This is a genomic window from Serratia sp. PL7, assembly GCF_945957435.1.
Window position 1 is genome coordinate 56,006 of sequence record NZ_CAMFLB010000028.1, and the last position, 52,731, is coordinate 108,736.

67 protein-coding genes and 4 pseudogenes (2 of these 71 only partly in view) are annotated in these 52,731 nt (G+C 58.0%); 41 read left to right on the top strand and 30 right to left on the bottom strand.

Features of this window, described 5'->3' with window-relative positions:
* The 6 genes and pseudogenes from N6G83_RS46400 to parM all read right to left on the bottom strand — a co-directional run.
* A protein-coding gene (locus tag N6G83_RS46400; RefSeq protein ID WP_032700851.1) for a hypothetical protein crosses the window boundary here: on the bottom strand, positions 1-123 show its 5' portion. 99 nt of this gene lie to the left of the window's left edge; only the first 123 of its 222 coding nucleotides appear in the window; its start codon is at positions 121-123; its stop codon lies beyond the left edge, outside the window.
* A complete protein-coding gene (locus tag N6G83_RS46405) occupies positions 123-803 on the bottom strand; it encodes a DNA methylase (RefSeq protein WP_032700852.1) in 681 nt (226 codons plus the stop codon). The genes N6G83_RS46400 and N6G83_RS46405 overlap by 1 nt, the downstream gene beginning before the upstream one ends.
* A gap of 377 nt (positions 804-1,180) precedes the next feature.
* A pseudogene (locus tag N6G83_RS46410) lies at positions 1,181-1,460 on the bottom strand (hypothetical protein).
* Between the two features lie 317 nt (positions 1,461-1,777).
* Positions 1,778-2,008: a hypothetical protein gene (locus N6G83_RS46415; RefSeq protein ID WP_032700853.1), complete on the bottom strand. Its 231-nt coding sequence runs from the start codon at positions 2,006-2,008 to the stop codon at positions 1,778-1,780.
* Positions 2,009-2,071: 63 nt separating this feature from the next.
* Complete coding sequence (locus N6G83_RS46420; protein WP_032700854.1) at positions 2,072-2,743, bottom strand: plasmid partitioning/stability family protein; 672 nt, start codon at positions 2,741-2,743, stop codon at positions 2,072-2,074.
* 2 nt (positions 2,744-2,745) lie between these two features.
* Positions 2,746-3,717: a plasmid segregation protein ParM domain-containing protein gene (gene parM / locus N6G83_RS46425; RefSeq protein ID WP_032425559.1), complete on the bottom strand. Its 972-nt coding sequence runs from the start codon at positions 3,715-3,717 to the stop codon at positions 2,746-2,748.
* Positions 3,718-3,948: 231 nt separating this feature from the next.
* On the opposite strand from parM, the gene umuD reads away from it, so the two are divergent.
* Both umuD and N6G83_RS46435 read left to right on the top strand, forming a co-directional pair.
* Positions 3,949-4,380 carry a translesion error-prone DNA polymerase V autoproteolytic subunit gene (umuD, locus tag N6G83_RS46430; protein ID WP_001568036.1) on the top strand — a complete coding sequence of 144 codons (432 nt, stop codon included), beginning with the start codon at positions 3,949-3,951 and terminating at the stop codon, positions 4,378-4,380.
* Entirely contained in the window at positions 4,380-5,651 is a 1,272-nt protein-coding gene (locus tag N6G83_RS46435; protein WP_260524208.1) for a Y-family DNA polymerase, read from the top strand. Before umuD ends, N6G83_RS46435 begins: the two co-directional genes overlap by 1 nt.
* Before the next feature lie 81 nt (positions 5,652-5,732).
* On the opposite strand, the gene N6G83_RS46440 is transcribed toward N6G83_RS46435, so the two are convergent.
* Both N6G83_RS46440 and N6G83_RS46445 read right to left on the bottom strand, forming a co-directional pair.
* Positions 5,733-6,707, bottom strand: coding sequence for a ParB family protein (locus N6G83_RS46440; protein ID WP_021312406.1), 975 nt, complete (start codon positions 6,705-6,707; stop codon positions 5,733-5,735).
* Positions 6,707-7,912 (bottom strand): AAA family ATPase, encoded by a 1,206-nt coding sequence (locus N6G83_RS46445; RefSeq protein WP_011977818.1) that lies wholly within the window; start codon positions 7,910-7,912, stop codon positions 6,707-6,709. The genes N6G83_RS46440 and N6G83_RS46445 overlap by 1 nt, the downstream gene beginning before the upstream one ends.
* Positions 7,913-8,041: 129 nt before the next feature.
* Between N6G83_RS46445 and N6G83_RS46450 the strand changes: the two are divergent.
* Positions 8,042-8,117 (top strand): annotated as a pseudogene (locus tag N6G83_RS46450) (hypothetical protein); the annotation flags it as partial.
* 518 nt (positions 8,118-8,635) lie between these two features.
* Here the strand turns inward: N6G83_RS46450 and repE are convergent.
* Positions 8,636-9,391 carry a replication initiation protein RepE gene (gene repE / locus N6G83_RS46455; protein ID WP_001568031.1) on the bottom strand — a complete coding sequence of 252 codons (756 nt, stop codon included), beginning with the start codon at positions 9,389-9,391 and terminating at the stop codon, positions 8,636-8,638.
* A gap of 739 nt (positions 9,392-10,130) precedes the next feature.
* On the opposite strand from repE, the gene N6G83_RS46460 reads away from it, so the two are divergent.
* On the top strand, positions 10,131-10,244 hold the full coding sequence (locus N6G83_RS46460) for a hypothetical protein (RefSeq protein ID WP_162180131.1): 114 nt from the start codon (positions 10,131-10,133) through the stop codon (positions 10,242-10,244).
* 128 nt (positions 10,245-10,372) lie between these two features.
* On the top strand, positions 10,373-10,630 hold the full coding sequence (locus N6G83_RS46465; protein ID WP_032700766.1) for a hypothetical protein: 258 nt from the start codon (positions 10,373-10,375) through the stop codon (positions 10,628-10,630).
* A gap of 56 nt (positions 10,631-10,686) precedes the next feature.
* Here N6G83_RS46465 and N6G83_RS46470 read toward each other — a convergent pair whose 3' ends face one another.
* From N6G83_RS46470 to N6G83_RS46485, 4 genes are all read right to left on the bottom strand, one after another.
* The gene (locus tag N6G83_RS46470) at positions 10,687-11,475 is read right to left on the bottom strand and encodes a site-specific integrase (RefSeq protein ID WP_047722707.1); all 789 of its coding nucleotides are present in this window, start codon (positions 11,473-11,475) and stop codon (positions 10,687-10,689) included.
* Complete coding sequence (locus tag N6G83_RS46475) at positions 11,472-11,801, bottom strand: hypothetical protein (protein WP_032700767.1); 330 nt, start codon at positions 11,799-11,801, stop codon at positions 11,472-11,474. The genes N6G83_RS46470 and N6G83_RS46475 overlap by 4 nt, the downstream gene beginning before the upstream one ends.
* A gap of 228 nt (positions 11,802-12,029) precedes the next feature.
* A complete protein-coding gene (locus N6G83_RS46480) occupies positions 12,030-12,638 on the bottom strand; it encodes a hypothetical protein (protein WP_032700768.1) in 609 nt (202 codons plus the stop codon).
* Positions 12,639-12,700: 62 nt separating this feature from the next.
* Positions 12,701-13,054 (bottom strand): hypothetical protein, encoded by a 354-nt coding sequence (locus N6G83_RS46485; protein WP_032700769.1) that lies wholly within the window; start codon positions 13,052-13,054, stop codon positions 12,701-12,703.
* A 577-nt stretch (positions 13,055-13,631) separates the two neighbouring features.
* On the opposite strand from N6G83_RS46485, the gene N6G83_RS46490 reads away from it, so the two are divergent.
* The 5 genes from N6G83_RS46490 to N6G83_RS46510 are packed head-to-tail and all read left to right on the top strand — an operon-like array spanning position 13,632 to position 15,482.
* Positions 13,632-13,880: a hypothetical protein gene (locus N6G83_RS46490; RefSeq protein WP_032415726.1), complete on the top strand. Its 249-nt coding sequence runs from the start codon at positions 13,632-13,634 to the stop codon at positions 13,878-13,880.
* Positions 13,877-14,449 carry a hypothetical protein gene (locus N6G83_RS46495; RefSeq protein ID WP_260524209.1) on the top strand — a complete coding sequence of 191 codons (573 nt, stop codon included), beginning with the start codon at positions 13,877-13,879 and terminating at the stop codon, positions 14,447-14,449. Before N6G83_RS46490 ends, N6G83_RS46495 begins: the two co-directional genes overlap by 4 nt.
* Before the next feature lie 30 nt (positions 14,450-14,479).
* A complete protein-coding gene (locus tag N6G83_RS46500) occupies positions 14,480-14,974 on the top strand; it encodes a hypothetical protein (protein ID WP_064177596.1) in 495 nt (164 codons plus the stop codon).
* A gap of 60 nt (positions 14,975-15,034) precedes the next feature.
* Positions 15,035-15,238: an HHA domain-containing protein gene (locus N6G83_RS46505; protein WP_004213596.1), complete on the top strand. Its 204-nt coding sequence runs from the start codon at positions 15,035-15,037 to the stop codon at positions 15,236-15,238.
* 13 nt (positions 15,239-15,251) lie between these two features.
* Entirely contained in the window at positions 15,252-15,482 is a 231-nt protein-coding gene (locus N6G83_RS46510) for a hypothetical protein (protein WP_049118762.1), read from the top strand.
* Positions 15,483-15,614: 132 nt separating this feature from the next.
* Here the strand turns inward: N6G83_RS46510 and N6G83_RS46515 are convergent.
* Positions 15,615-16,843, bottom strand: a protein-coding gene (locus tag N6G83_RS46515; RefSeq protein ID WP_260524210.1) for an IS3 family transposase whose coding sequence is annotated in 2 segments (ribosomal slippage) — positions 15,615-16,528 and positions 16,528-16,843 — 1,230 coding nt in all. Because the reading frame shifts where the segments join, the coding sequence is not laid out codon by codon here.
* A gap of 244 nt (positions 16,844-17,087) precedes the next feature.
* Here N6G83_RS46515 and N6G83_RS46520 point away from each other — a divergent pair.
* The 5 genes from N6G83_RS46520 (at position 17,088) to N6G83_RS46540 (ending at position 19,868) form a co-directional block, all read left to right on the top strand.
* Entirely contained in the window at positions 17,088-17,357 is a 270-nt protein-coding gene (locus N6G83_RS46520) for a hypothetical protein (RefSeq protein ID WP_032716477.1), read from the top strand.
* Complete coding sequence (locus N6G83_RS46525; RefSeq protein ID WP_220983084.1) at positions 17,345-18,565, top strand: hypothetical protein; 1,221 nt, start codon at positions 17,345-17,347, stop codon at positions 18,563-18,565. The genes N6G83_RS46520 and N6G83_RS46525 overlap by 13 nt, the downstream gene beginning before the upstream one ends.
* 133 nt (positions 18,566-18,698) lie before the next feature.
* Entirely contained in the window at positions 18,699-19,193 is a 495-nt protein-coding gene (locus N6G83_RS46530) for a DNA-binding protein (protein ID WP_114268524.1), read from the top strand.
* A gap of 43 nt (positions 19,194-19,236) precedes the next feature.
* A complete protein-coding gene (locus tag N6G83_RS46535) occupies positions 19,237-19,590 on the top strand; it encodes a hypothetical protein (protein WP_032716473.1) in 354 nt (117 codons plus the stop codon).
* Between the two features lie 74 nt (positions 19,591-19,664).
* A complete protein-coding gene (locus N6G83_RS46540) occupies positions 19,665-19,868 on the top strand; it encodes an HHA domain-containing protein (protein ID WP_003026790.1) in 204 nt (67 codons plus the stop codon).
* Between the two features lie 70 nt (positions 19,869-19,938).
* On the opposite strand, the gene N6G83_RS46545 is transcribed toward N6G83_RS46540, so the two are convergent.
* Positions 19,939-20,838 (bottom strand): DUF6685 family protein, encoded by a 900-nt coding sequence (locus tag N6G83_RS46545; RefSeq protein ID WP_032716472.1) that lies wholly within the window; start codon positions 20,836-20,838, stop codon positions 19,939-19,941.
* A gap of 283 nt (positions 20,839-21,121) precedes the next feature.
* Positions 21,122-21,490: a hypothetical protein gene (locus N6G83_RS46550; protein ID WP_032242306.1), complete on the bottom strand. Its 369-nt coding sequence runs from the start codon at positions 21,488-21,490 to the stop codon at positions 21,122-21,124.
* 143 nt (positions 21,491-21,633) lie between these two features.
* On the opposite strand from N6G83_RS46550, the pseudogene N6G83_RS54995 reads away from it, so the two are divergent.
* From N6G83_RS54995 to N6G83_RS46580, 7 genes and pseudogenes are all read left to right on the top strand, one after another.
* Positions 21,634-21,714, top strand: a pseudogene (locus N6G83_RS54995) (P-type conjugative transfer protein TrbJ); the annotation flags it as partial.
* A gap of 10 nt (positions 21,715-21,724) precedes the next feature.
* Positions 21,725-22,114, top strand: a complete 390-nt coding sequence (gene trbK-alt / locus N6G83_RS46555; protein ID WP_103243966.1) for a putative entry exclusion protein TrbK-alt — start codon at positions 21,725-21,727, stop codon at positions 22,112-22,114.
* A gap of 4 nt (positions 22,115-22,118) precedes the next feature.
* Positions 22,119-23,483 (top strand): P-type conjugative transfer protein TrbL, encoded by a 1,365-nt coding sequence (gene trbL, locus N6G83_RS46560; protein ID WP_103243967.1) that lies wholly within the window; start codon positions 22,119-22,121, stop codon positions 23,481-23,483.
* Entirely contained in the window at positions 23,483-24,166 is a 684-nt protein-coding gene (trbF, locus tag N6G83_RS46565; RefSeq protein WP_103243968.1) for a conjugal transfer protein TrbF, read from the top strand. Before trbL ends, trbF begins: the two co-directional genes overlap by 1 nt.
* Positions 24,163-25,212: a P-type conjugative transfer protein TrbG gene (gene trbG / locus N6G83_RS46570; protein ID WP_011191356.1), complete on the top strand. Its 1,050-nt coding sequence runs from the start codon at positions 24,163-24,165 to the stop codon at positions 25,210-25,212. Before trbF ends, trbG begins: the two co-directional genes overlap by 4 nt.
* Positions 25,209-26,429 carry a TrbI/VirB10 family protein gene (locus N6G83_RS46575; protein WP_103243969.1) on the top strand — a complete coding sequence of 407 codons (1,221 nt, stop codon included), beginning with the start codon at positions 25,209-25,211 and terminating at the stop codon, positions 26,427-26,429. Before trbG ends, N6G83_RS46575 begins: the two co-directional genes overlap by 4 nt.
* A 2-nt stretch (positions 26,430-26,431) precedes the next feature.
* Complete coding sequence (locus N6G83_RS46580; RefSeq protein ID WP_026227538.1) at positions 26,432-26,668, top strand: DUF2274 domain-containing protein; 237 nt, start codon at positions 26,432-26,434, stop codon at positions 26,666-26,668.
* Here N6G83_RS46580 and N6G83_RS46585 read toward each other — a convergent pair.
* Positions 26,665-27,561 carry a LysR family transcriptional regulator gene (locus N6G83_RS46585; protein ID WP_103243970.1) on the bottom strand — a complete coding sequence of 299 codons (897 nt, stop codon included), beginning with the start codon at positions 27,559-27,561 and terminating at the stop codon, positions 26,665-26,667. The genes N6G83_RS46580 and N6G83_RS46585 overlap by 4 nt on opposite strands.
* A 367-nt stretch (positions 27,562-27,928) precedes the next feature.
* Here N6G83_RS46585 and N6G83_RS46590 point away from each other — a divergent pair, with 367 nt between their 5' ends.
* Positions 27,929-28,351, top strand: a complete 423-nt coding sequence (locus tag N6G83_RS46590; RefSeq protein ID WP_223296479.1) for a MarR family winged helix-turn-helix transcriptional regulator — start codon at positions 27,929-27,931, stop codon at positions 28,349-28,351.
* Positions 28,352-28,377: 26 nt separating this feature from the next.
* Positions 28,378-29,337, top strand: a complete 960-nt coding sequence (locus N6G83_RS46595; protein WP_103243971.1) for a YeeE/YedE thiosulfate transporter family protein — start codon at positions 28,378-28,380, stop codon at positions 29,335-29,337.
* 38 nt (positions 29,338-29,375) lie between these two features.
* Here the strand turns inward: N6G83_RS46595 and N6G83_RS46600 are convergent, their stop codons facing one another.
* Entirely contained in the window at positions 29,376-29,807 is a 432-nt protein-coding gene (locus N6G83_RS46600) for a DUF6314 family protein (RefSeq protein WP_232092758.1), read from the bottom strand.
* A gap of 24 nt (positions 29,808-29,831) precedes the next feature.
* Positions 29,832-30,320, bottom strand: coding sequence for a YkgB family protein (locus N6G83_RS46605; RefSeq protein WP_018429614.1), 489 nt, complete (start codon positions 30,318-30,320; stop codon positions 29,832-29,834).
* 750 nt (positions 30,321-31,070) lie between these two features.
* Here N6G83_RS46605 and N6G83_RS46610 point away from each other — a divergent pair.
* The gene (locus N6G83_RS46610; RefSeq protein ID WP_004099028.1) at positions 31,071-31,565 is read left to right on the top strand and encodes a MarR family winged helix-turn-helix transcriptional regulator; all 495 of its coding nucleotides are present in this window, start codon (positions 31,071-31,073) and stop codon (positions 31,563-31,565) included.
* Positions 31,566-31,961: 396 nt separating this feature from the next.
* On the opposite strand, the gene N6G83_RS46615 is transcribed toward N6G83_RS46610, so the two are convergent.
* From N6G83_RS46615 to N6G83_RS46625, 3 genes are read right to left on the bottom strand one after another with little or no spacing between them, the layout of a single operon-like run.
* The gene (locus N6G83_RS46615) at positions 31,962-32,987 is read right to left on the bottom strand and encodes a zinc-binding alcohol dehydrogenase family protein (RefSeq protein ID WP_004357654.1); all 1,026 of its coding nucleotides are present in this window, start codon (positions 32,985-32,987) and stop codon (positions 31,962-31,964) included.
* Positions 32,987-33,550: a peptide-methionine (S)-S-oxide reductase MsrA gene (gene msrA, locus N6G83_RS46620; RefSeq protein ID WP_011191350.1), complete on the bottom strand. Its 564-nt coding sequence runs from the start codon at positions 33,548-33,550 to the stop codon at positions 32,987-32,989. Before msrA (N6G83_RS46620) ends, N6G83_RS46615 begins: the two co-directional genes overlap by 1 nt.
* 32 nt (positions 33,551-33,582) lie before the next feature.
* Positions 33,583-34,815 (bottom strand): bifunctional alpha/beta hydrolase/OsmC family protein, encoded by a 1,233-nt coding sequence (locus N6G83_RS46625; RefSeq protein ID WP_045269764.1) that lies wholly within the window; start codon positions 34,813-34,815, stop codon positions 33,583-33,585.
* 229 nt (positions 34,816-35,044) lie between these two features.
* On the opposite strand from N6G83_RS46625, the gene N6G83_RS46630 reads away from it, so the two are divergent.
* From N6G83_RS46630 to N6G83_RS46665, 8 genes are all read left to right on the top strand, one after another.
* A complete protein-coding gene (locus tag N6G83_RS46630) occupies positions 35,045-35,920 on the top strand; it encodes a LysR family transcriptional regulator (protein ID WP_011191349.1) in 876 nt (291 codons plus the stop codon).
* A gap of 146 nt (positions 35,921-36,066) precedes the next feature.
* A complete protein-coding gene (gene msrB / locus N6G83_RS46635; RefSeq protein WP_004099035.1) occupies positions 36,067-36,510 on the top strand; it encodes a peptide-methionine (R)-S-oxide reductase MsrB in 444 nt (147 codons plus the stop codon).
* 1 nt (position 36,511) lies between these two features.
* Positions 36,512-37,051: a peptide-methionine (S)-S-oxide reductase MsrA gene (gene msrA / locus N6G83_RS46640; protein ID WP_004099036.1), complete on the top strand. Its 540-nt coding sequence runs from the start codon at positions 36,512-36,514 to the stop codon at positions 37,049-37,051.
* Positions 37,052-37,183: 132 nt separating this feature from the next.
* Complete coding sequence (locus N6G83_RS46645; protein ID WP_004099038.1) at positions 37,184-37,888, top strand: glutathione S-transferase N-terminal domain-containing protein; 705 nt, start codon at positions 37,184-37,186, stop codon at positions 37,886-37,888.
* The gene (locus N6G83_RS46650; protein ID WP_002118270.1) at positions 37,885-38,853 is read left to right on the top strand and encodes a magnesium and cobalt transport protein CorA; all 969 of its coding nucleotides are present in this window, start codon (positions 37,885-37,887) and stop codon (positions 38,851-38,853) included. Before N6G83_RS46645 ends, N6G83_RS46650 begins: the two co-directional genes overlap by 4 nt.
* A 91-nt stretch (positions 38,854-38,944) precedes the next feature.
* The gene (locus N6G83_RS46655) at positions 38,945-39,517 is read left to right on the top strand and encodes a hypothetical protein (protein WP_047722653.1); all 573 of its coding nucleotides are present in this window, start codon (positions 38,945-38,947) and stop codon (positions 39,515-39,517) included.
* Between the two features lie 87 nt (positions 39,518-39,604).
* The gene (locus N6G83_RS46660; RefSeq protein ID WP_004099042.1) at positions 39,605-40,054 is read left to right on the top strand and encodes a hypothetical protein; all 450 of its coding nucleotides are present in this window, start codon (positions 39,605-39,607) and stop codon (positions 40,052-40,054) included.
* 106 nt (positions 40,055-40,160) lie between these two features.
* Positions 40,161-40,562: a RidA family protein gene (locus tag N6G83_RS46665; RefSeq protein WP_004099044.1), complete on the top strand. Its 402-nt coding sequence runs from the start codon at positions 40,161-40,163 to the stop codon at positions 40,560-40,562.
* A gap of 30 nt (positions 40,563-40,592) precedes the next feature.
* Here the strand turns inward: N6G83_RS46665 and N6G83_RS46670 are convergent, their stop codons facing one another.
* From N6G83_RS46670 to N6G83_RS46695, 6 genes are all read right to left on the bottom strand, one after another.
* Positions 40,593-41,864, bottom strand: a complete 1,272-nt coding sequence (locus N6G83_RS46670) for an MFS transporter (RefSeq protein ID WP_103827477.1) — start codon at positions 41,862-41,864, stop codon at positions 40,593-40,595.
* Positions 41,852-42,364 (bottom strand): DM13 domain-containing protein, encoded by a 513-nt coding sequence (locus tag N6G83_RS46675; RefSeq protein WP_004357637.1) that lies wholly within the window; start codon positions 42,362-42,364, stop codon positions 41,852-41,854. The genes N6G83_RS46670 and N6G83_RS46675 overlap by 13 nt, the downstream gene beginning before the upstream one ends.
* Before the next feature lie 3 nt (positions 42,365-42,367).
* Complete coding sequence (locus N6G83_RS46680; RefSeq protein WP_011191345.1) at positions 42,368-42,838, bottom strand: TlpA family protein disulfide reductase; 471 nt, start codon at positions 42,836-42,838, stop codon at positions 42,368-42,370.
* Positions 42,839-42,989: 151 nt separating this feature from the next.
* Positions 42,990-43,280: a DUF1330 domain-containing protein gene (locus N6G83_RS46685; RefSeq protein ID WP_011191344.1), complete on the bottom strand. Its 291-nt coding sequence runs from the start codon at positions 43,278-43,280 to the stop codon at positions 42,990-42,992.
* 62 nt (positions 43,281-43,342) lie between these two features.
* Positions 43,343-43,774 carry a GlcG/HbpS family heme-binding protein gene (locus N6G83_RS46690; protein ID WP_004357630.1) on the bottom strand — a complete coding sequence of 144 codons (432 nt, stop codon included), beginning with the start codon at positions 43,772-43,774 and terminating at the stop codon, positions 43,343-43,345.
* Positions 43,775-43,847: 73 nt separating this feature from the next.
* The gene (locus tag N6G83_RS46695) at positions 43,848-44,861 is read right to left on the bottom strand and encodes a zinc-binding alcohol dehydrogenase family protein (protein WP_066117801.1); all 1,014 of its coding nucleotides are present in this window, start codon (positions 44,859-44,861) and stop codon (positions 43,848-43,850) included.
* Positions 44,862-45,466: 605 nt separating this feature from the next.
* Between N6G83_RS46695 and N6G83_RS46700 the strand changes: the two genes are divergently transcribed.
* The 8 genes and pseudogenes from N6G83_RS46700 (at position 45,467) to N6G83_RS46735 (ending at position 50,533) form a co-directional block, all read left to right on the top strand.
* Entirely contained in the window at positions 45,467-46,072 is a 606-nt protein-coding gene (locus N6G83_RS46700; protein WP_033982388.1) for a sulfite oxidase-like oxidoreductase, read from the top strand.
* A complete protein-coding gene (locus N6G83_RS46705) occupies positions 46,065-46,808 on the top strand; it encodes a ferredoxin reductase (protein ID WP_044059343.1) in 744 nt (247 codons plus the stop codon). The genes N6G83_RS46700 and N6G83_RS46705 overlap by 8 nt, the downstream gene beginning before the upstream one ends.
* Positions 46,809-46,876: 68 nt before the next feature.
* Positions 46,877-48,142, top strand: coding sequence for a thiolase family protein (locus N6G83_RS46710; RefSeq protein ID WP_033982398.1), 1,266 nt, complete (start codon positions 46,877-46,879; stop codon positions 48,140-48,142).
* A gap of 100 nt (positions 48,143-48,242) precedes the next feature.
* A pseudogene (locus N6G83_RS46715) lies at positions 48,243-48,467 on the top strand (glutaredoxin domain-containing protein); the annotation flags it as partial.
* 69 nt (positions 48,468-48,536) lie between these two features.
* The gene (locus tag N6G83_RS46720) at positions 48,537-48,818 is read left to right on the top strand and encodes a DUF427 domain-containing protein (protein ID WP_046092728.1); all 282 of its coding nucleotides are present in this window, start codon (positions 48,537-48,539) and stop codon (positions 48,816-48,818) included.
* Between the two features lie 170 nt (positions 48,819-48,988).
* The gene (locus N6G83_RS46725; protein WP_103243974.1) at positions 48,989-49,255 is read left to right on the top strand and encodes a hypothetical protein; all 267 of its coding nucleotides are present in this window, start codon (positions 48,989-48,991) and stop codon (positions 49,253-49,255) included.
* 198 nt (positions 49,256-49,453) lie between these two features.
* On the top strand, positions 49,454-49,948 hold the full coding sequence (locus tag N6G83_RS46730; protein WP_018429639.1) for a Dps family protein: 495 nt from the start codon (positions 49,454-49,456) through the stop codon (positions 49,946-49,948).
* Between the two features lie 51 nt (positions 49,949-49,999).
* Positions 50,000-50,533, top strand: a complete 534-nt coding sequence (locus N6G83_RS46735; protein WP_103243975.1) for a peptide-methionine (S)-S-oxide reductase — start codon at positions 50,000-50,002, stop codon at positions 50,531-50,533.
* A gap of 998 nt (positions 50,534-51,531) precedes the next feature.
* On the opposite strand, the gene N6G83_RS46740 is transcribed toward N6G83_RS46735, so the two are convergent.
* Both N6G83_RS46740 and bdcA read right to left on the bottom strand, forming a co-directional pair.
* Positions 51,532-52,212, bottom strand: coding sequence for an NADPH-dependent F420 reductase (locus tag N6G83_RS46740; RefSeq protein WP_199416583.1), 681 nt, complete (start codon positions 52,210-52,212; stop codon positions 51,532-51,534).
* On the bottom strand, positions 52,205-52,731 hold the 3' portion of the coding sequence (gene bdcA, locus N6G83_RS46745) for an SDR family oxidoreductase (RefSeq protein ID WP_026227545.1). 187 nt of this gene lie beyond the right edge of the window; the window shows 527 of its 714 coding nt (coding positions 188-714); its start codon lies beyond the right edge, outside the window; the stop codon is at positions 52,205-52,207. Before bdcA ends, N6G83_RS46740 begins: the two co-directional genes overlap by 8 nt.

Below are 52,731 nucleotides of genomic sequence, written 5' to 3' on the forward strand. Positions count from 1 at the left end.
CAGCACATCGGAATCAAAGCGGTAGCGGTGCTCCATGTTGTTCAGCGTTGCCCGCAGGTCACACATGTTGTTGGCCAGTCCCGCCACCTCTGCGCGCAGCTTTTCGTGTCCGGCATAGTTCATTACGCGGCCTCCGGATAAAAGACGTCGTTGGCGGCCGGGCGCTGCATGGCGCGCTGGACAGCTGACAGGCGGGCGATTCCGGCGTTGTGGTACTGCTCCATCAGTTCAATACCGATGTAACGGCGCCCAGCCTGGAGGGCAGCCACACAGGTGGAACCAGAGCCGGCAAACGGGTCGAGAACAATGGCGTTCGGGTGTGTGAAGCTCTCGATCAGCGGCTGAAGACTGGTCACTGGCTTTTCGGTCGGATGGTGGCGGTTGCCGCTGTATTTCCAGCCCAGCACGTCCGGCAGCGGGTCCTGCGGCAGAGGCGGACGGCCTTTTGCCAGGACATAGGCGCATTCATGGCGGTAGCCGACATAGGCGGATTTGGACGCGTAAGTTTTGGTGAACACCAGATGCCCGACCACGCTGAACCCGGCACTTTTCCACGCGGCCATAAAACGATCGACGCGGTTCCAGCCATAAAAACTGACCATCAGCGCGTCCTTTTTGAGTACGCGGTACATCTGATTGCAGGCAGGCTGAAGCCATTCGTCAGTTTTGTCGCCGGCGAGGGTGCGGCCGGAACGGTCACGGAAGCCGACCAGGTACGGGGGATCGGTCAGAATGAAATCGACGGCGCGATCGGGAAAGCCGCCCATAATATCGATACAGTTACCCAGGATAAAACGGGACATAGGGATACCTCGTGGTGACAGGGGGCACTCAGGAGGACGTCGGTACGACGTCCGTTCCCTGCTGCCCGGAGCCTGTACGCCGCGACCGGTAACGGGTCAAGCTGACCGTGGAATACCGCAGCCGTCAGTCTTTCCGACGGCAAGGCTATGCCGCGAAAGCGGCTTGAAGGGCGATCATCAGAATGCGAGTGGATGGCGTAAAATCACAACGACGCCGGACAGGAGCGGAAAAGCCGCCCGTCCCGTGTCCGCCCGGGCGCGGCACACTGGCTCCGGGCAGTGACTATCCCCGCGCCAGGCGCGGCATCGATGCGGAGCAACGCGACATCATTATTTTCTGACGTACCGGGCAGGAGCTCTGCCCGGCAGATGTCATGTCAGCGTGTGGTATCCCGCCAGTCATTCCCCCACTCGTCACGCAGTACCGGGGCATCCGGCGCGCCGGTCACGGTCCACACATCGAGGAACTTCAGCCCGCGCAGGGTGCTGTTCTCCACGTCCTCGAGCAGAATGATGCTGTCAAACCAGACCACCGGGATACTCCTACCGATGCCGGTCATCCTCGCGTTTCAGGGATGGCCACCAGGTGCGCCCCATTTCCAGGACACCCGCTTCGGCCTGCTCCAGGTCAGTCGCGGATACCAGGTAATACACCATCTGCCGCACCCTTTTCGACGGCGAGGTTATGCCGCGAAAGCGGCTTGAAGGGCGTTCCTCAGCATGGCGCAAACCGCCACCACGCCAGGCAGGATTTGTAAAGGCGCCCGTCCCGTGGCAAACCGGACGCGGCACACTGGCAGCGTGCGGCAGCGGAGGCACGGGTTAACGGGTGAAAGCAGAAGAAACTGTCGGGAACCCGCTATCCACAAAACGTCTGTTTAACGCTGTGGATAACCTGGAGGCAGGTGGCGGAGAAGAGCACTAAGACAGGCGCCGCGTCAGCTGTTCTTTTTTTAAGCAAAGCGGAAAGGATATCAGCGTGGCCGGGTCTTGTCTCCGGCCACGGACAGGCCAATATAGACGCCTGCCCCCCAGATGACCTGCGACAAAATGAAAACCCACTGCGGAACGTCAAAAACCAGAAGCGGAAGCAGACACAGCGTCACAATGCCAATCAGTCGGCTGCCGAATTTCCTGCGGACCAGTTCACTGCTGTCGACGGGAATGCGGGCGAAACGGAGAACACTTCTGAATCCTGGTGACATGAGAATCTCCCTGGGGATGAAAACCATTTGATATCGGTATATTACTGGATGTGACTCGTACTTTTAGTCACCGAATGCACGCCGCATATTTTTCTTTATTTCCCGGGTATCCGAACCAGACACCGGCATGGCAGATGTTGCCGGCGTATCCGGTACTGCAGCAGCAGCCCTGTTCACGGCAGTGGTGCCGGCCATCTGCTGAACCAGTGCCTGCAGCTCACTGACCGAGGTGGGCGGTACCGGCATACTGGTCAACAGGCGCGGCAGTTCCGGTGCCGTCGTGTGGAGGGCCAGACCGGTGATAATCAGGTTTCTCAGCAGATCCCCACGCAGACGGGATGACGCTTCCGTCAGCACACTTTCCACCCGTTCCCCACTCCGGCCATTTTGAAGCGTCAGGGTGTAACGCCGGCGCTGGTATTCCGTCTCCGGTGACATGGGCAGAGCAGCCTCACCATTTTCGGGCTCATCTGGAAGTCCTGTGAGTGAGGACCAGGTTCCGGAGACCAGGGCCATAACAGCGCAAAGGCGGGCAGCGCTCAGCTGCCCGGCAAAGAACACCGGGATCAGCGCCGGTAAACGGGCATCCACCTGGTATACCACCGCCCCGGCGGTGGCGGCGGTACGGATGAACTCACCGCGCAGGGGCTGTGAGATGGTGCTGATGGTTGCCATCGCCGCGATGTCGGTGCGATCGTCGCTGTGCAGATAGAAAGAATACTGGCCGTCCGGCACGTTTAGTCCTCTTTATTGTAAAGGGCAATCTCCCTGGCCAGCGCCATCTGCGGATCGCCTATAACCTCGATACGGTCAGGGGCCAGAGGCCAGGCCTGACGGATAGCTTCTTCTATGAGGGAGGCCCCTCCCCCGACCAGGAATACCCGGTTAACGTTCCTGAAGGCAGTCAGCTCACTGGTGACTCGCGCACCCAGGGAGGTGATTGCCTCTGTTATTTTGTTCCGAACCTCGTCAATTTTACCTGCATCGTTGATCACACGCTGCAGATACTGACGATCATTGCGGTTGCGGATGACCGTGTCGGCAATAAGCGCGCTGGTTTCGCTGTCTGCCGCCCGCAGCGCGCCTGCAGCTGCGCGGGTGACCTGTGACACGCCGACAGACGGATTACCGTGTACCGCACTGATATCATCAAACTGTCCGACAATCACGCCGGCATCGAGCGTGGTTCCGCCGAGATCAATAATCAGGGTGGTCTCAGCGGGTCCGGGCTTCAGCTCCGCGAGACGGGAGAACGCCGCCGGCAGTGATTCCGGCATCACCTTCACGTCCGTTACGGTAAATGCTCTGCCCTTATTCAGAACCAGCTCACGCATCAGGTTTTCTCGTTTGCGTCGTATGTTCTCCTCGTTCCGCTGGCAGTCCCCGTCGTAATATTCACTCAGGGGCAGCGTCACGGTCAGGCTCACCGGTTGCGGCTCCAGTCCGCTGTTCAGCAGCGCATGATGCACAGCCAGCAGGTTGAGATCACCGTACTGATATTCCACGTTTGTTGTCGGGATGGCATCCCGGCTGACGCTGTCCCAGGTGTATTTCAGCGTGCCCACCTGATAATTGAACGTTGCCGCACTGAATTCCGCCACTTTCCAGCCATGCCTGAAGGAGTTCGCAGAGACCCGTGTCTGAAGCTCATCTCCTTCAAACCATGCCAGCTTAACATTAGTTGAACCATCATCGCAGTAAATATTCATCATTATGCTCCGTTAATTACACTCAATTTGATACTAATTATAAGAGCAAAATGAAAAAAACAAAGTTATATTTCTCAATATGAGCAATATAAATACATCAAAATGATTAACAATGACATTTTGAGCACCTTTATTTACTCAAAATGTTCGTGCGGCGGGCGTTCTGGATTATCGTCACGCTGTCAAATATACTGTATGCATAACCAGTGTTTTGAGATATCAGGAGGAAAGATGAAACTACAGCTTTTCAGCACCGGGAAAGAACTCCCGCCACAGGCCCATCCATTGTTTGCCGATCTGGCCAGCTGCGGTTTTCCCAGCCCTGCAGCTGACTATGTCGAGTCCGATCTGGATCTCCATGATTACTGCATACGGCATCCGAGCGCGACTTACTATCTGCGTGCCAGCGGAGACAGCATGGCCGACGGCAGTCTGTACAATGGCGATCTGCTGGTTGTGGACAGTGCTGAAAAGCCGCGGCACGGCGATATCGTTGTCGCCAGCGTACAGGGGGAGTTTACGGTGAAAAGGCTTCTGCTGACGCCACGACTGACGCTGCAGCCCATGAATGCCTCCTGGTCGCCGATTTATCCTGACCCCGACGAGCTGGATATCTTTGGCGTCGTCACGCATATCATCCACCGCCCGAGAGAGATGTACTGATGTTTGCCCTGGCCGATGTGAACAGCTTCTATGCCAGCTGTGAACGTGTTTTCCGACCGGATTTGAAAGGAAAGCCAATAGTCGTCCTGAGCAACAACGACGGGAACGTAATCGCTCGCAGCGCCGAGGCGAAGCCCTGGATCAAAATGGGGACTCCGTGGTTTCAGATAAAAAACGAAAGGTACCCGGAAAAAATATATGCGTTTTCAAGTAACTATGAACTTTACGCCTCGATGTCGGCGCGCGTGATGAACTGCCTGGAGGAACTGGCCCCCAGGGTGGAACAGTATTCAATTGATGAGATGTTCCTCGACCTGACCGGCGTGGGGCACTGTATGGAGCTTGAGGACTTCGGCCGGCAGCTGCGTCAGCACGTGTATGACTGTACCCGCCTGACCATTGGCGTGGGCGCCGGACCAACGAAAACCCTCGCAAAATCAGCCCAGTGGGCCTCAAAAGAGTGGAAACAGTTTCGTGGCGTACTCGCTCTGACCAGGGGAAATCCGCAGAGAACGCGGAAACTGCTTTCACTGCAGCCGGTTGAAGAAATCTGGGGGGTGGGTAACCGTATTGCACGCAAGCTAAATGTGCTGGGCATAAAGACCGCGCTCGATCTGGCTCTGACGAACCCGGCCTTCATCCGCAAAAATTTTTCTGTCGTCCTTGAGCGAACGGTACGGGAACTGAACGGGGAAAGCTGCCTTTCGCTTGAGGAAGCCCCTCCGACGAAACAGCAAATTGTCTGCAGCCGCAGTTTTGGCGTGAAGATCACGGAGTACGAGTCGCTCCGTCAGGCTATCTGTCAGCACGCAGAGCGGGCCTCTGAAAAGCTGCGTAAAGAGCACCAGTATTGCCGGCATATTTCCGTTTTCATCAAAACGTCTCCGTTCGCCGTTAAAGAGCCTTACTACGGCAACGTGGCTACGGAAAAACTTCTTACACCCACTCAGGACACCAGGGACATCATTGCAGCCGCCACAACGGCTCTGGAGCGTATCTGGAGGGATGGGCACCGGTATGCCAAAGCCGGAGTTATGCTGAATGACTTCACCGGCTCCGGCGTTTCGCAGCTGCAGCTGTTCGACGAACGCCCGCCACGCCCTCACAGTGCTGAGCTGATGAGGGTTCTGGACGGGATCAACAACTCAGGGCTGGGTAAAGTATGGTTTGCGGGGCGGGGTATGGCCCCGGAATGGCAGATGAAACGGGAGATGCTTTCTCCTGCTTATACGACACGATGGTCAGATATTCCTGCAGCGAAACTGGCGTGAAACTTTGGCGATTTCACCTTGAAATTCTCAGCCTAAACTGCCTAATTACAATAAGTTAGATGTGAAATCGCCATGGCGAAATTATTGACTCAAATTTCTGTCAAGGACCTCGTTGATAGCCTTGTCCAGTTCATCCTGAATCACTTTTGACATACGGCTAAACTCATAAGTCAGCGTACGCCCTTTCACACGCTTACGCGCGAACTTGTCCTTTTCTTCAAAAGACCAGAGTGGGGAAACCACTGACTTTTCCTTGGGAGATGGATCTATCAATGCCTGAGATGCCTGAGAAATCAGCTTCAGAATACTGGCTTTCTGTTCGTCTTCTGGTCGTTCGCCATCACTCAAAATTGCATCGAGCTGAGCTGATACAGACTGAATGAGTTCTTCAGGCGTTAATCCCTTTTCACTGAGTTTTTCATTAACTTCTAAAAGAAGTTTATAGTCACTAAACGATAGCTCCGACTGAACCGGGAACAGAGAAATCAAGTCTTGCGGTACGGCCGCCGCCTGCAGCGCCCTGGTAACTTTAGCCTGAGATAACCCCTCCAGTTCAGCAATTTCCTTTTGATTAAATCCGGACTCTTTAAGAGCGATCAATCTCAGGCCAATCTCCCGAAGATTATGTTCTTTAGCTGTCTGGATATCTTTAGCCAGTTGGCGAGCTTCATCAGCTGATAAATGTTCTTCGGTGACCATTACATCAAGGCCTGTACGGACAAAAATTGCTGAGGCTCGCCGTCTTGAACCATCCAGTATCTCAATCCTTTCACTTTGCTTAATACCAATACAGGGAAAGAACTGCTGAAACTTAATCGTCTGGATAATGGATTTCAGGGACTCCCTGGTCAGTGCAAGTTGATCTCTTCCGTTGTTTTCCTGGTTTACGAAGGTCTTACTTTCAACTTCAGATGCAGGCACCCGAACAAACCTGAACGTTACCTTCCTGCCGGTTTTTAAGGTAAATACCTGGCTTCTACCGGTGTCCGTCATTTCGACCATTGACGCCTGAGTATTTAACTGTCTGCCGATGGTTTTTCTTTTCTCATTCGACATCACATACCTCCGTTAGTACGAATGAACTCGATGCGATCAAAGACTGCCTTCGCAAAGTCTTCCGCTGCTGATTTTGCGCTTTTTAGTGCCTCTGTACTTCCATCATAGGTTGCTGGATTTGCTGAAATAACTGTGTCAAAAGTCTCCCCGCAGCGTTCGAAACCATCCAGTCTCGGCAGAACCATGTCTAGCATATCGGCACCGAAAACCTCTTTGGCCTGACTATGGCAAATTTTGTGATCAGACTTGTTCAGGATCTTGGACATGAAGCCGACATTACCGATGAGATTGCAGGTGTGCCCATCCATTTCGATGGAATCTATGAGGGCAGGGAGGCTGGCCACAAACTTCAGGGAAGAATGAAAATCAACCGTAGCCGGTGGAAGAGGGGTCAACATCAGGTCTGCCGCCCCAATGCAGTTTTTCAGGAACGCATCAAGGTGAGGACCACTATCAAGGAAAATAAAGTCGTAGTCATGCTGGAGCTTATCGATAATGTTCTCTTTAAGCACAGCATGAATATTTTTCCCTGGAAGATGTTCTTCACACAATCCCTTCCAGCCTTCAGCAAGGAATGCATCGTCAATGGAAGCGGGGATTACATCAACACCAGGGATAATAGACGGTACTATAAAATCGGAAAGTAATTCTTCACGAGACACATTCTGGAGCATGGCCTGAGCAGCCGTATTTTCAACCAGGCCCACTGAATTCTCATGGCTCAGGAACATTGTCAGAGATGCCTGCGGATCGAAATCGATGGCCAGAATACGCAGGTCTTCGAACAGAAGCTGAGGATGAGCTCGAAAAGCATGTGATAATGAAGCGGTAGAAACTGTCTTGGAACCACCACCTTTAAGATTACATACAAAAATCGTAAAGGCTTTATCGAAGCGATCCCTGTACTTGGGTACTTTACGATGGTTATACAGATCGATGACATTCTGAATCGTCATCGCGTATTTCATTGTATTACCAGAAGGTTTCTTTTTGAAAATGTAGCCACCGGCTTCCATTTCGGCCACAGCATACTCAACACTGCCTTTACTGAGCTTAGGCAGCTTATACAGAGCGGCTTTGCTGTATTCCTGATAGAACTCGGTAAGCTTCAATTCCTCTTTTTGCTGGCGGATACTCTCGCTCAAAGATGTCAGAAGCTTACCTGCACGTGTAGCAACTTTCCGTAACTGCTCAATATTGTCCATTTATCACCTCATGACGTTTTTTGTCATTTTGAACAAAAAGAGTCATGTTGCAAGCAAAAAATCATATTGTTTTGATTTCGCTCTCAACAGGAGGGGGGAGAAGCTCGACGGGCGTGCCACTCAATCACAGTGCCGCAACACGCAGACGCACTTATGACCATCACACAACAACTCGTACAAAAGGGTATAGAGAAGGGTATCAGCGCTCGCCGCAGCCATGTAACCGAGCGTAGCGAGCGAACTGGCGAGGAAGCGGGGAGGAACTGTACAGGCAGATAGCTCTTACGCTCAGCACAAGAAGAGTTATCCATCCTCTGTGGGAAACAGGTCAACTTCATGGACGGCCAGGGCTGCGGGAAACACCACAAGTATAGGCACACACGGATAGCCTGATCAGAGCAACAAGTGTGACAATCTGCCCTCATTGATTATGACGAACTTGCCCCCTCATGTCACATGACTAACGGGAAGAGGGGAAGACCTAGTGTGACAAACTGCACTCATTTAACTGTGACAAACTGCACTCATTTAACTGTGACAAACTGCACTCATGTATTGTGACAAATTGCCCTCAAACTTGGTTTCACTACCGGTTATAGCCAAAAAACTATGAATAAGCGCAGGCCACCAGGGATGGAACAGCAAAACTGTGACAAATCACCCTCAACCTGCCGGATCTAATGTGACGAACCACCCTCAAATCTGTGACAGATAACCCTCAAACTATTCTGTTGTCATCGAGGTAATATCACGGAAGGAAAATACGATATGAGTCGTCTGGCGGCCTTTCTTTTTCTCGATGTAAGAGAGGCGCATTGGTGTCCGGCTATTGATCTCATCAACACTTGCCTGCAGGAAACGCCGGCGAAAATCCGGCATACGCTGGTAGCTTTGAGGTAGTTGGTAGCGCTCCATGATCCAGTCGATTTTCAGAGACACGACACCTGAGCCATCAGGTTTACGGTACTGACACAGGGATTCGTATAAACGCATTGCATACGGATTGGTAATCTCTTTTGTTTCACTTAGCCGGAACTGCGTAAACCGGTTCTGTAGCCCGATGAAGAAGGGAATGAGATATGGGTTGATATGTACGCTGTAAAGCCCTCTGGATGGACTGTGCGCACGTTTGATAAACCAGGGAAAGGATTCATACCCTTTTTCATCGCCGGCATCCTCTTCAGGGCGATAGAAAACCACTTCCTTACCTGCAAAACCTTTTAAAGCCTGTCGTATATCCTTACTGGCTTCAGCGGAGGTCAGCCCGAATGTTTCAGCGTATTTAGCAACGTGAATTTCGCAAATGCCATCATGTTCTTGCAGGGAGCCGTCGGATTTTCTGATCTGATCAACGAACAGATACAGCATACGTTTTTGATCCCTGGAAAGACTATATGCCGCCTCAGTCAGCTCATTTGACTGGACAATCCGCGGGCTATTTTTACGTTTTTTATGGTTTATAACCGCTATTTCCGCCATGACAGGTCCATGTGAAGTGTGACAGGTTTTCAGATTGTCACACTTTATAAAACAGAGTCAACAGAGATGGATAACTTTGTGAAAAGCAACACTTCCTGAGGGCAATTTGTCACAGGGTTAAGGGCAACTTGTCACAGAAAGGACGGCTATTTGAGGGTAATTTGTCACACTGAAAGGGCGGTTTGTCACAGATCCCTCCCTGGAACCCGCATGGATAAAGGCCTGTGAGCATTCTAAAAATAAAGATCTAACAACTATTAAAAAAGATCTTATAAAAATATCCCCGTGGATAAGTGGATAACCCCTAGGGGAGGTGATTTTTCAGGCATTGAGCGTATGCAGAATTTATGAGTTCTGTTCCCTGGTGCTTCCTCGCTCACTCGGGGCTTTGCCCTGTCGCTCGGCTGCGGCGAGCACTGCTGGCTCGCTCATATCCGTGGCCGGAATTTAGACATACAGAACATACAGTCCAGTTCCACCGGTTGTGAGAGATCCGACCCGCCATAACTGAGTTGCGTAAGCGACTTTTCAACGCCTTACATTTAATTTTCCGCGACGTAAGGCATAAAGCTTGTTCTCTTCATTGTTGACCTACTCCGCCAACGTGACAACCCGCACGAAGATTTCTATCGTCCCTGCAGGCATATTCGAATCGTTTTTATTAACCCTGGCTGCCGTCGTGACAGAACACTACTTCCTGTAAACGGGGCCAAGGCCTATGACACACCTTAAATTAATAATGCGGAGATTTACGATAATGCCATTGCTGGAGACGTTCCTGACTGCCTCACCCGCTTCTCAGGGGGCAACAATCCTGTTCCTTGCCATGCTGATATACTGGCAAAAGCGATAAGTCCATGCGGGCTGGCCATTGGCCAGCTTCGCTGTATAAGGGGTAAAAAGCGGCATATCCAAACGCTTAGCTAGGCAATTTGAGTTCAGATATCTATGCTTGCGATCCGGACAACATGAGGAAACAAGATGAAACTTGAATATATACAGATAAACAATACCGTAAGGAGTGGTCTTAATCCTTTCACTGACGGGGTGATTATTCGTGATACAAAGGTATTGATCACGCTCAATCTCCCGGATGGTTGGAAACCCACTATTGAGGGGGAATGGCGGCATATGTCGGACGCCGACACATTGTCAGATCGTATTAAAATGCTTCAGCATGCGATTTATGAGCGGTATCAGGGATACAGTGCAGATATTCCCGCCAGTTGGGCCAGATAACTTCTGACAGACCTCAGCGGCGAGCAGGACGTTCGCCAGCATCATTCCCCTCTACACTAAGTATTCCCTTTCAGCATGGCCACCGCATCCGCTTCGGGCATCTGGAACTGAACTCGATGACGCGCAGCAACATCAAGTGCGAACACCTTCGTATAGACTTCCGTCGAGCTAATCGATTTGTGGCCCATCAGGCTCTGCAGCACTTTCAGCGGAATACCGGCGTACAGCATGTGCATCGCGTAGGAGTGACGGAACGTATGGGGGGTCACCGGTACTGAGAACGTCACCCCGTCGGCCGCTGCGGCCTCCACCGCTTCGCTAAGCCAGGTGCGAACGGTACGGTCTGTGATCTCCCAGATACGCGCCTTCTCTATTCTGCCGGTGCGCTTGTTTCGTCTTTCCAGCGGAATTTTCAGGGTGGCCACCATCATCTGCAGCTGGCTGACGTACTGGTGATCGGAGAGGGGAACCAGGCGATGGGCCTGACTGCCTGCAGGTGCTCTTCCTGCCGTTCTGGCCGCTTTCTCTGTACGCTGCTTGAGGGTGGCCAGCTGAACAAACGGATACGGTGGAGCCAGCGAAAAATCTCCCCTGGTCAGCGCCAGGGCTTCGTTAATCCGGGCGCCGGTATTCCAGAGCGTCGCCAGCAACATCTTGCGATGAAGATCAGGCACATAGTGGAGCAGGGCACTCACTTCCGGCGCCAGCAGGTATTTCGGCAGCTCATCCTGTACGAGCGCCATCTGTCGCAGGGCCAGTGCCGCCGGATAGTCGACAGCGACCGGCAGCTGCGATGGGATCACACCAGAGTGTACGCCGGGAATGGCCGGAACAGGTACCGTCATTGCGCGTTCTCTGTCCCCGTAAAGCGTTCAAGCCAGGCAACAGCGGCCACGGCGTAGTTTTCGCCGGCGTCGACGTGGATCTGCCCCTGCTGTTCCAGCTGCCGGCCCGTATCGGCCAGTCGGTTTTGCAGGGCCAGCAGGCTGTCGGTCATCGAGGCGTACAGGCAGGCCTGATGGATCTGGCGGGTGAAGTCATCAACGGGCACGCCAACCAGCGCTTTGTCAGGCGTGGGGCGCTGAATACCGTCTTTTTCTGACTGCAGCTGCAGACAGCGTGTCAGCAGTTCAATGGTCTGGTGTGAAACAGAATTGTTGTTATCACTCATATACATATACCTTTATCATTCGGGTTTTCTCTTTTTCGTACAGCATTGACATTTCGTCAAACATCATCACATGACGGGTGCGCTTTCCGCGAAAGATGCGTCTTACCGTGGCAGGGCGGCCATCGAGCCCTGAGAAGTAGCTGAAGGTATGAGGCCTGTCATAATCGATATCTCCGTATCATTGGGTGTTCAGGTAAGTCTGATGGAGTTTCGCACCGTTTCTGGCTGTCAGAAGCTGCCCAGAATACTATTCCATTCGGCGTTACAGTCCAGCAGGTACCGGAGGCGGTTATCTATTCCATCCAGTAAATCTGAAGCCTCCCCCATTTTTTCCCCGAAGCGACGAGTATTAACGTAATGGATCCCCTCGAGGCTGCGGGTGCCGTCATTTCTCCGGGCATAACGGAAATCTGTCGCCCGTTCATCCACCTGGTGAAGAGCTTTAACCACCTCTTTGACGATTTTAAAATCGGAAGGCCGGTAGCTGTCATCAACGTCCAGGATCAGCTTTTGTGCCAGCGGCCATAAGGTATTCAGGTTATGGTCATCTTTTTTGTACTGGCGTTTATCCGGCTCTTCTGTCAGTGCCAGAGCCAGCCCAATAATTTGTTTGATAATGAGTTCGATGTGATGCCTGTAGAGAAACAACACCGGATAAACCAGAAAATCCTGGTCCCGCCCGGATTCATCAATGTGGTTAATCAGAATATCAGCAGCCCGCCTGTAACCTTCGGTGTAAGCTGTACCATGATCCGGCATGTAATTCAGGCAGGCATTATTGTGCCAGTCGCTGTCGCTGGCCAGCAGCCCCGGTTCTGACGTTTTTCCCTTTTTCATTTCAGCTCCAGAATCTTTTAACAGCCCCGGTTCGGTACCTTATCCGGAAATCCCGCACTCAGCTACGGTTGTTCAGCTGCAGCTTTTGCGATCTCATCCACTGCTTCCCTTACCGAAAAGGATAATTTGTCCTTCGGTGAAAACTGCACCCAGTAGCAGAGATGCGATGCCCAGGTCTGGCCATTCTTGCGTGGTTCATAATCAACACTGAATGCGTAAATCACTCTGTTACTCAACTCCCAGTTTGTGACCTCACAGTACCGTGTATAGAGCTCCAGCAGCTCATCAAAGAACTGACCTTCCCGGAGCGGGCCAGATCCCTTTACAGCCTCACGCTGATCCATGAAATAGTCCACAGCGGCTTTTTTGGACGCAAACTCCCTTCCACCGATTTTGACCTTAACGGAACGTCCCATCCTGACCTCCTTTCTGGTTTGCAGGTTAATAATCACTCAGAGCAATTATGATGTGCAGCATCATTCACTGTCACTTAGGTGATTCTCCCTGTCGTAACATTTTCATTATCTAATAATTAGCAACCTTATAACAACACCAGTAAATTACCGGATGCCGGTTTCTGGTGGATCCGACTTTTACGCTATCTGAGACTTTCCGGAAGTGTACCACGGTCAGGAAAGAAGCAAAGCGGTGTTTACTGGCGCGGTGACACCCGCCCGCGCTGAACAGCGCGGGTGCCGCGTAATGGAAAAATAACAGTTTAAATACAGTGTATTGCATCTGATAAATCCGCAGGCATGACCGGACAAAAACGACGCAGAGGGGTGAAGATCCGGGACAGCCAGAAATCGGATCTGCACGGCGGGAAACCCGCAATGGATATGATAATTTGGCATCTAACATAAAATCATACTTAATATGATATTTAGCATTAACAATTTAATCATATCTGATATTATTATCACCAATTCAGTATGAAATCATTTGAAGTTTGATTTTATACTTAACCGGACATTATCAAACGGGGCGGGCAGGATGGATGACGAAATGATGTTTTCGCTCAGCTATGAGCAAATGACGCAGATGGCAGAAGAGGAAATAAAGCAATGCGATTTTCGCAGGGATGGCACCCATTATGTCTGGGAAGTGAACAAGGCTCATGACATCCTCCGCTTCTGGTATCTCCTGGCGCTGCGCGGACACACGGGCCTGGCCACCACGCGGGTCGAAGCAGACTATAAACGGTTAAAAACGCTCATTTCTCAGAGGAACGAGGGACAATGATGCGGGAAAAATCCCGACGTCCGTCGCCGCTGCAGCGGCGGGTGCTGATTGTGCTGGCCGCCCTCGGTGCAAAACGTCCGGGGCCGGTGGCGACGCGGGATATTGAGCGGGTGCTGGAGCAGGGCGGGGACGCCCCGGTGTACGGGCCGAACCTGCGCGCCTCCTGCCGGCGCATGGAAGCCGCGGGCTGGCTGCGCACCCTGCGCGCCCCGAACCTGCAGCTGGCCGTCGAGCTGACGGAGGCCGGTCGCGGCATTGCAGAACCGCTCTTCCAGGCAGAAAGCAAGGCTGAAACGGCACGACAACGTCTGACAGACGTCCGGCGTCTGCCGTTACGCCAGACGGCTGCCGGTGACGCGGTGGAGCTGCAGCTGGATGACGGCCATTACACCATCAGGGAAGCGGCCTACGTGATCCGTCTGGACGGTACCACCTGCCTGCAGCTGACGGATGCCGGCGGCATACGCCGGATAAAAGAGGGCGATCCCCTTCAGGTGGCCAGCTGGTATCAGACCTGTTTTGATGCAGGCCTGCCGGTCACCGTCCAGGTGAATGAGAGCCGGGACTGATCGCCACCACACAAGGAATATGAGCATAAAATGAAAGTCACTGAACCCGGGCTGAATAAGCTGATCGATAACCTGAACACCCTGATTTGCGAGGACAGCCTGCTCACGCGCCAGGAGCGTGAAACGCTGGTACTGGCCGTCGCCGCTATCGGCGTCATGAAAGCGCGCGTCGGCTTGAAAAAAGGCGATGCGCCGGCCGTTGCCAGACGGGAAAAAAGGGAGAAAAAAGACCGCCAGCCTGATCCGCGTTTTCCGCGAGCCGGTCATCCCTGGCAGGAAGACGAAAAAACCTTACTGAGTGATGCGCTCGATTCGGTACCGGACGAAGAGATTGGCAAGCATCTGTTCTGGCTTTCCGAGAAACTGGGCAGAACGCCTTTCAGTGTTGCTTTCCAGATCGCGGCAATCAGGGAGCTGAAGGACGGCTGGGAGGAGCAGTTCAGGGAGATTTCGGATAAAATTCGCTTGTCCGGCCTGAGCATCAGTGATTATCTGAAGCAGAACGGCACGGGCCATAACGCCTGAAAGAAATTTGCGTTATTTGTAAAATTAAATACCAGGGAAGCCTCAGGATATAAAAAACTAATGACGAAACAGGAATGGATTTTACGACTACGGCGCTGTACATCGAAGGAAACCCTGGAAAGGGTTATAGAAAAAAATAAATATTCTCTGTCAGATGATGAGCTTGAGCATTTCAATGCCGCGGTTGATCACCGGCTGGCGGAGATGACGATGGGAAAGTTGTATGACCGGGTACCGCCAGGTGTCTGGAAATTTGTGAAATAGAACAGGTGACCTTATGAGTTACGGCTGGCTCTTCGAAAGTCCGGATGATGACATTTCGGGTGATAATCATATCAATCTGGAACACCTCCCTCCTGAGCTAAAACAGGTTGCTATCCAGATAGTACAAAATCAGTTTGATCGTGATACTGCAGAGAAAAAACTTGCAGAATTAATCCAGAAACTCGAGTTTGATATAACTGCAGCAGAACTGTCAGCATATCTTTTTAAACCGGGAAATGCCTGACGGCTTACCCGGTAGCGATAAGAGGTATGATTAAACGTCAGATTGCCTTTAGTGTGTAGTTAAATCATAATCACAACAGCGTTAATCTGAAACTGATATTGCCGGAGGGGATCATCATGACTGGATTTGCCCCTATATTTCCAGACACCTGTTATCACTTAACCCATTACTGGCCCGCTGCCGCAGATATTCCCGTGGCGAGCGATAACCCAGCGCACTATGCGGATGCCATTCGTTATAATGCTCGAACGCCTCTGCAAGGTTCTTTGCTGCCGTTAACCCGTCTGGTTTGGGCATGATACTTATGTAGTCACGCTTTATCGTTTTCACGAAGCTCTCTGCTATTCCGTTACTCTCCGGACTCCGCACTGCCGTGTTCTTCGGTTCAAGTCCCAACATCCTGGCGAACTGACGTGTTTCATTCGCCCGGTAGCATGAACCATTATCCGTCAGCCACTCCACTGGAGACGCCGGAAGCTCGCTGTCAAAGCGGCGTTCCACTGCTCCCAGCATGACGTCCTGTACTGTTTCACTGTCGAAGCCACCCGTTGTGACCGCCCAGTGCAGTGCCTCACGGTCACAGCAGTCCAGCGCGAACGTGACCCGCAGTTTTTCTCCGTTATCACAGCGGAACTCAAACCCGTCAGAGCACCATCGCTGATTACTTTCTTTCACAGCCACTCTGCCGGTATGTGCCCGTTTCGATGGCGGTACAGCGGGTTTTCGCTCAAGCAACAGCGCATTCTGGCGCATGATCCGGTAAACACGTTTGGCATTGATCGCAGGCATACCATCAAGTTCTGTTTGTCTGCGAAGCAGCGCCCATACCCGACGATAACCATATGTGGGCAGCTCTCCGATAACATGGTGTATACGGCGAAGCACATCCGTATCATCCGTGTGACGGCTGCGGCGGCCGTCCTTCCAGTCATCGGTTCGTCTGAGAATGACGTGCAACTGCGCACGCGACACCCGGAGACAACGGCTGACGAAGCTTACTCCCCATCCCCGGGCAATAAGGGCGCGTGCGCTATCCACTTTTTTGCTCGCCCATATTCAACGGCTTCTTTAAGGAGTTCATTTTCCATCGTTTTTTTGCCGAGCAGGCGCTGGAGTTCTTTAATCTGCTTCATGGCGGCAGCAAGTTCAGAGGCAGGAACGACCTGTTCTCCGGCAGCCACAGCAGTAAGACTTCCCTCCTGGTATTGCTTACGCCAGAGAAATAGCTGGCTGGCTGCCACACCATGTTGCCGGGCAACAAGGGAGACCGTCATTCCCGGTTCAAAGCTCTGCTGAACGATAGCGATCTTTTCCTGTGTAGTACGCCGTCTGCGTTTCTCCGGCCCTAAGACATCAATCATCTGTTCTCCAATGACTAGTCTAAAAACTAGTATTAAGAATATCACTTATTTAAGTGATATTGGTTGTCTGGAGATTCAGGGGGCCAGTCTAGGATCTGTGAGGCGGGAAATCCGCAAGAGATATGATAATTAAAGAAAATGCATAAAATCATACTGAGCTGGCATGATGTTTATCATTTTATATCAGAATCATACGAAGTATGATTTTTAACTAAACCGGAGATTATCAGACGGAGCGTGCAGGATGGATAACGAAGTGACGTTTTCACTCAGCTATGAGCAACTAACCACCATCACTGAACAGTACATCAAAACATGTATTCAGAATGCGACCGGGACCTCCGGCCGCGAGGCAGAAATTGAAATGGACTGGGCACGCGCCACCCTGGATTACTGGTATCTGCTTACTCAGGCCGGAAAAGCACCGGATACTGTGGTGGAAGCCGATCGTCTGCGAATGACGGAAATGATCTGGCGCACAGCTTCTGAGGAGGAACATGCATGCCGGCAGTAACCTCACGCCGGCCGTCACCGCTGCAGCGGCGGGTACTGATTGTGCTGGCCGCCCTCGATGCGAAACGTCCGGGGCCGGTGGCGACACGGGATATTGAGCGGGTGCTGGAGCAGGGCGGGGACGCCCCGGTATACGGGCCGAACCTTCGCGCCTCCTGCCGGCGCATGGAAGCTGCGGGCTGGCTGCGCACCCTGCGTGCCTCGAACCTGCAGCTGGCCGTCGAGCTGACGGATGCCGGACGTGCGCTGGCCGCCCCGTTTCTCGCTGACGAAAAGGCGCGCGTCCTGGCGGAGCAGCGCGCGACGGCGATCCGGGTTCTGCCTCTGGTCCCGCCTGTCCAGGCAGATGAGGCTGACGACCGGCCGGTGGAGCTGGACGGTCGCTGGCACCTGGCGTTGCGGGGTGACTACGTGATCCGTCTTGACGGCACCACCTGCCTACAGCTGTGGAATGCGGCCGGGCAGGTGACACGCCTGGAAGGCGACGCCCTGCAGGTCGCCACCTGGCTGCAAGCCTGCCACGATGCGGGGATTGCGGTCCGGGTGCAGATCAATGAGAGCGCCACGCCAGAGGAGGGCACGCGGAACGTTACCGCGCCGGCGGACCAGACCGGCACCTGGTACCGCCAGCTGGACGCCGGGCTGCAGGCGGAGGGGATCACCGGCCTGAATGAGGAGATCAGACAGGCTGTTATATTGCCTGACGAGGCGCTCCGCGACCTGCCGGCGCCGGCGCGCCTGCTGCAGGTTCTGCGCGACAGTCCGGAGGCGCTCCCGCTTACGGCGGCAGGCTATGAGGATGACAGAGAAGCCGCGCTGGCTGATCTGCTGGCCCGAGCGGGATTCACCGCCGACCAGGCGCAGGAGCTGCAGTGGCACCGCATCCGCTGGCCGCTGATGAGTCAGGAAGAATTTGACCGGCGCGAGCTGAACAGTCTGCTGGACGACTTGGAACAACTGCAGCTGTACTGCAGGCGTGATCAACTGGTGGACATCGTGTTTTCGCCGGTGCGCAAACCCGGCGAGAGCTGGACTGAGCGTCTGCAGTGGCTGCTGATGACGGACGGATTCGGGTTCCGCAGTCCGCTGTCCCGTGAAGCGGCCTCCCGGGCGCTGGCTATCCTGGCCGGTTACACGGGACGGGAGGTGGCGGAGCATCTGGCCACGGTGATGGTGTGGAACGACGCCGAAGCAGGAGAGAGGTCTTGAGCCCGTTGTCTTCAGCAGGCCACGTTCATCTTAGCGTGACCGGCACGCGCTGCAAAACCTGGCTGACGGTCTCCGGCCTGGTGCATGAGAACCGGGACCGTCCCCAACCACCACAAGGAACAAGAGCTGAACAATGAAAGTCACTGAAACCCGACTGGACACTCTGATCGATAATCTGAACACCCTGATTTGTGGTGATGATCTGCTCACCCGACAGGAGCGTGAAACCCTGGTGCGGGCCGTGGCGGCCATCGGCGCCATGAAAGCACGCGTCAGCATGAAAAAAGGCGAAGCGTCGGATGTTGCCAGACGGGAAAAAAGGGAGAAAAAAGACCGCCAGCCTGATCCGCGTTTTCCGCGAGCCGGTCATCCCTGGCAGGAAGACGAAAAAACCTTACTGAGTGATGCGCTCGATTCGGTCCCGGACGAAGAGATTGGCAATCATCTTTTCTGGCTTTCCGAGAAACTGGGCAGAACGCCTTTCAGTGTTGCTATCCAGATAGCAGCCATCAGGGAGCTGCAGGCCGGGTGGGAGGAGCAGTTCAGGGAAATTTCTGATAAAATTCGTTTGTCCAGCCTCAGTATCAGTGACTATCTGAAAGAGAACGCCTCAGGCTTGAACACCTGAATGCCACGTGCGTTATCTACAAACAATAATATGTGGGGCAGTTATGAAAGCAGCGGTATGGGCAGTGGTTTATTCAGCGATATGTATTCTGGTCTTTTCGGGATGGGTGGCCTGCTTTGCGCAGCATGCTCCCTTCAACGGGCATGAGCATGATTTGACTTTAAAATATCTGCTTAATTTATTTTGTGTGTATGTTTTGATGGAACCCTTCTACCAGTTCTTTCAGGTGACTGAATATTTTAAAGCAATTCTGGTTCTGGAAGATAAAAGCGGCCAGTCGATAAGTTTTTATAATGAGATTCCTGTTATGTGGATATATAGTCTGTCCGCAGTTCTAACTTCTGTGGTTTATCTCATATACGCAAAATGGTTTGTTCGTAAAAGAGTACAAAGATAATAGTCCGTTGATGACTGACTTTAATACTTAGAATATTAGAATTTCAAACAGTACACAGAACCTGCAGAGAAAAAATGACCAAAAATGAATGGATTTTACGATTGAGGCGCTGTACTTCAGGGGAAACGCTGGAAAAGGTTATTGAAAAAAATAAGTATTCGCTTTCAGATTCTGAACTTGAGCATTTTAACGCTGCCGTGGATCATCGCCTGGCAGAGCTGACAATGGGGAAATTGTATGACAAAATCCCCCCTGGTGTATGGAAATTTGTGAAATAGACTAAAGATGGGGCGACGACCTCGCCCCTGTGTTTATCCTGGTAAAAGTAACTTTTACTCGTGCCCTGGACTATTTCAGCTCACTCAGCTGCTGACTGAGTGACGGAAATCCTGCCTGCGCCAGCAGGCGTGATACGCGCGCCGGAGCCGTTTGGTGCCGCTCCAGCCAGATAACCCGGAAATGCTGCTCGTCTCCATTTTCCCAGTGAGGAGGATTGGATACGCCAAACGGGCATTTCAGTCGCAATAGCGCGTCTTTAAATTCGCCATAGACAATTCCCTCCGGTACCAGGAACAAATCCCACTGCGCCGTCAGCTGCCGTATTTTTTGCGGATTTATACTATAGGTGTTCAACTGGCCTGTCAGAGAAACCGGCTGACTCAACTGTGTTGCCAGGAAACGGGCTGCTGCAAAATGGTGGGCGCCGTCGACATTGTTCCAGTAAAGCCGGGCAGGCATCCAGGTAAACTGGCTGAATACCATCTCTGACAGCCGTAAGCCGTGGTGGCTGAGATTACGGTTTAACCGATCTCTGGTCAGTGGTATTGCCAATTCCTGGCAACACTGCTGCGCAAACGCATCCAGGCTGGAGAGCTCCTGGTCACAATCACTCGATGCACTCAGTCCCCCAACGGCCGTAATATCACAACAAAAACTTTCTGAGGTCTCGCTGTTTATCAGCCCATCCAGCTGAGGAATATGGCGCTGGAGGTAATCATAATCACCGTCGTGGCCGAGACGCAGGTAGCGAATACAGTGTTTTTCGTATTCGAGCCAGGTTTGCCAACAAACCACGGAACGCAGCCAGAACGTGTTCCGCAGTTGCGGGTGACTCACTGGCAAAATCCCGTTGTTTAGGCGACGGCGCAATGTGGCCGGATATCCCAGCGAATTTAGCAAGTCATCCAGGATGCCGTGGAGGATTTTACGCCACAGGGGCGGTGAGCTGCTTATTTCATCATCCATCATATCAATGATCCCAATTCAGTTCAGTTGCAACTGACCAACAGTTGTTGCTCGGGTCCGCTTGGAAAAAGGAAATTATCCTACGTTAAGCGTTTTAAGCTAACGGGTGATTTCGTTCCATTGAGCGCGAACCCCTGACCGTAAGGGATGTACGAAATGATCCGGCTGTCCGTTAATGGTTTTGCTTACTTTCGGACATGTTGTCTACATGCTGTACGTAATCGTTCGGTTTCGGACGTTTAAGTCACATGCACGTTAACTGTCGGTATTCATCGCCTCACTAGTACTACTCTGCTAGTTCATCATGTTCTTCGAGAGCATATTCAAAATCGGCAACAAGCAAGAAATTTTCTATCCTATAAGCCTGATTTAACTTAATTCGTTGGTATCTTTCGTTCAATAATCGCCATGCTGTTTTCCGTAGTACCATCGGTACGGATTCATCTTTTAAAGTACGCATGAGCACAGAACAGGTTGTCAGAAAAGCAGCGTCCTTACGTTTTCGGTAATACGCATCAGTCGAACAAACCGCAATGATCTCGATTGATTCAGGGTGATGACAGATAGCATTAACCGTAGTTTGTTCATGTATCTGTGCCTTGAGTTCAGCCTGAATTTTTGATTGATGATACATAGCCTTGAGATAGCTAAACATGATTTCCCCATCAAACAGTAAGTCGTGTCAATTCCTAGAGTTAACACATTTCTGATCATGACTCACACGTTACGTTCAGTCGGTAGCCATCTGTGCAAAAAATGCGCTTAGCGTAGGATAATTTCCTTTTTCCAAGCGGACCCCGCGAACAGCGCCGACGGTTCCTGACGCCGGGCACCGGCTATCAGCCCGGCAACGCCCGCATGTTCCCGAACGGCAACTGAGGGCGCGGCCATGGACGGCAAGATGCTCGCACGGCTCGGCGCTGTGGTGTTCGTGGCCGTCGCGATCACTGCGACCGCGATCGAGATGAACCGGAAAGAGGAAGTGCGGGAGGCGTGGCCGTCCGACCGGACCACCCAAGCGCAGGGCGATCCGTTGCGCGACGAAATGATCCGCTGCCAGGTGCTCGGCGAAGCGGGGCCGCGCGATCCGGCGTGCCTGCGGGCCTGGGCCGAAAACCGCAACCGCTTCCTCGCGCCCGGCGCGCGACCTACCGAGCGCTTGCCGGACATCCCGCCAGCGCCGCGAAACACTCTCATACCCCAATCGGACCGCACCGATCAGCCGGCCTTCGAGCCCGCCGCACCGATCGCGCCGCCGCAGCTCGACGAGGCGAGATAAGATCATGGGCGGCACCGGCGTCATTGACCATTTTCTTGAGGTCTTCACCCGCTACATCGACAGCGGATTCGGGCTACTCAGCGGCGAAGTCGCCTTCATCGCCACCACCCTGATCGTCATCGACGTGACGCTGGCGGCGCTGTTCTGGAGCTGGGGCGCCGACGACGACATCATGGCCCGCCTGGTGAAGAAGACGCTGTTCGTCGGCGTGTTCGCCTACATCATCGGTAATTGGAACAACCTCGCCCGGATCATTTTCGAGAGCTTCGCCGGCCTCGGCCTGAAGGCTAGCGGCACCGGGTTCACCACGGCCGACCTCTTGCGCCCTGGCAAGGTCGCTCAGACCGGGCTCGACGCCGGACGGCCGCTGCTCGATTCCATCTCCAGCCTCATGGGCTACTGGTCGTTCTTCGAGAACTTCATCCAGATCGCCTGCATGTTCCTGGCCTGGGCGCTGGTGCTGCTCGCTTTTTTCATCCTCGCCATCCAGCTCTTCGTCACGCTCATCGAGTTCAAGCTGACGACGCTCGCCGGCTTCGTGCTGATCCCGTTCGGCCTGTTCGGCAAGTCGGCCTTCATGGCCGAACGCGTGCTCGGCAACGTCATCTCCTCCGGCATCAAGGTGCTGGTGCTGGCCGTCATCATCGGCATCGGCTCGACGCTCTTCTCAGAATTCACATCCGGTTTCGGCGGCCAGAACCCGACAATCGACGAAGCGATGGCGATCGTGCTCGCCGCGCTGTCGCTGCTCGGCCTCGGTATCTTCGGTCCCGGTATTGCAAGCGGCATCGTCTCCGGTGGTCCCCAGCTCAGCGCCGGAGCAGCAGTCGGCACTGGCCTGGCCGCAGGCGGCATGGTCGCGCTCGGCGCTGGCGCCGTCGGCGCCGCTGCGTCGGGTGGTGCTGCGCTGGCCGGTGGTGCCGCCGCCGCCGCTCGTGGCGGTGCTGCGATCGCCGGCGGCGCGTCCACCGCTTACAGCCTTGGCTCAGCCGGGCAGGCCGGCGCGGTCGGTGTCGCTTCCGGTCTCGGCGGGGTCGTGCGTGCCGGCGGCAGCGCCGCCGTCTCACCTCTGCGTCGCGCCGCATCGCGTGCCGCCGAAAGCATGCGCTCAAGCTTCAACGCTGGCGGCAAGGCCGCCTTTGAGGCGACAGGCGGCACTTCCACCATGGGCTCGATCGGCGGTGACGCGGCCGGTGATGGCGCCGCTGCCGCCGGTTCCGCGAACGCCGGCGGTCCGCCGGCCTGGGCGCAGCGGATGCGCCGATCCCAGCACGTGACCCATGCCGTCCAGGCCACGGCCCATGCCGTCCGCTCCGGCGACGCCCACGGCGGCGGCTCTTCCATCAATCTTTCCGAAGGCGATCGCTGATGTTCAAACGACCCTCTACCCATTATGGCAAGGCCCCCGAGCCGGCGACGCCCTATCAACGCGCCACCCAGGTCTGGGATGAGCGCATCGGCGCCTCGCGCGTGCAGGCCAAGAACTGGCGGCTCATGGCGTTCGGCTCGCTGATCCTATCGGCCGGGTTCGCCATCGCGCTCGTCGTGCAGTCAGCACGCGGGACGATCGTACCCTGGGTGGTCCAAGTCGATCGCATCGGTCAGGCGCAGGCCGTCGCGCCCGCCGAGGCCGACTATCGTCCGACCGATCCGCAGATTGCCTTCCACCTAGCGCGCTTCATCGAGCAGGTCCGGAGCATTCCGGCCGATGCGATCATCGTCCGGCAGAACTGGCTGCGCGCCTACGACTTCACGACTGACCGCGGCGCCATGGCGCTCAATGACTACGCCCGCTCCAACGACCCCTTTACACGGGTCGGCCGGCAGCAGGTCGCTGTCGACGTCTCCAGCGTCATCCGCGCGTCCCCGGACAGCTTCCGCGTCGCCTGGGTCGAGCGCCGATACGAAAATGGCCAGCTCGCCGAGACCACGCGCTGGACCGCGATCCTGACGATCGTCGTGCAGATCCCCCGAAACGCCGACCGGCTCAGGGCGAACCCGCTCGGCATCTACGTCAACGCCATCAACTGGTCACGGGAGCTTGGGCAATGAAGCCGTATTTCCGTAAAGCCGGAAACCCGGCTTCACACACACACGTACTCCCGGCTCTCCGTAGAGCCGCATTCCCGGTCGTTCTGCTAGCGGCGACCGCGCTCGCGGGCTGCGCGACCACCAATCCGCCGCCGGAGATTTCCTACGACAATGCGGCTCCGGCGGTGCAGACCGTCGATCCACCCGCGCCGGTCACCGTGGTCGAGCTGCCCCGGCCGCTGCCGCTGCCTGGCCAATTGCAGCGTGTGGAGGAGACGCGGCGTGCCCCGGAGCCTTCTAATCCGACCGCTCGCGTCAACCAGGCAAACGAGGCGGCACGAGTCCAGCCGGTGCGCGACGGCTTCATTAACTCGATGCAGGTCTACCCGTGGACTCAAGGGGCGCTTTATCAAGTCTATACCGCCGTCGGGCAGATCACCGACATCGCGCTCCAACCCGGGGAGCAGCTTGTCGGCGCAGGCCCGGTGGCCGCCGGCGACACAGTGCGCTGGATCATCGGCGACACCGAGAGCGGATCGGGGGCAACGCGCCAGATCCACATCCTAGTAAAGCCCACCCGCGCCGACCTGATGACAAACCTCGTCATCAACACCAACATGCGCACCTATCACATGGAGCTGCGCTCGACAGAGCGCACCTATATGGCGTCGGTCTCATGGCAGTATCCGCAAGACCAGCTCATTGCGCTGCGCCGTCAGAACGCCGAGGCGCAGGCGGCCCAGCCGGTGGCGAGCGGCGTCGATCTCGCGAACGTCAACTTCCGCTATGCGATCGAGGGCGACCGTGCGCCGTGGCGGCCGCTGCGCGCCTTCGACGACGGACGCCAGGTCTTTATCGAGTTTCCGCGCGGCATCGGTCAGGGCGAGATGCCGCCACTCTTCGTCGTCGGCCCCGAGGGCAACACCTCTGAGCTCGTGAACTATCGCGTTCGCGGCCACCACATGATCGTTGATCGTCTGTTCGCGGCTGCCGAACTTCGCTTCGGCTCCGGCCGCGAGCAGAAGCGCGTCAGGATCGTCCGCACAGACGGGAGGCCGACCTCGTGAGCGAGAACCCGCCCCGGATTGAGGAAGTGCCGGACGACGATGCGCAGCCCCTGACCGGCGAGCCGGTCGGGCCTGCGCCGATGCGGCTGCGGGCCGAACCGCCCCGCGTCACCCGGTTGTCGCGGAAGGTTCTCGCCGGCCTCGGTCTTGTCGCCAGCGTCGGGCTCGGAGGTGCGCTGATCTACGCGCTTCAGACCCGCGACGCCGGTCGGCCGAACGACGAACTCTATTCGACCGAGAACCGCTCGACCGCTGACGGACTGGCCGGCCTGCCGCGAGATTACAGTGGCGTGCCACAGCTCGGTCCCCCTCTTCCCGGTGACCTCGGCCGGCCGATCCTTAGTACCCAGGATCGCGGACAGCCGGTGCCCACACCCGGGACGGCCACGCCCAATCCCGGCATCAGCCCGGAAGAGCAGCGCCGCCTTCAGGAAATCGAGACCGCGCGCACCAGCCGTCTCTTCTCCGGATCGGAAAGCCGGGGCACACCCGCTGCTGCGGGAGCTGCCCCAGCGCTCGCGCCGGTGCCGGATTTGGCGAGCATTGGCCTCGCTCCGCCGCCCGCCACGCCCTCGGCGCAGGACCGGCAGAACGCGTTTCTGAACGCCGCGGCCGATCGCAGGACGGTTGCGCCCGATCGCGTCGCTGCGCCAGTATCGCCGAACGTCCTTCAGGCGGGAGCAGTGATATCCGCGGCGCTGATCACCGGCATCCGATCCGATCTACCCGGCCAGATCACCGCGCAGGTCACCGAAAACATCTACGACAGCCCAACCGGCCGTATCTTGCTTGTGCCGCAAGGCACTCGTGTGGTCGGGCAGTACGACAACAACGTGCAGTTCGGCCAGAGCCGAGTCCTGCTCGTCTGGACTCGGCTCGTCTTCCCGAACGGGCGCTCGATCGTTCTCGAGCGCCAGCCTGGTGCTGACGCTGAAGGGTTCGCCGGGCTGCAGGATGGCGTCGATTACCATTGGTGGGATCTGGCCAAGGCTGCGGGATTGTCGACACTGCTGAGCGTCGGCGCCGAACTCGCGGTCGACAACGACGATCAGCTCGTTCAGGCGATCCGGAACGGTGGGCAGGACACCATCAACGACGCAGGGCAGCAGATTGTGAGGCGTCAGCTCAACGTCGCGCCCACGATCACTATTCGGCCCGGATTTCCCGTGCGCGTTATCGTGACGCGAGACTTGGTACTGGAGCCATATGGAGGTTGATGATGTCGAAGCTTAAGCTAGGCCCCATCGCGGACGACAAGCCGCTTAAGGTACAGGTCGAGCTACCTGCAGCTCTCCACCAGGACCTTGTTGACTACGCCCACCTATTGGGCCGAGAGCAAGGTCAGTCCGCTGTTGACCCAGCTCGGTTAATCGTCCCGATGTTACAACGGTTCATCGCGACAGACCGTGGCTTCGCCAAAGCCAGGCGAACGTTGACGCCGGGGAGCGCCGATTAATCCGTGGTCCCCGCTCTAGAGGGGGTGTCGAAACACTTCAGCAGCAGCGGCAGAGTCGGGTTGTCGTTGTCACTGGAAGAAATTATAGCGGCCGTCGGCGCCCGCGCCGATGGGAGCGGGATCAACGCGATATCCGGCCGGTAGATCACGCTGGTGATGGTCAAGCCGAAGCCCTGTTCGACCATCGTCAGCAGGGTTTCTCGGCTGACTTGTTGGATCGAGAGTTGAACCGCTCCGTCTCCGGCGCCCACCATGCGCCGGAGTATGCCAGCGAGCTCACGCCCAGCGCCATCCGAGCGAACGAGGAAGACTTCGTCACAAATGTCCTCCCACGACAGCTGTGGCCGTGCTGCCAACTCGTGAAGCGGGGACAATGCCACGAACAGATCTGGTTCGCAGAGACGTCGAACTTGGAACTGAGGGCTCTTGCTCGCACTCAGGCTGATTGCTGCGTCCAGTAATCCGCGCTTCACCCCCAAAGTGTTTTCTTCTGAAGTGCCTTCCTCAAGCTTTACCTCGATCGTCGGATGTCTATTTCTGAATGCCGAGAGAATGTTGATGATCGGGCACGCCGGGAACGCTTCAAGCATTCCAAACCTCACGAGCCCGGTCTTGAGTTTCCGCGCGGAGCGGATCTCCGTTGCGGCGTTACGAAGGTAGCGCGCTCCCACCACCGCTTGTTGAAGGAAGCGCTCACCTTCTGGAGTCAGCCCTGCCCCCGCTCGCGTACGCTTGAAGAGAGAAAAGCCAAGTTGGCGCTCAAACAGCTGCACACGTCGGCTGACGGTGGATTGCGATATCGATAGGCGCTCCGCCGCTCGGCGGAAGCTGCCGGCCTCGGCGACCTGAACGGCGTACTTCAGGTATCGGAGATCAAGAGTCAGGTCGGGCATGAGACCCGTCCGATCATACCGGCGGTCTCATCGGCGAACCGCCTGCGCCCGGTGAGCGGCACCCATGCACGTCCACTTTCATCGAGCCCACCCCCGCTAGCGCCTGGGGAACGAGCACGTCCGTTGATCTCAGATGTGGAATCCGAGCTGAGCCCCTCAATGAGCATGACCATGTCCGAATCTGTCATAGATGCATGCGGCGGTCATACATTTTCACACGCTTGAAGTCTATGCGCGAAGCATATATTCTTGCGGTATGGAGCCTGAGGTCGCCAAGTACCATTTAGGTGCACTCGCGTTGGCGGTTGCAGACAGCATCGCCAGTGTCTCGGCCTCGTTTTCACCAAGCGGCCCGGGGACCGCCGTGATGGTGTTACTCAGCATGGAGCCCGGACTGCCGATCAGCGTTTTGGCTACCTCGATCGGGCTTTCTCATGCCGGGACGGTGCGATTGATCGATAGGCTCGAGCGCGAACAGTTGGTGGAACGACGAAGACAAATCACCGACAGGCGGGCGCGCTTCATTCACCTCACCAATTCGGGGAAGAAGATAACGGACGCCTTGCTCAAGGCACGGGAGCAGGTGATCTCCGAATGTATTTCGCCCCTGTCGCCCAATGACCTCGACATTCTAGGCATGCTGTCGGAGCGGCTCCTTGTGGCAAACGGCTTCGACAAAGATGGCTCGGTCAGCCTTTGCCATCTGTGCGGCTACAGCAGGATCGCGCCTTCCCGTGGTAAAGCTAAGCCGGGGCGCTCGCCACGCTGGAACGTCGCATCAGAAGGCTGACGATATGATCAGGCAGGCTTGAAATAATGGGATCGTTTGCGCTCGAACTTCTTCTATGCGTACTTGCCTTCGGGTTCGGATATGCGGCGAACCAAGGCGGAACCTGTTTAGTGGTGGCCGCTCATGAGTTACACAGAAGACAGCCGCCGAAAATGTTCGTCGGATTTCTCGCAGCGTCGGCAGCGGCAGGCCTGGTTGCGGTCCCGATAGTCTGGACGGGAACACTGGGCGCAACACTCGCACCCTCGACCAGCATCAATTTCCTCCTGCTCATCGGCGCCATCGCCTTCGGCCTCGGCGCACTCATTAATGACACATGCCTGCTCGGATCGCTGGCGCGGCTTGGGGATGGGGAGATGCGACTTCTAGCTCTACCCTTGGGATTAACGATTGGTATCTTGGTTGCCGACCATGGCAGGTTCGGCTACGATTCAACATGGCCAAGCTTAATCTCCAAACCGAGCGCAACAGGCCTCGTTACTCTCCTAGCCTTCCTAGTTGTGCTCGTGCTGGCACTCGTTTTCGTTTCCACGAAGAGCGTTCTGCGAACAAAGCCGGGTTGGTCGTTCGGCGCTTCGATGATTGGACTCGGTATCACTGGCGGACTTCTATATGCACTCTCGCCGGCCTGGACCTTCGCAGACGTGATTCAACGCGCCCTTCCTCTCAGAATGTCGCCGGCCGGCGAGGTCGCGCTCACTGCGGTGATCTCTTCGATCGCAGGCGCCCTAACCGCCTCCTTTCGCCAAGGCAATCTGCGTCTCCAACTGCCGACAGCCAATGGCATTCTGCGATCTATCGTCGGCGGCACATTGATGGGTATCGGCATCGCGCTCATACCCGGCGGGAATGATGGGTTGATCCTCGCAGCGGTTCCGACTCTTTCACCTGGTGGGATAGTCGCCTACCTTCTGATGACGACGACAATCGTCTTCGGATTTGCAGCGCGTGGTAAGTTATTCCGGCGCTGCCTTTCACGGCCATGATAAGGGCAACAGAGGACTTGCCCTCCTGACATGAGCATTTATCCCGACCGGGAATATCGGCTGACTAGCTCGTATGCCTTTGCAGGCCCTTGGACCATGATGACCACTTCAAAGGCCGCCGGCCCCAGAATCCTGTAGGTTGCATGGTAGGTGTCGTCTCCGCAGGCATAGACGCCACTCGCTTCCAACCCGGTATCCGTCCGCGAGAAACTCAAGCTGAGGAACTGCGTCCCGATATGAGGTCCGTCTGCGAACTCGACGACAACACTGTCCTCGCTCAAGCGATAGCGATACTGCCGGCACGCGGAGAATACTCTGCCATCTGCCAGTGTGAGAATGCCGCTCTCTCGATAAGCGAGCGCGCCTTCGCCGAAACGGGCGAAGACCGCGTCGCCATGCAGCTGAGCGCCTCCGGGCTCGATATCGCGACGGAGCATCCATGCCCCGCGGAGGTTCTGCAGGATTTGCACGCCGCCGTCACGAGAGGACCACAGTCACGAGGGCACAAGCGCCCCTCTGTGGCGGACCGAAGCACGCAGCAGCACGAGGGACGCCGCTAGCAGAACTGCGTCCTTCAGTAGAAACTGCCCTGGTGCAGCCGAAATCGCAGGAAAGCCGCCGGCAGTCTGCTCCGCGACACCTGGAGTGGTGATGAAAAAGGTCAGCGTGATCAGATAGGTCGCTGCTGACATTAGTGCGCCTAGCGCAGAGAAGAGTGGACGAAATGCACCAAGGATCAGAACGAGACCGGTCGATAACTCGATAACGCCGATGAAATAGCTTTGCCCCTGCGTCCCGAACATGCCGAGCCAATTCATGATCGGGCTGTGTTCGATAAACGGGGCGATACCATAGGCCTCGTACGCTGTGAACTTCATCGCGCCGAACCACAGAAATACGATCACGAGAGCCCATCTAAGCAGGCCAAGATCCCTCCGACCGTGCTCGGGGACAAGAAATTCATAACGGTCGAAAATGCTCATCTAAAATTCCTCAACAGTGGTCCCGTGGGAACGTCACGAACGTCGTCTACGTGCTTCGGGCAGGCGTTGCAGTATATGCGCGACGCATATACTAATAAGCGAGATATGTCGAGCGGCTGGTTCGCGCTTCGCTGCCTCACGAAGCCATCCTCATCGGCGATGCCTTTACCCAGCAAACGCGCGACCTTTGCGGGATTTTGACTTGATGGGGCTGGCGCTCCGGGTGGGCCTATAGCCCGTTGGCAAACGTCCAGCCTGTACGGATGGACGCGGCCCTGGACGAGATAACCATGCCCACCGAAATCGTAGCAGCGATCGCCGCAATCCCCGACGTCGTGGAGCACGGACTGTTCCTCAATGGGATTGATACAATCGTGATCGCGCGCGGTGACACGATGGAAGTGCGACGCCGGGGGCAAGCTAGGTCTCGCTGATCTGCACCTGCGCGGCCTGGATGACAGCGCTGACGCGGAGTGATTCTCGGGCGCGACCTACGGCGATTCCGAGCGAAAAGGCTTGCCCTATAGCCGCCAGGTATCAACGGTTCCGCTGCCTTAACGAGCCGGACCCGTTTTTTTCGGCGCGCTCGATCAGTCGAAATCCTCCGAAACCCTTTTAAAACAGGACATTTTCCACAAGCCGCGCGGAGGAAGAGGACCACGGTATGGCTTGCTGTCTATGCTCCGCGCACATATAGATGTGGCAATGGATGGACCTCGAGATCGAAACATTTTCGGGGCGTTCGCACTCATGATCAGCGACGACATCGTTCGCGCTAGTTCATCGCGGGCGCCGGAAGCTGGACCCGCCGCCTCAGCGCTGGCGTTGCTCGCGCACAAGCCCGGGCTCTCGATCCGTATGCTTGCGATCGGGGTGGGCCTTTCACATGCTGGAACTGTTCGCCTGGTGGATAGATTGGTAAGCGAGGGATTGATCGAGCGTAGGGAGCATTCGACAGACGGGCGCGCGCGATCCCTCTATCTTACTCCAACTGGCAAGGTCGCGAGCGACGAGGTCCTGGCCTCGCGCGATCAAGTGATTGCCGAAGGGCTATCGATCCTTAATCCAGACGAACTGAAAACCTTATCGGACATCGCTGAACGCGTTCTCCGAAATCGCTTGGAAAACCTCGAGCAGTCATACCGCATCTGCCGCTTGTGCTGCTACGAGGGCTGCACGAACTGCCCCGTCGATGCCGAATTGCATGAGCGAGGTGTGGACCGCGAGAAGAACGACGACGCGTAGGAGACTCGCAATTGCGGCAGCTCAACGCTGCTCAGATGGCGGGGCTTCATAATGTCAGCGAGCCTACCATCAGCCGCATTCTTTTGGCTACGCGTCAAGCCGGCCGATCGGGCATGGCGGTCTCATTCTAATATGTCGGTGATCGCCCCACTTTTAGCCGCTCAATTGATCGGAACGCGGTTTCGGAAGCGGCCGTTCAAACCACTCGCTGCATTCCCATTTCTCTATGTCCGATAGGTAGTTTCGGGGAAAAGCAGTCGGGAACAGGTTTCGGGAACGCATGCTCCGGCAGGAGCGCAGCGCGCGTCCCACACGCGTTTTCCCGGTAGAGCTTCCCAATCGGCAAAGTGCGGGCCACCTCAGACTGCGAACGCGAAAAACCGCCTGGCTGGTCACTCAAGGCAGGGTAACGACGATTTTCGCTGCGGATACACCCGCCTTCAGGGCTTCCAAGGCAGCCTGGAGCATTTCAAGGCCCTGGCCCACGATCTTCGCCGGAGGGGCGGGGACGAACGTGCGCGCCGCGAGAGCCTGCGGCAGGAATTCGCGGTAGATCATTGGACCAACCTCGTCATCCTTGAGGCTCGTCCCGGAGATGTGCGTCGCCTCGACTCCAAATGAACGCTCGTCGGGCGGGGCCAGCGTCGCTGCCACCCGGCGCGAGCCCTCGCATCTCGCAACTACGGCAAAACAGTCTTTCATGTGACCGGTCGCGTGAAGCGTTCCAGCGAGACTGCGCCCGCGCATTGCCTCAATCACGTCTTCCACGATGGCTGGACTCGAGTGGTCAAGAACCTCGCTTGCACCCAGCTCCTTCAACAGGCCGACGTTGCGCGCCGAAGCGGTGGCGACGCACCTGTAGCCCGACGCCACCGCGAGCTGGATGGCGTTGCAGCCAACGCTCGACGATCCACCCCAGACCAGAACGACCTCTGGACGCGCGGTCGGCGAGTGTAACGGTGGCGCGAGAGCCAACTGTGTCCGTCCGTAGAGCCCGCTTGCGGCGGTGCCAAGGCCAAGCGGGAGGACTGCCGCATCAGCGAAGGCAATGTTGTTGGGGATCGGCGCCGCCATGTGGTCCAGCACGATCGTGTGGTGCTGGAACGCACCCTGCGCAGGTTGATTTACGGTTGTCCCGACCGCCTGTCCGATGACTCGATCGCCGACCTTGAACCGCTCGACCGCGCCACCGACCGCCGCGACCTCACCGGAGACGTCGCTGCCGAGAATCGCGGGATAGTCGAGCCATGGCAAAAGCGCGACGTCCTGCAGAATCCAGTCGAGTGGGTTGATCGCGATGGCCGCGTTGCGGATCAATATCTCGTTCGCCGCCAGATGCGGCAGAGCGGTGACACCGATCCTCAGTGGCTGCCCCGGCGCTTTCTGCCAGGCGGCCTGATTAGTCACGGTTTCGGTCATCATCAACTCTTTCTGTCAAGTATTACAGCTGGGCGTTCGTCTGAGCGGTCCAACCGCCAGGTCGGGCGCACGAAGTGGCAGCTATAGCCCCCAGGATAGCGCACCAGGTATTCTTGGTGCTCTGGCTCCGCCTCCCAAAAGGGTTCTTCTGGGTTGATCTCCGACACGACCGGGCCAGGCCAGCTTCCTGATGCCTCGATTTCCGCGATGGTTGTGAGGGCGACTTCCTTCTGCACTTCGGTGGTGTAGAAAATCGCCGATCGATAGCTCGGACCGACATCGCTGCCTTGTTGCTCGTAGGTCGTGGGGTCATGTATCTGGAAGAAGAGTTCCAAGAGCGAGCGATAGGCGAGAACGGAAGGGTCGAAGGTCACTTCCACTGCTTCCGCATGGCCGTAATGTCTCGCGTAGGTCGGATCAGGCATTTCTCCGCCTGTGTAACCGACACGCGTCGAAATGACTCCCCTGGCTCGGCGCAGCAAATCCTCCATGCCCCAGAAGCAGCCGCCTGCGAGAATTGCTCGCTCTGTCGCGGCCGCCCTATTGCCGGTAGGCGATTGGCTCACAGTCCGTTCGCCCTCCTCCGTGTGCGCCACGGTCAAGCCAGCCTCGCGGGATCCGCAGCCTGACTGGCGCTCAAGAGCTCGGTCTGCACGTCCGAACCCCGGATGAGACTCAGATCGACGGGACACCGATCAGCGATCGCGAGGATCCGAGCGCGCTGATCATCACTCAGCGGCCCATCGAGGACAATGGTGCGGGTGAACCGGTCGGGTGGCATCATGTCCGGCACCTTCTCGTGCTGCACGGTCGTGCTCGCCCGTTCGAGCGGAAAGCCCTTGCGGTTCGCATAGAGACGCATCGTCATCACCGTGCAGGCTGCGAGGCCGGCAGATACGAGTTCGTAGGGAGATAGTCCGGTCCCGAGGCCACCGACCGATGCTGGCTCGTCGGCGAACAGAGTGTGCTCGCCGCTGCGGACCTTGAGCTGGAACGTCCCTGCAAGAGTTTCGGTGGCGACGACGCCCTCCGCAACCTCGATCTGCGGAAGATCCGCGCTGAGTGGTGGGAGAAAGCGGCTCGCCCAAACCGCCACCATGGCCGCGGCGTAGTTCGCGTCCGCGACGTCGGTGAGAAGGTGATCCGCGTTGTCGAGCGAGATGAAGCTTTTAGGGTGCCTGGACGCGACGAAGATGCGCGACGCGTGGTCGATGCCGACCACCTGATCCAGCGGAGAGTGCATGACCAGCACCGGCCGTCGCAGGGAGGCAATGGCCTTCTCGACGTCGATCCCCTCAACCGCCTCAAGGAACCCTCGGCGAATGAGGAAGGGCCTACCGGCAATCTCCACCGAGGCCTCGCCCTCGCTCGCGATGGTGTCCAGATCATTCGGTCCGAAGAGGCGCAAGATATGCTGAAGGTCGGCCGGCGCACCAATCGTCGCTACCGCCGCAATATCAGGCATGTCGGCGGCGGCTACGATCGCAGCGGTGCCACCCAGGCTGTGCCCGACGAGGAGGGACGGTGACATGCCCGCCGCCGCCATCGCATTTGCGGCGGCCCGAAGGTCCTCGACGTCCGACGCGAAGTTCACAGGTTCTCCCGTCCCACCGCCGATCCCGGTCCCGGCGAAATCGAACCTCAAGACCCCGATGCCCGCACGCGACAGCGCGCGCGAGATGTGAACAGCGGCGCGACTGTCTTTCCCGCACGTGAAGCAGTGGGCGAAGATCGCCCAGCCCCGCGGCGTCCCTTCCGGCGGTTCGAGGTGCCCGGACAGCGGAGAGCCAGCCCCACTGACAAACGTAAATGATCTTCCTGCCATGTCCATCAAACCTCCAGCACGCGGCTTGGCGGTTGCGCTCTCAGAACCTTCGACGGAGCTGAGCGGAGCGCACCGCCAACCGGTAATCGTCATCTCAGGCTATCATTTATATGTCTGGCGCATATAGACAAGCCCCTATATCATGATTATAATGCGCCAAGCATACTTCTGCGACCTGCGTTCCAAAGGCGGTCTCACGGAAGAGGTATCAGTCAGGCGCGTGGGCCAAAGGACTATGGAACTCAATCAAGTCAGCTATTTCATCAACTTGGCCGAGACGCTGAATTTCACAGCGGCCGCTCGCTTGAGCGGTGTGTCACAGCCAAGTCTGACCCGCGCGATCCGCCGCTTGGAAGATGAGCTTGGCGGGCCGCTGATCTATCGCGACGGGAAGAACAGCCGCCTGACTGGCCTTGGCCATGACGTCGAGGCAGAATTCCGGCGCATGGTGGTCGCGATGAAGAGCGTTCGCAATCACTCGGAGCACTGGGCGATGGGGGGGCACCGCGTGCTGGATGTCGCCGTCGCGCCCACCGTCGGACCAAAGGAATTTACGGCATTCTTCGAGAGCGCATTGGCGGAGATGCCATCCATCGAAATCAAGCTGCACTCGCTCCAGTCGAACGAGGACACATCGGAGGTGCTTTCAGGAAAATACCACGCGTGCATCATGCCGCGTGAAACAAGACCGGAACGCAAGCTGGATGTGCATCCTCTATTTCGGGAGCGCTTCGTGCTCGGCTGTTCTGCAAACCATCCCTTGGCTGCCAACGAGATCGTGCGCGGCGAAGACCTGCTCGAGTTTCCTTTCGTCGATCGCCTGAAATGCGAGTTTCGCGATCGGATCCTCGATCACTTCGCGCGACGGGACTTGCTCATGCGACCTCGCTTTCGATCAGATCGCGAGGACTGGGTGCAACGGGTCGTCGCTGACGGCCACGCCATATGCATTCTTCCGGAACGATCGCCGACCGTGCAAGGCCTCGTCACTCGGCCGATCGACGGATTTGTCTTGGAGCGCGAAGTCGTGATCGCGACAGTATCCGGCTCCACGGCAACGGTCGAGATACGGAACATCGCGCAGCTGGCAGCCCGGTATGAGTGGAACTGAATCACGACGTGAAGAGCTTCGGCGCTATGGAAACTATACGCGCAGCGTATTGGATAAATCTGGGGCGCACTGCTATAGTCGGCGCAATGACTGCAAAGATAAATGACAGTGTGTCGAGCTCTCTAGATTAATTATTGGAGACTATCATGAAGTTTGAGAAGTCACAGGCAGCAGTTGACCGCCTGACCCCCGAGCAACGCCGGATTACCCAGGATTCGGGGACCGAAAGGCCCTTCACGGGTGAGCACAACGACAACAAGGAGCCTGGCATCTACGTCGACATAGTGTCGGGAGAGCCGCTGTTCGCTTCAACGGACAAGTTCGATTCGGGTACTGGCTGGCCCAGCTTCACCAAGCCGATCGTTCCGGCAAACGTGAACGAGGTGCGGGACAGTGCACACGGCATGGTCCGGACGGAGGTCAGGTCGGTACACGCCGACAGCCATCTGGGCCACGTTTTCCCGGACGGTCCTTCCGACCGCGGCGGTCTGCGCTACTGCATCAACTCTGCGTCCCTTCGCTTCATCCCGCGCGACGAGATGGAGTCCGAGGGATACGGTGAATATCTCGATCAAGTAGAGGAGGCTTAACATGCATCAGCGCGCTGTTCTCGCAGGAGGATGTTTCTGGGGCATGCAGGATCTGATCCGCAAGCGGCCCGGCATCATCTCGACCCGTGTGGGTTACACGGGCGGCGATATTCCGAACGCCACGTATCGTAATCACGGCACGCATGCCGAGGGGATCGAGATTGTCTTCGACCCGACAGTGACGAGCTACCGGCACATCCTGGAATTCTTCTTCCAGATCCACGATCCGACGACGCTGAACCGCCAGGGCAATGATCGTGGGCTCTCCTACCGGTCGGGCATCTATTATGTCGACGAGGAGCAGAAGCGCGTCGCCGAGGATACGATCGCCGATGTGGATGCCTCGGGGCTGTGGGATGGCAAAGTGGTGACCGAGGTCCAGCCGGTCGGCGAGTTCTGGGAGGCCGAGCCCGATCACCAGGATTATCTGGAGAAGCGGCCGGGCGGCTACACCTGCCACTTCGTCCGTCCCGACTGGGTTCTTCCAAAGCGGCATGAGGCCGGCGATGTGAGCCCTGCGGCCGGGGCTGCAGCGGAATAGGCTTCGCTGCCGTTAGTGCCGCGCCGATCCGGTTCGCAACCTCCGACGACCGCGTCAATCGACGCGGTCGTCGAACCCGGCCTTGAAGCAGATCATTCCATTCAGCCGCCGTCGCAGTGCCAGGATCCAGATATGACAGACCTCTCCTCCTTTCCCATCACGCAGCGCTGGCCAGCATCTTATCCGGATCGCTTGCAACTATACGCGGCCCCCACGCCCAACGGCGTCAAGGTCTCGATGATGCTGGAGGAGACTGGCCTGCCGTATGAGCCCCACTTCGTCGACATCTCGAACAACGAGTCGAAGGATCCAGCGTTCGTGTCGTTGAATCCCAACGGCCGCATACCCGCGATCATCGATCCGGCTGGCCCTGACGGCCAGCCCATTGGCATATGGGAAACCGGTGCGATCCTCATCTATCTGGCCGACAAGACGGGGCAGCTCATCTCAACAACACCCGCCCAGCGGTACGAGACTCTGGCCTGGGTGTTCTTTCAGGTGTCGGGCGTTGGGCCGACCTTCGGACAGCTAGGCTTTTTCCTGCGATTTGCCGGCAAGGACTATGAGGACAAGCGACCTCGGCAGCGCTTTGTTGATGAATCCAGGCGTCTTCTCGGGGTCCTGGATCACCGGCTGGAGGGCCGCGAATGGATTGTCGATGATTACTCGATCGCGGACATTGCGACGTTTGGCTGGGTGAATGCGCTGGTCGAATTCTACGCAGCGGGCGACATCCTCGGCCTAAGCAGCTATTCGAACGTGCAGGCATGGCTCGAACGCGGGCTGGCGCGACCGGCTGTACAGCGTGGCCTGCGAATTCCTGCGAGGCCTGCATGACCATTATCGCCGCATATTATTACAACGAAGGTAAGCGAGTCCGTGAAATCAGGCTCGATGAGCACGTCGAACTAAACGAGAATCGCTCGGGCTTCTGCTGGATCGCGCTTAGCGAGCCCACCGCAGACGAACTCAGCGCGATCCAGACGACGTATAACCTCCATCCTTTGGCGATCGACAACGCCATGCACCCGCTGTGCCCGCCCAAGCTCGAGGTCTACAACGATGAGTTGTACGTCGTCGCCCAGACCGCCGAGCTGGTCGGCGACCGGATCAGCTACGGCAAGATGGCGATCTTCACCGGTCACAATCACCTTATCACCGTGCGGCACGGCAATGCCGGAGCGCTGGGCAAACTTCGGGAGCAACTCGAGGCATCGCCGACGCAGTTCGGCAAGGGTGTCGACTATGTGCTGCACGCGATCTTGCACCGAGTGGTCGACCAGTATCTGCCCATCTTCGAAATGATCGAGGACGACGTCCTGGCGATGGAGCGACGGTCGCTGCACGATTTCCTCGGGCCAGAAGAGGTGGCGCGAATCTTCGAACTAAGGTCCGAACTCACGCGGTTCCAGCGCACGCTCGGGGCTATGGCCGAGCTGGTGCGAAAGCTCGTTCGCGGCCACTTTCCCTGCATCAGCGCCGAAATGACACCATATTTCCACGACGTCGCGGACCATGTCCACCGCGTGCAGTCCATGGTCGACGGCCTCCTGCTTGTCCTGTCCACGGTCTTCGAGGCCAGCAGCCTTCTGGAAGCGCAAAGGATCGGTGTGGTCACTCGCCAGCTCGCGGCCTGGGCGGCGATCTTGACGGTCCCGACGGCGATCGCCGGAATATATGGCATGAACTTCAAGCACATGCCGGAACTGGACACGCCATATGGCTACTTCGTCGTGCTCGGAGTGATAGCGGTGTTCTGCCTTCTCCTGTTCATGCGCTTCAAGAAGGCCAAGTGGCTATGAGTAACGCACTTCGCGAGCTTCTCCGTCCGCCGAGTCACAGCGCGCTTTGTGCGCGAGCGTGTCCAATCCAGTTCAAGATGAAGGTGCTTCCATGACCTCCCAGGTGACCGACGTTCTAGAAGCAGTCCAGTCATTCATCGCCAACGGCTATGACCGCGAATACCGCGTCAAGGACGGCAATCTCGTCGATCTCGAACTAGGGTCAACCCTCGATGCATGCAGCATTCGCGTCGATGCGGCGTTGCGCCTCGAGAGCGGGGACGACGGCGAAGATGCCTCCAACATCTACGCGATCACCGATCCGGCGACAGAGCATAAAGGCCTGTTGATCGACGCCTTCGACGTGTTCCACGAAATCTGCCCCCGCGACTTGTCCGAGCGCCTTGTGGAGCATCGGGAAACAGCACCGGCAGGTGACCAGGACGCGCCGAGCAAGCACGGACTACGGAAAGTCTACAAGAGCGAGTTTCACAGCGATCCCGAGCGTTACGTTCTGCGCGAGGGCTTTCCAGACTTCCCGCCATGCCCTTTCGGCCAATCCTTCAGCATCCTCGGCTTCGATACCGCCGAGCAGGAATATGTCTGGCTCGTCACGAGCATCATTCGAGATCCTCGGCTGATCAGGGTTCCATACCAGGGCGAAGACGTCATCAGCGACGAATAGCGGTGTCGCTTAGCCGGAAAGGCTGGCCATCCTGGCCCACACATCTGCAGGCTGAACTTTAAGAACATCGAAAATTAGGAGGTGATTATGGACTGGAACAAGGACCACATACGAGAAACTATGCTCTTGCTGGAGACAGCAGCGTTGCACAGCGCTCGCGAAAACTACCTGGACTATGTCTCTACCGCTCGGCTCGATCGGAGCGAACCGATCGAAAACGACGAACTAGCTCAGGCCGAGGTCGCGAGCGACTTCGCTGAAGCGCTCGATGACACGCTCCATGACTACGCCAATAAACTCGAAAAGCTCAGGACGATCGATTTCGGCCCCAAGTTGGCCGTCAACGAAGGCGCTGTCGTCAAGCTGTCCGGCCGCCACTTTGTGATCGCGGTGTCAACGAGCAAGTTTACCTGTCAGGGGCGTGAGCTCATGGGCATTTCCACGATGGCGCCGATCTTCGAAGCGATCGAGGGTGCCCGAGCCGGGGAGACCGTGCAGTTCAACGGCCGGGACCTCACCGTAGAAGACGTGGAATAAAGCCCTCCACCGCAGCCGGCGCGCTAGTGCCGAACGCCCTGCATCTCTTTCTGCATGCATACGGTCACTTGCAGCCGCATTGACCTGGCTCATCAAAGGCAAACTCATGACAACACCTTCATTCTTCATCACCCCCGGATACGGGACGCGCCTGCATGACGCGCTTCATTATTCTCAGGCAATGCGCATTGGTGACCGCGTGGAGATCTCCGGACAGGGCGGATGGAACGACGATCTCGTCATTCCGGAGTCGATTGAGGAAGAGATCGAGCAGGCGTTCAAGAACGTGGAACGGACGCTCGCGACCGCCGGAGCACGCTGGCCGCATGTGGTCCACGTCAATTCCTATCACGTCGGTGGATTCCCTCCCGTGATCAACGAAACAATGGCCAAGCTGTATCGCCACTACATGCCCGACCGCGCTCCAATCTGGACGCAGTTGGGAATCGAAGCGCTGGGGCTTCCAACCATGCGTATCGAAATTCGCGTAACAGCTATCATCGCCTGACCCCGCGGTTCGTGCAGGCGCCGTGCCGCGCTAATCCCGCACGCCCTGCGCCCGCTTCTCCATGCATATCATCGTATCGAGAGATCCGGTTATCATCGGCGTGCTCGGAGAACGGGGGGCCGCCTTGGCCTGGTTGGCGCGCCTCGGCTGCCTGCGGGCGATGGCCAGCACTGCCAGGAGCGTGAGCAACGCCGCCGCATAAAGGAACAGGCCGCCAGGGCCGACGATATTCATTGCAGCTGCTCCTATTAGGGGGCCAGCGGCTGTCCCGATCCCGTTGAGCAACAGAAGCCCGCGCGCGGTGCCGAGTAGCCGACCGGCCGGAAGATCGTCGTTTGCGACGGCGAGACACAACGAATAAATCGGGATGCCAAAGCCGCCGAACAGCGCACCTGCCGCAAGGAGCAGCGGCAGAGGCGCTTCCACCGCCAACGCTACGCCGATGGCAGACGCTGCGGACGCCAGCGCCGCACCGGCGATGACAAGATTCCGGGGCACTCGATCCGAAAGCCAACCGAGTGGCCAATGGAAGGCGAGCGTTCCACCAAGAACCGCAGCCATGAAGGCGGAGATACCGCCCACATCGAGGCCGATGCTCTGGGCAAAGTTCGCGCCCATGCCCCAGAAACCACCGATAGCCAGGCCGGCCAGGAAAGCGCCAGCCGCAGCGAGAGGTGATACGAGGACGAGGTCCCTGAACGCGACCCATTCCTGTTCCACCTGGGCCGGCGGATGACTGGGCAGCAAGGTGATCGGAACCACCGCCGCTGATATCAGCAGCGACACGATGAGGAACAATGTCACGTCGGCGGGCGGTGCGATGTTGAGTAACGCCTGCCCGATTGCCCATGAGCCCATAGAGACAACTCCGAATATCGACAGGAGCTGCCCGCGTGTGGATGGCAATGCGTGGGCGTTGAGCCAACTCTCCGTTGCGAGGATCATGCCCGCGTAGGCGAAGCCGGTAATCAGGCGAAGCGGCATCCAGGCGATCGGCTCCACGAACGCCACATGGAGAAGGGCGGTCATCGAGGCAATGGCCGCGAAGCCGGCGAAGGTTCTGACATGTCCCACGGAGACGATGATCGGTGGCAACACGAGCGCGCCGATCGTGAAACCCGCGAAATAGAAGGACATCATCGCGCTGATCGCGCCGGTCGAGAACCCCTCATGGCCGGCTCTCACGATCAGGAGCGTGCTCAGCAGGCCATTGCCCAGCAGCAGAGCGGCGACGCTCAGCAGCAGCGCCGCCACCGGCGCGAGAACGAGGCCGCGCTTGCCCGCCGACCTCATGGTATCCATCGCCGGGCTCGTTCTCGGGCCTGACTTGAGGGTTGATACTCTGCCGCACTGATGAACTGGTCGAATGCTTCGCACCAGATGACGACCGTGTTGTAGTCACGGACATCGATGCCGGCAGGCACCTCGACGATGAAGCCGTTGAACGTCTTCACATCGCCCACGCGGACTGATCTGTCCTTGATTAGGAGAAAGGCCTCCTTCGTGTCGACGAAACGTGGTGCGAGGTAGAGCTTGTAGTCGGGACCAGGGGCGAGGCGCCCGATATGGGCGATACGGTCGCGCGAGACCCGGATCTCGCCTTCCCCCCAGTGAAGCAGGTCGCTGCCTTTGAGATCGCGGGCCAGACGCCCTGCGTAGAGCGTCTCGGCTGAGATGGTCCGCAAGGCCGCCGCGTCCGGGGCCTGGGGGGCGGTCAGGATCGGCAGCGTGTAGACACCGCCCGCGAAGCCCATGGCGAGCATCGCGAGATGGGTGGCAATCAGGATGACCCAGCGCCGCATCGGTTACACCAGCTCCAGTCCCTTCACGAGCTGATCGGCGTCGAGATGGAAGTCCGAGAATACGATGCGGCCGCCAGCGTCCATCACGGAGAACCAGGGCGTTCCCCGCGTGCGGTAGTCCTCCATGAAGGTGGGAAGCGTCGCGCCGGCAGGTGGCTCGTCCTGACCGAACGCGACAGGAAGCGCATACTTGAGCTGGTTCACGCGCAGCTTCTCGAAGGTGTTCTCATCCGCTCCTTCGAAGACGGTCTGGATCACCGCGAAGCCCACGCCCTTGGCGCTCAATGCACCATGCAACCTTTGTAGCGTCGGAAATCCATGCAAATGGCAGCCACGGCACCAGTGCTGGAAGGCGAAGAGGACTTTCGGGCCGGTGCCGAGATCCGACAGCTTGAGCGGCGCGATGCTTTCTCCATCCGCGCCAATCCATCTCTGCACCCGCAGCTCGGGGGCTTGTCGTTCGTCGACGCTCATCTGATCCTCCAATTCCGATGCAGAAGTCCGATGAGTGGTCGCGTGTGGCGATGGCACGCGAACCTCACCGCCTTGATCCCCTACAGGTTGTAGGATGCGAGTTCGCCGACCGATACCTCGTGGCCAGCCCCGCCGTTCTTCCGTCGGTGTGTCACCGCCGCCCCTCAATGACAAAGGCGCGATAGCGGGAACCGGCAAAACGGTGCGCAGCGATGGTTTGGTAGGCGGGGCTATGATACCAATCACGGGCGGCCTGCATCGTCGGGAACCGCAAAATTACGGCCCCTTCGACGGGCGGCCCCTCCAAATGCTCCATCGCGCCATAAGCGGCGAGAAAGGTTACGTCGTGGCCATCGAACGATGGGCCGACGCCTGCAGAATAGGTTGCGAGTTCTTCCGGATCGGTGGTTTCTTCGCGGGTGAAGACGACGAACGCTTCCATCTTAAAGTCTTTCATAAGGTCGCATCTGCAGGCCACCGCCGCTGGCGATGGCCTTAAAGTCGTCAGGCTGGCAGCTCGAACCCGATTTTCGTGAGTGCCTCGACGCACGCATCCTGATCCTGCTGATAGTTGCCTCCGGAGATGCCGATCCCGCCGATCAACTTCCCGTCTTCCAGGATCGGATAGCCTCCGCCGACAGCGACCATCCGGGGGCGATAGGCCAGCGGCGCCACTTTTGGATCGTTCGAAACATAGTCGTTCCAGACATGGGTCGGGTACCCAAACGAGGCGGAACTCCAAGCCTTGTCGATGGCAACATCGACGGTGAGAAACGGCGCGTCATCAGTGCGCTCGAACGCGCGCAGGTTACCGGTGGCGTCGACGACGGCGACCGCAGCCGGGATGCCGATTGTACGTGCCGCGGCGATCGCCGCGTCGATGAGGGCGACGGCGGTTTCGCGGTTGATCGAGGCGGTGGCAATGGATTTCGTCATGAAATTTCCTTCACCGTGGCGTAATCCGTCCGGCGTTCTTGAGGTTAGAAAAGACGTTCGGCGGTGGCAGTCATCAGAAGCCTTCGAGGACAATCTTGCCTCTTGCCGCGCCACTTTCGATCAGTGCGTGCACCGTCTTCAGATTGGCGGCATTAATTGGCGACAATTTTTCGGTTAGCGTCGTGCGAATTTTGCCGTCGTCCACCAGCACCGCCAGCGAATTGAGGATCTTGCCCTGCTCATCCATGTCGGGCGTGCCGTAGAGCGACCGTGTGAACATCAGCTCGTGGTGGATCGACACTGCCTTGCGCTTGAACAGCATGACGTCGAGCGCCTTGGGATCGTCGATGAATCCGAACCGTCCTTGCGGGGCGATCAGTTCGGCGATGTCGGATGCATGCTGCTCGGTATGCGTGGTCGAGAACACGAAAGCGGGAGCGCCGATGTTGAGCTCGGCAATCTGTGGCGCGAGCGGCCGAGAGTGGTCGATGACATGATGAGCCCCAAGCCCTTTAACCCACTCCTGGGTTTCCGGCCGAGAGGCGGTGGAGATGACGATGAGATCCGTGCGCTGTCGAGCGATCTGGATGGCGATCGACCCGACCCCACCCGCACCACCGATGATGAGGATCGCCGCCGCCGCCCCGGGAACGGGCTTCGTCACGTCCAGGCGATCGAACATGGCTTCCCAGGCCGTCAACGTCGTGAGTGGCAGCGCCGCCGCTTCCGCCCAGTCGAGCGACGCGGGTTTACGACCGACGATCCGGGCGTCGACGAGATGGAACTCCGCATTGGTGCCAGGCCTTATGAGCGATCCGGCATAATAGACCTCGTCGCCTACCGCGAACTGCGTCACGTCGGGGCCGACCTCTTGCACGATCCCGGCCGCATCCCATCCCAGCACTTTCCAATCGCCATCAGCGGGCGGCGTGCTGCTGCGGATTTTGTAGTCGACCGGGTTGACCGAGACAGCCTTCACCTCAACCAGGATATCGCCTCCTTCAGCGACAGGCCGAGGCAGATCAATGTCGACCAGAGAGGCGTCCTCGGCGATGGGTCCCGGAACCTTGTAACCAACGGCTTTCATCGGTGTCTCCAGCTTGCTGTATCCTGAAGTCTTATCGATCAGATCGAAATTTCTTCCGAAATATACTCAGGATTTAAAGATTTCGCGTGTCAGACTATGAAGGTATGCGCGCAACATATCCAATAGCGGTACGACATAGTTTCCATACCTCGGAGCCGGATTCAGAAGTTTATCGAAAATAGCGGTTTATTGCTGTTCGGCGGGTGAGCATCCGGATGGAGGCGATAAGCGCCCAAGCGGTTGAGGAGTCGACCTCTCAGCGGTCGCGTTGGCAGGGGCGATCTCGCCCGCCGGTCTCACACCAACGTTGGCAAGCGACGGCGTCCGCTCGAAATCCGCTGACGGGGATACGCCTGCAATGCCGATTCGAAGCTATCGAAACTATAGCTACAGGGTATTGGGAAATCATACTGGACTGACGCTATAGTCTTCACGCACAACCACGACTCAAAATGGTCCAACACTTTTCTCTACGCTAATAGAGAATCCGGTATTCTGATTTTCAGTGAATTGGCTCGTTCGGCGGTTGTGCGCGCAAAGATCTTTTACAGAATTCTGAACTGAATCAGGTTCTGGTCTGTCGTGACAAGCAAGGGGGTTTCGCTATGGTCACCAGAGGTTTCACAGGCCGCGGTCCAGGCGGCGACCAGTCCGATCGGATTCCGCCGGGTCAGCATCTCGTGGAGAATTTCCCTGTTCTGACGGCCGGGCCAACGCCGAGCGTGGAGCCCTCCGATTGGAAATTCACCGTCAAGATCGGTCCGAAGCCCGTCAAAGTGTGGAACTGGAGCGAGTTCAACGCCCTACCGAAGACCAAGATGACCCGAGACATTCACTGCGTCACGTCCTGGTCCAAGCTGGATACCGCCTGGGAGGGCGTACTCATCGAAGACATCCTTGCAGATGCAGGGCTCGATCGGCCCACCGATTTCGTCTTGGCGCACTGCTACGATAATTACTCGACAAACGTCCCGCTGGCGGATCTGCTCTCCGGGAAAGCGATGGTCGCCCTCAACTATGCGGGCAAGCCGCTTCCCCGCGATCATGGAGGGCCGGCGCGTCTTCTGGTTCCGCACCTTTACTTCTGGAAGTCCGCCAAATGGGTGAACGCGCTGCAATTCACAACGCGTGACGAGGCGGGCTTCTGGGAGCTGCGCGGCTATCACATCTATGGCGATCCGTGGCGCGAGCAGCGATACACCAATGACTGAAAACGGCGCGCAAATCGCGTGGCAGTCATGCGTGATCGACGAAATCGTCCAGCAAACCCCGAGTATCAAGAGCTTCTTCCTTCGGTTGAGCAAACCGTTCGCGCACATCGCAGGGCAGCACGTCGATGTCCGGCTGACCGCGCCCGGTGGCTACAGTGCGATGCGGAGTTACTCGATTGCGTCTTCGGCAATCTCGTTCCCGACGGTCGAGCTCGCTATCGAGCGCCTGCCGGATGGCGAAGTTTCGCCGTTCTTCCACGATGTCGCGGCGATCGGCGACGAAATCGAGCTTCGTGGTCCGCTCGGCGGCCATTTCCTATGGCCTGAACCTGCCATAGACCCAGTGCTGTTGATCGGGGCAGGCTCCGGCCTCGTGCCGTTGATGGCGATGATCCGGCAGCGCCGCGCACTAGCCCAGGTCGTGCCGACAGCGCTGCTCCTGTCCGCACGAACCGCTGAAGACGTTCTCTTCTCAAAAGAGCTTCATTCCATCGAATGCAGCGATCCGGCATTCGCCTTGGCGCTGGCAATTACGCGCGAGAACCCGATCCGCGCATCGGACTTTGCGCGACGGATCGACGGCGTGATGGTCCAAGAAGTTCTGGCCCGGCTTCACCGAAAGCCCACACAAGTATTCGTTTGCGGGTCCAACGGTTTCGTCAACATCGCGACCGAGGGCGCGCTGCTGGCCGGCCTGGACCCCTCCATTGTCAAAACCGAGCGCTACGGCGGCTAGCGGCGCAAGCTACTTCGCGTCCCGCCGATCGTGGACGTGCAGCCCACGGATTAATTTTGGAGATCATCATGAGCCGCTTTGCCGAACCCGTCTTCATTGCCGCTGGCCTTCGGACGCCTTTCGGCCGCGGCGGAGGCGCGTTGGCTGCCTACGATGCCATCTCTCTGTCCGTGCCTGTCGTGCAGGCGATGGCGGCGCAGGCGGAGCCTGATCTCCTCGTCTGGGGAACCGTGATCCCGAATTTGGGCTGGAGCAATATTGCTCGCGAAACCTGGCTTGATGCCAAGCTCAATCCGACTGTTCCGGCGTTCTCCGTCGTCCTGGCATGCTCGACCAGCATGACGGCGACCTTCGCTGCGGCAGGGATGCTGGGCGGAGGAACCGACCTCACCATGGTCGGCGGGTCCGAAGTCATGAGCCGGCCGTCAATCGCCCTGACGGCCGATGCATCGAAGCGGCTCACCGACCTCTTTGCGCAGGATGCGACCGCCGCGCTTGCCGCCCTCCAGTCTCTGACTCCACGAGACTACGTGCTCCCCACAAAGGGCTGGGCAAACCGGATCACCGGAAGGACGATGGGTGATCATATGGAGGAGACCGCCAAGGCTTGGCGGGTCTCGCGCGTCGCGCAGGATGATTGGGCGCTCAAGAGCCACCAGCGGGCAGTCGCTGGTTGGGAACGTGGCTTCTTCGACGATCTCGTGATTTCGCTGCCTGAGCTGGCGCGCGATGCGAACCCGCGCGCCGATACGTCGCCCGAACGGCTGGCCGCACTCAAGCCCGCCTTCGATCGCGACAGCGGGAGGGGAACCCTGACCGCCGGCAACAGCTCACCGATTACGGATGGAGCCGCCGGGTGTTGGGTCGCTACCGAAGCCGGTGTGGCGAGACTCCCGGCGGGCACCCCCTACGCGCGGCTCGTCGACTACGAGATCTCTGCCGTCGATCTCCACACCGAGGGCCTGCTGATGGCGCCCTCCTATGGCATTCCGCGCCTGCTCGCGCGGCATCAACTCAGCTTCTCCGACATCGCACTCTGGGAAATCCACGAAGCCTTTGCAGCCCAGGTCCTGGCGAACGTCGCGGCCATCACCGATCGGGAGTGGGTGCGCGCGACAGCCGGTGTCCAGGCGGCTATGGGCGATTTTGACTGGGACCGCGTCAATCCCAATGGAGGCTCGGTCGCCCTGGGTCATCCGTTCGGCGCTACAGGCGCGCGCGACCTCAGCCAGGCGGTGAAGGAACTTTGGGCCATGCCGCCCGGATCGCGCGCAATCGTCAGCATCTGCGCCGACGGCGGTCAAGGCACAGTCGCCCTCCTCGAACGCGGCTGACGGTAGATCAACGCCATGACAGCGATCCGCTTCCAACTGTCGGAGACGCGATATGACAACTGATGTGCTGCTGTACATCACGAACTGATGCCCGTTCTGCCGCCGGGCGAAGATGCTCCTCGAGGAGAAGGGCGTGCAATGGAAGGAACTCGATATCGAGGCGGATCCGGTTCACCGGCAGGCCATGACGGAAGCGTCGGGTCGAAACACCGTGCCGCAGATCTTCATCAACGGCACGCATGTCGGTGGCTCCGACGAGCTTTTCGAGCTCGATGTCAGAGGCGAACTCGACAAACTCCTGGGGCGCACGCCGCCCGCCATCTGAGGGGGTGCGGCCTTGGGGCAGACAGCCCGCAAGCCCCGTGCCGGTTGATGAATACGAAAGGAGAGTCCGTTGGTCTCAGCTATCTGGAATGACGCCACCATCGCCACAAGCAACGAGACGGTCGTCGTCGAGGGAAACCACTACTTCCCACCGTCGGCAGTCGATTTTGGCCTGCTTGAGATGAGCCCGCACACGTCCGTCTGCCCGATCAAGGGCACCGCGCGCTACTTCCATGTGCGTGTGGGAGACGCGCTCAACGTGAACGCAGCCTGGACCTATCCAGATCCGACGCCAGGCGCCGAGGGCATCCGGGATCATATCGCCTTCTGGAAAGGCGTGGAGGTTGCGTAGCAGGCGGACAGGTGGCGGCCTCAGCGCCATGTGCAAGCGCCCGCGGGACGGCTTTTCCGCCCATCCCAGGCCGCGTCGGCTACAGGGCTCCGCCCCGGACCTTCTCCGCGGACTGGCGCCGAGGGCCTCGGACCCTTGGGCTTCTGTCGAATCAAGACGACTGGATTGAGATGGAGCATGCCGAGTTCGATGCCGCCTTCGCGGAGCTTCCCGAGGGATACAGCGAAGGCGCCTACGAAGGCCGGCGTTTCGGCGTGACTGTCCGGCGATCCGGTGACGGACGTCGCAACAGCCTGTTCGCCAGGGAGTTGGCCGGGACCGACATTGTCAGCTTCAACCTCTATCGCGTTACATCAGATAGAACATTGCTGAAGCCGTGCGAGATGTCCGCCGAAAAGGTCGTCGCGTTCGTGCTGGATTTCCGACCGGCCCCCTGACGGGCAGGTGGAGGTCCCGGCCGACCGGTCCGCCTGCGACGCCCGGCCCCCCAAGACTGCGCATGTCGCTCAAAGGTATCGAAACTATAGCCACCGGCCATTGGACTTCGTCTGGCAATGAATTCATCTTCTATACATCGCCATCCGTGGGGGAATCGGTGCTGGATCCCGTGTAGCCAGATTGAGAAAGTCTAAGCGATGACGAACAACAATGCCTCCGCCCTTCCGACACCTTCTGATCTTGACGAATGCGCGGCGATGACTGTCGCCGACGCTCTGAAGATCATTCTGGCGAACAGCTACGCGATTTACCTGAAGACAAAAAATTTCCACTGGCACGTCTCCGGACCCTACTTCAGGGACTATCACCTGCTTCTTGATGAGCAGGCCGCAGAGATCCTCGCCGTCACCGATGCGATCGCCGAGCGCGCCCGAAAGACGGGCAACACCACCATTCGATCGATCGGCGATATCGCGCGCCACCAGACGATCAAGGACAATGATGCTGAGTTCGTGACACCGCAGGACATGCTGGGCGAGCTCCGCGCCGACAATCTCCACATGGTCGAGTCGTTTCGCCGCGCAAAGGACGTCGCGGACAAGGCGAAGGATAATGCGACGTCCGGCCTGATCGATGCCTGGACGGACGAGGCTGAGCGCCGTGCGTGGTTCCTCTTCGAAATCAGCCGCTAGCGCTTTGCCGGGCAAACCTACGTCAGGATTCACGCCTCGGCGTGGGAGGTGATGATGGCGAAGGCCGGCTTTGGAGGGGGATGCCATTGGTGCACAGAGGGAGTGTTCCAGGCGTTGCGCGGCGTCGCCCAGGTCGACCAGGGCTTTGTCCGGTCGGACGCGCCGGCAGATACCTGGTCAGAAGGGGTGATCGTCACCTTCGATCCATCGGTTATTCCGTTGGCGACGCTGTCCGAGGTGCATCTCAGAACGCATTCCGCTGCCAGGGCCCGCTCGCCTCGCAGCAAGTACCGCAGCGCGATCTACATCTTTGAAGAGAGCCAGCGGCCGGAGGCCGAACAGGCGATCGTCCGCTTCGCCGGCGCGTCTGCCAAGGCGGTGCACACCCTGGTCCTCCCGTTTAAAGGTTTCAGAGCGTCGGACGAGCGTTACCAAAACTACTATCGAACCGACCCGAGCAGGCCCTTCTGCCGCCGCTACATCGATCCCAAGCTGGATCATATCCGACGGCACTTTTCGGAACTGGCGCTCCCTGAAGCGAACCCGACTGTCCGGCAAGTCATCGATAGCGGTGATGGTTCGTAGTTCTAATGCGGCTCCGCGCTGAAGCATTCGACGAGTTCGCGCGCAATGAGACCTTGATTGCCATGCTCCATACGGCGTTCCCCGGAATCGGCCATGTCCGCCGCAACCCTGTCGGATACGCCTGGGTTGCTCTCAACTACACCAACCGCGACCCCAACTGATCATCGACAGCGCGGTGCGCCTATTCGGCCCATCTTCGGACTGACGGTCGGCAGCGTTCCGGTTAAGCGGCTCGCCGCGGAACAGCGCGGTAACGCCCGTAGCCAACCTTGATCAACAGTCCTTCCTCGCACATCCTTGTTAAGTAGCACCGAGGAATGCCGACCTCCGTCAAATCACGGGTGCGGACTTCGCCTAGCTTCTCCGCCAACATCACTGCGCGCTCTCGGAGATTCGGCATCGGCCCGCCGGCAGCGACAATCCTTTCTGCTCTCAGTCGATCACGCTTGCGCATCTTGACGGCGGGCCTTTGGATATGATTGAGGGGAATCGGCAGATCGAAGTTCGCATTTTCACCGACTCCGGCGAGCCACGCTTTTTCCTACGCCATGGCGCGATACTGTGCGCTGGCGTGCGATGTTTCCCTACGCTACGATCCGGTGCGATCCTGTTGGCTTGGCCAGCGCAGGGCCGCAAGAGCGATCGAAGGCAGGCGTAGAATAGCGTTACGTACCGAGCTCGCCCACCCCTTCAGCGCGCCCGTCGCATAATCGGTGGCCATGGCGTGGAAAGACAGGCGATCGGCGGCGCATTTCGGCTTCGCGCCAGCAGCGGTCATTACCGACTTGGCTGAAAGGCGACATTCCGCTCTTCACACAGACTCCCGCTTTCAGTCGAACACCGTAGGCCTTGTCGGCGGGATCGCGGATCGCTGCTGCCCTCTCAGCGATACCGACCGCGGCAGGCGCAGGCCGACATGAACGTGATGCCGGCGCGGGCGAGAGAACGGCGAAGACCTCGTAGGCATGGGCGGTGTGGTCGGGCAGAGGCAGTCTGCCCTATCTCGGTGGGAGCGGTGTCGCCTTGGCAAGGTTCGCAATCAGCGCGGGACGCGTTTGATGGTCGTGCGCGTGCCATGCGGGCTGACCCGGAGCGCTCCGCCAGGACTCGCTAAGCGGGCTGTTGTCCGCCGTGTCGAAGCCGAACTGGTCGTACAGTCGCGTGACCAGCGCCACCGCTTCGGGATAGTCGCTCGACACCGACAGCGCGTGCCGCCCCGGCGTGCCAGCGGGCCGCGCCGACAGCAACAGGCGCGGTGCCTGGATATGCGTGAACGCCCTCGCGACCTTGGACGTTGGCAGCTGGTCCTGCCGCAGTTCGTGCTCGGTCTTCGCGCCGGTATCGACGAGGGCATAGCGCCCGTCGCGCCACGGCATATAGTTGTTGGTGTCGAGCACGATCTTGTTCGCCAGTTGCGCCACGGGCATGTCGTTGACCAGCTTGAGCGGGACCGCGATCACGACGAATTCTCCCGCCTCCGCCGCACCGGCAGCGGTCGCGGCGCGGGCAGGCGGCCCGAGCTCCGCGACCAGCCCGGCCAGGGTTTCGGGCCCCCGCGAGTTGGCGATGACAACCCGATAGCCGTTGGCGATGGCGGCGCGGGCAATCTGGCTGCCGACCTCGCCCGCGCCGATGATGCCGATGGTGGTCATCGGCGCGGGCGAGGTCGGATCAGGCACCGAACGCGCCGTCGATGGTGTGCATGGCGCCCGTAACGAACCCCGCCTCCGGGCCGGCGAGGTACGCCACCATGCCCGCGACTTCCTCTGGCCGGCCGTGGCGCTTGATCGCCATGAAGCTGTGCAGCAGCTCCTTCATCGGTCCGTCCGCCGGATTGGCGTCGGTGTCGATCGGGCCGGGCTGCACCACATTAATCGTGATCCCGCGGGACCCGAAGTCGCGTGCCAGCCCGCGCGCCATCCCTTGCAGCGCAGACTTGCTGAGCGCGTAGGAGGACATGCCTGGAACGGGCATCCGGTCGCCGTTCACCGATCCGATGACGATGATCCGGCCACCCTGGGGCATCTGGCGCGCGGCCTCGACCGAGGCATGATAGGGCGCGTGGATATTGATCCGGAACAGCCGGTCGATTGCGTCCGGATCCTGCTCCAGAGAATCGCCGAAAACACCGATTCCGGCATTGACGACCAGCACGTCGAGCGCGCCACTGTCCTTCACGCGCGCGATCACCGCGTCGC

Coding starts and splice junctions, on each gene's coding strand:
- N6G83_RS46405 (WP_032700852.1), bottom strand. CDS start 803: ATGTCCCGTTTTATCCTGGGTAACTGTATCGATATTATGGGCGGCTTT.
- N6G83_RS46415 (WP_032700853.1), bottom strand. CDS start 2,008: ATGTCACCAGGATTCAGAAGTGTTCTCCGTTTCGCCCGCATTCCCGTC.
- parM (WP_032425559.1), bottom strand. CDS start 3,717: ATGAATATTTACTGCGATGATGGTTCAACTAATGTTAAGCTGGCATGG.
- umuD (WP_001568036.1), top strand. CDS start 3,949: ATGAAACTACAGCTTTTCAGCACCGGGAAAGAACTCCCGCCACAGGCC.
- N6G83_RS46435 (WP_260524208.1), top strand. CDS start 4,380: ATGTTTGCCCTGGCCGATGTGAACAGCTTCTATGCCAGCTGTGAACGT.
- N6G83_RS46440 (WP_021312406.1), bottom strand. CDS start 6,707: ATGTCGAATGAGAAAAGAAAAACCATCGGCAGACAGTTAAATACTCAG.
- N6G83_RS46445 (WP_011977818.1), bottom strand. CDS start 7,912: ATGGACAATATTGAGCAGTTACGGAAAGTTGCTACACGTGCAGGTAAG.
- repE (WP_001568031.1), bottom strand. CDS start 9,391: ATGGCGGAAATAGCGGTTATAAACCATAAAAAACGTAAAAATAGCCCG.
- N6G83_RS46460 (WP_162180131.1), top strand. CDS start 10,131: ATGCGGAGATTTACGATAATGCCATTGCTGGAGACGTTCCTGACTGCC.
- N6G83_RS46465 (WP_032700766.1), top strand. CDS start 10,373: ATGAAACTTGAATATATACAGATAAACAATACCGTAAGGAGTGGTCTT.
- N6G83_RS46470 (WP_047722707.1), bottom strand. CDS start 11,475: ATGACGGTACCTGTTCCGGCCATTCCCGGCGTACACTCTGGTGTGATC.
- N6G83_RS46475 (WP_032700767.1), bottom strand. CDS start 11,801: ATGAGTGATAACAACAATTCTGTTTCACACCAGACCATTGAACTGCTG.
- N6G83_RS46480 (WP_032700768.1), bottom strand. CDS start 12,638: ATGAAAAAGGGAAAAACGTCAGAACCGGGGCTGCTGGCCAGCGACAGC.
- N6G83_RS46485 (WP_032700769.1), bottom strand. CDS start 13,054: ATGGGACGTTCCGTTAAGGTCAAAATCGGTGGAAGGGAGTTTGCGTCC.
- N6G83_RS46490 (WP_032415726.1), top strand. CDS start 13,632: ATGGATGACGAAATGATGTTTTCGCTCAGCTATGAGCAAATGACGCAG.
- N6G83_RS46495 (WP_260524209.1), top strand. CDS start 13,877: ATGATGCGGGAAAAATCCCGACGTCCGTCGCCGCTGCAGCGGCGGGTG.
- N6G83_RS46500 (WP_064177596.1), top strand. CDS start 14,480: ATGAAAGTCACTGAACCCGGGCTGAATAAGCTGATCGATAACCTGAAC.
- N6G83_RS46505 (WP_004213596.1), top strand. CDS start 15,035: ATGACGAAACAGGAATGGATTTTACGACTACGGCGCTGTACATCGAAG.
- N6G83_RS46510 (WP_049118762.1), top strand. CDS start 15,252: ATGAGTTACGGCTGGCTCTTCGAAAGTCCGGATGATGACATTTCGGGT.
- N6G83_RS46520 (WP_032716477.1), top strand. CDS start 17,088: ATGGATAACGAAGTGACGTTTTCACTCAGCTATGAGCAACTAACCACC.
- N6G83_RS46525 (WP_220983084.1), top strand. CDS start 17,345: ATGCCGGCAGTAACCTCACGCCGGCCGTCACCGCTGCAGCGGCGGGTA.
- N6G83_RS46530 (WP_114268524.1), top strand. CDS start 18,699: ATGAAAGTCACTGAAACCCGACTGGACACTCTGATCGATAATCTGAAC.
- N6G83_RS46535 (WP_032716473.1), top strand. CDS start 19,237: ATGAAAGCAGCGGTATGGGCAGTGGTTTATTCAGCGATATGTATTCTG.
- N6G83_RS46540 (WP_003026790.1), top strand. CDS start 19,665: ATGACCAAAAATGAATGGATTTTACGATTGAGGCGCTGTACTTCAGGG.
- N6G83_RS46545 (WP_032716472.1), bottom strand. CDS start 20,838: ATGATGGATGATGAAATAAGCAGCTCACCGCCCCTGTGGCGTAAAATC.
- N6G83_RS46550 (WP_032242306.1), bottom strand. CDS start 21,490: ATGTTTAGCTATCTCAAGGCTATGTATCATCAATCAAAAATTCAGGCT.
- trbK-alt (WP_103243966.1), top strand. CDS start 21,725: ATGGACGGCAAGATGCTCGCACGGCTCGGCGCTGTGGTGTTCGTGGCC.
- trbL (WP_103243967.1), top strand. CDS start 22,119: ATGGGCGGCACCGGCGTCATTGACCATTTTCTTGAGGTCTTCACCCGC.
- trbF (WP_103243968.1), top strand. CDS start 23,483: ATGTTCAAACGACCCTCTACCCATTATGGCAAGGCCCCCGAGCCGGCG.
- trbG (WP_011191356.1), top strand. CDS start 24,163: ATGAAGCCGTATTTCCGTAAAGCCGGAAACCCGGCTTCACACACACAC.
- N6G83_RS46580 (WP_026227538.1), top strand. CDS start 26,432: ATGTCGAAGCTTAAGCTAGGCCCCATCGCGGACGACAAGCCGCTTAAG.
- N6G83_RS46585 (WP_103243970.1), bottom strand. CDS start 27,561: ATGCCCGACCTGACTCTTGATCTCCGATACCTGAAGTACGCCGTTCAG.
- N6G83_RS46590 (WP_223296479.1), top strand. CDS start 27,929: ATGGTGTTACTCAGCATGGAGCCCGGACTGCCGATCAGCGTTTTGGCT.
- N6G83_RS46595 (WP_103243971.1), top strand. CDS start 28,378: ATGGGATCGTTTGCGCTCGAACTTCTTCTATGCGTACTTGCCTTCGGG.
- N6G83_RS46605 (WP_018429614.1), bottom strand. CDS start 30,320: ATGAGCATTTTCGACCGTTATGAATTTCTTGTCCCCGAGCACGGTCGG.
- N6G83_RS46610 (WP_004099028.1), top strand. CDS start 31,071: ATGATCAGCGACGACATCGTTCGCGCTAGTTCATCGCGGGCGCCGGAA.
- N6G83_RS46615 (WP_004357654.1), bottom strand. CDS start 32,987: ATGATGACCGAAACCGTGACTAATCAGGCCGCCTGGCAGAAAGCGCCG.
- N6G83_RS46625 (WP_045269764.1), bottom strand. CDS start 34,815: ATGGACATGGCAGGAAGATCATTTACGTTTGTCAGTGGGGCTGGCTCT.
- N6G83_RS46630 (WP_011191349.1), top strand. CDS start 35,045: ATGGAACTCAATCAAGTCAGCTATTTCATCAACTTGGCCGAGACGCTG.
- msrB (WP_004099035.1), top strand. CDS start 36,067: ATGAAGTTTGAGAAGTCACAGGCAGCAGTTGACCGCCTGACCCCCGAG.
- msrA (WP_004099036.1), top strand. CDS start 36,512: ATGCATCAGCGCGCTGTTCTCGCAGGAGGATGTTTCTGGGGCATGCAG.
- N6G83_RS46645 (WP_004099038.1), top strand. CDS start 37,184: ATGACAGACCTCTCCTCCTTTCCCATCACGCAGCGCTGGCCAGCATCT.
- N6G83_RS46650 (WP_002118270.1), top strand. CDS start 37,885: ATGACCATTATCGCCGCATATTATTACAACGAAGGTAAGCGAGTCCGT.
- N6G83_RS46655 (WP_047722653.1), top strand. CDS start 38,945: ATGACCTCCCAGGTGACCGACGTTCTAGAAGCAGTCCAGTCATTCATC.
- N6G83_RS46660 (WP_004099042.1), top strand. CDS start 39,605: ATGGACTGGAACAAGGACCACATACGAGAAACTATGCTCTTGCTGGAG.
- N6G83_RS46665 (WP_004099044.1), top strand. CDS start 40,161: ATGACAACACCTTCATTCTTCATCACCCCCGGATACGGGACGCGCCTG.
- N6G83_RS46670 (WP_103827477.1), bottom strand. CDS start 41,864: ATGGATACCATGAGGTCGGCGGGCAAGCGCGGCCTCGTTCTCGCGCCG.
- N6G83_RS46675 (WP_004357637.1), bottom strand. CDS start 42,364: ATGCGGCGCTGGGTCATCCTGATTGCCACCCATCTCGCGATGCTCGCC.
- N6G83_RS46680 (WP_011191345.1), bottom strand. CDS start 42,838: ATGAGCGTCGACGAACGACAAGCCCCCGAGCTGCGGGTGCAGAGATGG.
- N6G83_RS46685 (WP_011191344.1), bottom strand. CDS start 43,280: ATGGAAGCGTTCGTCGTCTTCACCCGCGAAGAAACCACCGATCCGGAA.
- N6G83_RS46690 (WP_004357630.1), bottom strand. CDS start 43,774: ATGACGAAATCCATTGCCACCGCCTCGATCAACCGCGAAACCGCCGTC.
- N6G83_RS46695 (WP_066117801.1), bottom strand. CDS start 44,861: ATGAAAGCCGTTGGTTACAAGGTTCCGGGACCCATCGCCGAGGACGCC.
- N6G83_RS46700 (WP_033982388.1), top strand. CDS start 45,467: ATGGTCACCAGAGGTTTCACAGGCCGCGGTCCAGGCGGCGACCAGTCC.
- N6G83_RS46705 (WP_044059343.1), top strand. CDS start 46,065: ATGACTGAAAACGGCGCGCAAATCGCGTGGCAGTCATGCGTGATCGAC.
- N6G83_RS46710 (WP_033982398.1), top strand. CDS start 46,877: ATGAGCCGCTTTGCCGAACCCGTCTTCATTGCCGCTGGCCTTCGGACG.
- N6G83_RS46725 (WP_103243974.1), top strand. CDS start 48,989: ATGGAGCATGCCGAGTTCGATGCCGCCTTCGCGGAGCTTCCCGAGGGA.
- N6G83_RS46730 (WP_018429639.1), top strand. CDS start 49,454: ATGACGAACAACAATGCCTCCGCCCTTCCGACACCTTCTGATCTTGAC.
- N6G83_RS46735 (WP_103243975.1), top strand. CDS start 50,000: ATGATGGCGAAGGCCGGCTTTGGAGGGGGATGCCATTGGTGCACAGAG.